Here is a 57,196-nt window from a genome sequence, read left to right on the forward strand (position 1 = left end):
TTTTTAATCAAGCCCGCCGGCGAGGTGGTATTTGTCTTCGTCCGGGCAACCGATTCGTGTCTTCTGGTGCCGTGACATCGTGCTGAAGCCGGTCACAGTGGCGCCGCGATCGATGATCGACTCGACGGCGGCGCCGTGCGCCAGCGGCGCAGGCCAACGAGACAGGCCGACGGTGGCGCAGACAACGTGGCGGGGCTGGAATGGTTCCCAGCTTCGGTGGGTAACCTGCGATCTCAGCGTCGTGAAGGAGCGTGGTCGCCGCCGTGGGCGGTTATGGGTGGCAAGTTGTCCTTGTTTTTGTCCTTGTCCTGCTGAACGCGGCCTTCGCCGGCAGCGAGATGGCACTGATCTCGCTGCGCGACAGCCAGCTGCAGCGTCTGGAGCGGCGGTCCCGCACCGGGCGCACGCTGGCGCGGCTCGCGCGTGACCCGAACCGGTTCCTGGCCACCATTCAGATCGGCATCACGCTGGCCGGCTTTCTGGCGTCGGCGGCGGCCGCCACCTCGCTGGCGCAGCCGCTGATCGGGCCGCTCGGGTTCCTCGGCACCGCGGCCGAGCCGGTCGCCATTGTGCTGGTCACCATCGTTCTGACGTTCTTCACGCTGGTGCTGGGCGAGTTGGCGCCGAAGCGGATCGCCATGCAGCGGGCCGAGGGGTGGGCGCTCATGGTGGCGCGTCCCCTCGACTTCCTCGCCACCGTGTCGCGGCCGGTGGTCTGGCTCCTCGGCAAGACCTCCGACGGGGTGGTCCGGCTGGTCGGCGCCGACCCGAACGCGGCGCGTGAGGAGGTCACCACCGAGGAGATCCGGGACCTCGTCACGCAGCAGCAGGAGTTCACGCCGGAACAGCGCACCATCATCAGCGGTGCGTTCGAGATCGCGGACCGCGTCCTGCGGGAGATTCTGGTGCCGCGGCGGGACGTCGTGGTGGTGCCGGCCGAGACGCCGGCCCGGGAGGCGCTCGCGCGACTGGTTGCGGGCGGGCACTCGCGGGCGCCGGTGACCGGGCCGCTGGGGCTCGACGACGTGCTCGGTGTCGTGCACCTGCGCGACCTGATCAGCGCCGACGGGCCGGTCCGCGAGCACATGTTCGCCCCGCTGTTCCTGCCGGAGAGCCTCAAGGTGTCCGACGCGATGCGGCAGATGCGCGTACAACGTCAGCAGTTGGCTCTGGTGGTCGACGAACGTGGCGCCATCGACGGCATCGTCACCATGGAGGACCTGGTCGAGGAGGTCGTGGGCGAGATCTACGACGAGACCGACCGGGACGTGCAGGCGGTGATCCGCGAGGACGACGGCGCGATGCTGCTGCCGGGCACGTTCCCGGTGCACGACCTGCCGGACATCGGGGTCGACGTGGAGAAGCTGACCGACGGCGACTACACCACGATCGCGGGGCTGGTGCTGGCCCGGCTCGGCCACATCCCCGAGAAGCCGGGCGAGATCGTGGCGGTGGACGGGCACACGGCCGAGGTCACCGAGATCCAGGGCCGGGCCATCACCCAGGTGCGCCTGCGGCGTGCGGCTGAAGAGGAGCCGGCGGAGGACTGACGGCGGTCGCGGCCAGCCGGTCGCGGCGTTCGTGCGAGAGATGGGTGTGGTGGTCGCCGCCGGGATGGGTGCTCGGATCCACGTGCACGGTCGCCGTCGACAGGCGGGGGACACCGTGGGTGAGCTGGTGCTCGGCGTCGGCGGCGATCTCGTGGGCAGCCAGCAGCGTCAGGTCGGCGTCGACCACGATCGCGGCCTCGGCGTGCAGGCGGTGGCCGATCCAGCGCAGCCGCAGGCCGCCGACGTCGCGCACGCCGGGGACGTCGCGCAGAGTCTGTTCCGCCAGGTCGACCAGTTCGGGATCGACCCGGTCCATGAGGCGGCGGTACACCTCGCGGGCCGCGTCCTTGAGCACGAACGCGATCGCCACCGTGATCGCCAGGCCGACGACCGGGTCGGCCCAGCCCCAGCCCAGCCAGGCGCCGGCCGCGGCCAGCACCACGGCCAGTGAGGTGAAGCCGTCGGTGCGGGCGTGCAGGCCGTCCGCCACCAGCGCGGCCGAGCCGATCCGCCGGCCCACCGTGATGCGGTAGCGGGCCACGATCTCATTGCCGAGGAAGCCCACCACCCCGGCCGCGAACACCCACGGCAGGTGGGTCATCTCGCGCGGGTGGAGCAGGCGGTCGACCGCGAACCAGGCCGCGATGACCGCCGACGCGGCGATCACCAGCACGATGACGATGCCGGCGAGATCCTCGGCGCGGCCGAAGCCGTACGTGTATGCCCTGGTCGCCGCCCGCCTGCCGAGCCAGAACGCGATGCCCAGCGGCACCGCGGTCAGCGCGTCGGCGACGTTGTGCAGGGTGTCGCCGAGCAGCGCCACCGAGCCGGAGAACGCCACGATCGACGCCTGCGCCGCCGCGGTCGCGCCCAGCACGGCCAGCGAGATCCACAGGGCGCGCATGCCGTCCCGGGACGCCTCGAGCGCGGCGTCGACCTTGTCGGCGCTGTCGTGCGAGTGCGGGACCGCGAAATGGCGATGGTGGTGCTTGGACATGCCGTCAGGATATGCCCGGATCTAGGCATGCGACAATGCGGCAAGTGCCACTGACCTGCAAGAACTAATCTTCGCCACCGCAGATGTAGCGCGGCTCGGCCAGGTACTTCCAGGTGAACTTCTCGCGCTTGACGACCTTGCCGTCCTGGTGGAACAGGCGCCAGGCGTCCTGGGTGAAGCCGTTGATCCCGTCGGTGGCGATGCAGTCCGGGCCGGCCGGCAGCGTGATCGTCTGCGGTGAGGTGACGTTGCGGCGGGCGCTGCGTTCGGTGGTGACCTTCTCCCAGACCTTGGTGCTCCACACCGACACGGTGATCGTGCTGCTGGTGTACGAGGTGTCGAGCAGCACCCCGTGCGGCGAGTCGTTCTTGAACCTGAAGTCCAGGTCGGGGTAGAAGATCGTGGACTCGATCACCGACGGGTAGCGGTTGAAGTAGTACGAGTGCGGCTTGTGCTCGACGTCCTCGAGGCCGGCGTAATACGTCGCGTTGAACAGCGTGGTGGTGAACTGCGACGCGCCGCCGCCCACGCCCGGGGTGAGCTTGCCGTCCAGGATCACCGGGGCGTCCTTGTAGCCCTTCGCGTAGGTGCGCTCACCGGTGTGCCCGTTCAGCGAGAAGGTGGCGCCGGGCTGCACCACCGCGCCGTCCACCTGCTTGGCGATCTGCACGATGTTCTGGCTGCGCGGCGAGCTCAGGCCGCCCGGGAACTTGGTGGTGAAGGTCGAGACCTTCTCCTTGATGCCGAGTTGCCCCAGTTTCTCCGCCGTCATTTTCGGGGGTACGGTGCGGACGGTCGCAGCCACCGTGCGGCCGTCGCTCTGCCCCAGCACCGTGAGCAGTTGCGGGGCGAGCGCGGCCAGGTCGAGCGCCGACCCCTCGGCGCCGGCGGTGATGGCCGGCTTGCCGCCGGAGATGGTCATCCGGGCGTCCCTGGCCGTGGTCTCCAGCCTGGCCAAGGGCGAGGCGAGAGCCGTACGCAGCTTGGCGTGATCGAGACGCGGCTTGATCGCGCCGCTGTCGTCCGCGGTGAGGACCAGGCTGCGCGCCACGGCCTCCGGCGGGACGGTCAGCGTGCCGCGGTCGGAGGTGATCGTGACCGGGCTCGCCACGGCCGGCCGGGCCAGCGTGGTGAGCAGCTTGTCCACGTCCTCCTTGGTGCTGGCCGGGTGCACCTGCACGGTCGGCACGGTGATCGGCTGCCCGCCCAGCCAGCCGGCCCGGACGGCGTCGGCCGAGGCGGTGACGTCCAGGTCCTGCCCCGGTTCCGGATAGGTCGCCTTCGGTGTGGTGCCGGCGAACGTGATGGCCGGCTTGCGCATCGGCGCACCGAGCTTGCCGAAGGCCTTGCGCAGGGCGGCATCGAGCTTGGTGGCGTCGATCGAGGTGACCGGTTCGACGGTACGGCTGCCGAACAGCCGGACGCCACCGCGGGCCGCCGCCTCGACGGTCGCGTCCACGTCCACCCGCAGCCCGACGTCGGCCGGCTTGACCGTGCCGTCCTTGTCGCCGATGCGCACCTTGACCGGCGCGGCGAGTTCGGCGGCCCGGCCGTCGAGGTGCTGCTGCAGCGCGGCCCGGGCCTCGGCCCGGCTGTTGCCGCCGAGGTCGACCCCGAACACGGTGGTGCCCCGAGGCACGTCACCGTGGGTGGCGTAGGCGGCGGTGGCTCCGGCCCCGGTGACCAGGACCGCCGCCGTGCCCGCAACGATCAGCCGCCGGCCGCGCCACCGCCCCCGGCCCGGGGGAGTGGGGGCTGGCGACGGCGGAGGCGCCGATCCCGCCAAGGAAGGCGCCGATCCCGCCAAGGAGGGCGCCGCGGGCAAGGCCGTCGTGGGCTCCGGCCCACCGCCGGCATAAACCGGATTTGTCGGAAATATGCGCGGATGCGAGGGGGCGGTCTGCGCCGGAATGAGCGGTTTGGCGGCGGCGCGGGTCGCCGGCAGGACCTCGGTGGGCGGCTCGGCGGCCGCTGAGGCGAGCGTTGTCGGCCGCGTCCCGGCGAGCGGCTTGGCGGACGCGGAAGTAGGGGCCGCGGCGGTCGCCGGGGCCGGGAGGATCTCGGTGGGCGGGTCGGCCGGTGCGGTGCGGCCGGCGGATGGCTGGGCCGGGATGGTGGGGGACTGCGGTGCGGTCAGCACCACCGTGGGATCGTCGCCAGGCTGGCGGTCGTCGCTGGTGGCGGGCACCGCGTCTCCTTCGCTTTCGCGGCGGCGCGCGTGCGATCCGCGGCCGCCGATCTCCCGTGAGGTGCTGCATAGTACGGGTTCAAGCTGAAAGGAAGGTCACGCGGGGCCGAGTCGTAGAACCGCACCTGGGCCAGCCGGCCGGTCACCCACGGGTTGTCTATCTGCTAGCCGAAGCTGCTGATCAGGTTCAGCACGGCCGGGCCCAGCACCACCACGAAGATGACCGGGAACAGGCAGAACAGCACCGGGAACAGCAGCTTCACGGCGACCTTCTGCGCCTGTTCCTCGGCCCGCTGGCGGCGGCGCAGGCGCTGGTCGGCGGCGTGCTCGCGGAGGATGCCGGCCATCGAGATGCCCAGCTCGCCGGCCTGCACCAGGGCGGTCACCAGACGTTTGAGATCCCGTACGGTGCTCCGCTCGGCCAGCGCGCGCAGAGCCACCGACCGGGACACGCCGAGCTTCATCTCCTGCAGCATCCGGCGTACCTCGTCCGGCATCGGACCGCGCAGCATCTGCGCCACCTGGGCCAGTGCCGAGTCCAAGCCGAGGCCCGCCTCGACGCCGATCACCAGCGCGTCCAGCACGTCCGGCAGGGAGGCCTCCAGCGCCCGCTGGCGCTTCTCGCCGGCGTTGCGCACCAGGATGCCGGGCAGCAGCAGCCCGGCGAGGGCGCCGCCGGCCAGCCCGAGCAGGCCGAAGATCACGAAGCCGAGCAGGCTGAGCACGACGAGGCCGACCGCCCGGGCCCGGACCACCCGCTCGACCGGCCACCTCGGCGGGTTGCCGGCGTAGTCGAGCTGCGTGGTCAGCCGCTGCCGGGCCGCCGGCGGGGTGATCGTGTCGCCGAATCGCTGGGCCAGCCGGATGACGGCCGGCCGCAGCCGCCCGGTGGTGGTCTGCTGGGCGGCTGCGGCCCGCTGCCCGCCGAAATCGGCCAGGATGCGCAGCATGCGCTCGCGCTGGGTGGGTGGCAGCGCGACCGCGGTGGCGGCCAGCGACACCGCGGCCGCGGCACCGGTGGCCGCGACGGCCAGGGCGGTGGTGGCCGACGCCACGCTAGACGTCGATCCGCACGGAGGCGCGCAACCAGAGGACGCCGACCACCATGAGCAGCATGGCCACCACCGACATGGCGATGCCGGCCAGTTCGGTGTAGAGCGGCTTGACGTACTCGGGCCGCATCACGAACAGCGCCGAGCCGGTCACCAGCGGCAGGGCAGTCAGCACGTACGCCGAGATCCGGCCCTCGGCCGACAGCGTGCGCACGTGCCGGCGCAGCGCGGCCCGCTCGCGCATGGTCTCGGCGGTGGTCTGCATGACCTCGGCGAGGCTGCCGCCCACCTCCTTCTGCAGCCGCAGCGCCATCACCAGCCAGACCATCTCGGTGCTGCCGACCCGCTCGCCGACCCGTTCCAGGGCATCCTCGAACTCGCCGCTGATCCGGGTCTCGGACAGCGCCCGGCGCAGTTCCTCGGCCACCGGACCGGTGTCGTCGCGCACCGCCGCCTCGACCGACTGCTGGAGCGTGAAGCCGGAACGCAGCGAGCTGAGCATCAGGTGCAGGATGCCGGGCAGATCGTCGGCGAACCGCTGGCGGCGGCGCCGGATCCGGCCCTGGAGCACCGCGGTCGGCAGGTTGAAGCCGATCAGCAGGCCGACCGGCAGGCCCAGCCAGGCGGGCAGCAGCAGGGCGAGCAGCACCGCGCCGGCCACCGCGCCGGCGGCGCGCAGGGCCAGCCACTCGGCGGGCCGCGCCGAGTTCTCCAGCTGGTCGAGCAGCGGCTCGCTGCGGGCGGCGAACCGGGCCAGCGCCGGCACCTCGTCCACCGCCTGGCCCAGGGTCTCGCGGAACTGGTGGAACGGCGGGTCGGCCGGCTTGGGCTCGGTGGCCGTGAAGACTTTCAGCGAGGCCAGCCGGCGCTGCTCGATGGTGCGGCCGACCGTGCTGCCCAGCACCGCCCAGACCAGCAGGAAGACCGCCAGCACGGTCCCCGCCACGGCGACCGGGCCCCAGCCGCTCACCGCCGGCCACCACCGGTGAACAGGGCGGGCGGCAGCGTCACCCCGTACATCGCCAGGCTCTCGCCGAAGCGCGGCCGGATGCCGGTGGGGCGCAGCGCGGAGAGCTGGATCGGACCGGCGTCGCCGGCCACCTCGAAGAGGAACAGGTCCTGCAGGGTGATGGTGTCGCCCTCCATGCCGACCACCTCGGTGATGTGGGTGACCTTGCGGCCGCCGTCCTTGAACCGGGTGATCTGGATGATCAGGTCGACGGCCGAGGCGATCTGGTCGCGGATCGCCCGCATCGGCAGGTCCATGCCGGCCATCAGCACCATGGTCTCGAGCCGGGCCAGCGCGTCCCGCGGGGTGTTGGCGTGCAGCGTGGTCAGCGAGCCGTCGTGGCCGGTGTTCATGGCCTGGAGCATGTCCAGCGCGGCGCTGTCCCGGACCTCGCCCACCACGATCCGGTCGGGGCGCATCCGCAGCGCGTTGCGCACCAGGTCGCGGCTGGTCACCATGCCGCGGCCCTCGGAGTTGGGCGGGCGGGACTCGAGGCGTACCACGTGATCCTGGTTGAGCTGGAGCTCCGCGGCGTCCTCGATGGTCACGATGCGCTCGTCGGACGGCACGAAGCCGGACAGCACGTTGAGCACCGTGGTCTTGCCGGAGCCGGTGCCGCCGCTCACCACGATGTTGCGCCGGCCACGGACGCAGGCATCGAGGAACTCGGCGGCCGCGCGGCTCAGGGTGGCGTACGAGACCAGGTCGCCGACGGTCAGCGGGGTGGCCGAGAACTTCCGGATCGTCAGCGACGCGCCGTCCAGGGCGATCGGCGGCACGATCGCGTTGACCCGGCTCCCGTCCGGCAGCCGGGCGTCCACCATCGGGCTGGCCTCGTCGACCCGGCGGCCCACCCGGGCGCAGATCCGGTCGATGATCCGCCGCAGGTGCCCCTCGTCGTCGAACTCCACACTGGTGCGCTCGATCCGGCCGTACCGCTCGACATAGATGCTCTTCGGGCCGTTCGCCATCACCTCGGTGATCGACGGGTCGCGCAGCAGCGGCTCGATCGGCCCGTGCCCGAGGACCTCGTCGACGACCTCCTTGGTGATCCGGGCCCGGTCGGCGCCGGACAGCGGGGTCTCCTCGCGGGCCAGTAGGTCGTTGAGAACCTCGCGGACCCGGGCGGTGAGGTCCTCGTCCTGTGGCCGGTTGGTGTAGAGGGTGGGGCCCAGTTCGTCGGCGAGCCGCCGCTGGATACGCAGGCGTACGTCGTAGACCGGGTCGCTGACCTGCCGGCCGGAGGCCCGGTAGCGCTGAGTGGCGGCCGAGTCCCGGTATTCGACGACCTCCTCGGACGGGCGTTGTGGCTCGTAGCCGAGCCGGGAGGACAGGCTCATCGGGCAGCCCTTCCGGCGCGGGCGAACAGCCTGCGCTTGTGGGTCTGAGCGGTGTCGATGCCGGCGCAGCGGTCGGCGAGCCGGCTGACGGCCTGGCTGAACGGGTGCGCCGGCGAGGTCAGGTACAGCGGCTCGCCGCGGTTGACCGACACCGGCACCTCGCGACTGGACGGCACCCGTACGGCCGACGGCATGCCGATGGCCTCCTCCACGTCGGCCACGGTGAGACCCACTTCGCTGTCGGCCCGGTTGAAGACCAGCAGCCGGCGGTCGCGCGGGTAGTCGAGCATGTCGAACATCTCCACAGTGAGCCGGACCGTCTTGAGCGTGGGCAGGTCCGGCGTGACGATCGGCAGCAGCCAGTCGGAGATGTCGAGTGCCGCGAGCACCTGGTCGGTGACCAGGGCCGGGGTGTCCACCACGATGAAGTCGTAGATCGGGCGGGCCAGGTCGAGCAGTTCCACGATCAGTTCCCGGCGTACGTGCTCAGCCTGCGCCGGGCTGGACGGCGCGAGTAGGACGTCGATGCCGGGCCGGTAGCTGGTCACCACCGAGCGCAGGCCGGGTTCGTCGAGCCGGCCGGCCATCGCGATGGCGCCCGCGATGCTGCGGTCCGGCGGCAGTTTCAGCATGATCGCCACGTCGCCGAACTGGAGGTCGAGGTCGATCAGCAGGATCCGGCGGCTGCCGCCGGCGGCGAGCGCGGCGGCCAGGTTGACCGCGACCACGGTCCGGCCGCAGCCGCCCTTGCCGGCGAACACGGTGACCACCCGGCCGTACGGCGACTGCTCGGTGCTGCTGCGCAGGGTGGTGCTCAGCGCCTTGGACAGGTCGACCGAGCGGGACGAGGCGTTGCGCAGGCCGTCCCAGTCGGACTCCTCGACCACCTCGCGGACGCCGGCCCGCAGGCAGCTCAGCACGTCGTCGGGCCGCAGTTCCCTGCGCACCAGGACGACGCCGATGAGCGGCCGCTGGAGCCGCTGGTACGCGGTGAACATCAGCACCTCGGACAGGTCCACGGTGGCGCCGACGATCACCAGCAGGGTCTCCGGGTAGCGCGGCAGGTGCGCCTCCAACTCGGCCATGCTGTGCACGATCGCGCAGCCGATCGCCTGGAACTGCGGGCCGACCTGGGCCAGCCGGTCGCGGTCCGGCTCGAGGTAGACGTAGAGGCTCATGACGCCGGGCCGGCCTTCGACGGGGCCGGCGCCGGCGCGCTGACCAGGCCGAGGTGCAGGTATCCGTCGTTGTACCCGTTGATCAGCCTGGTGGCCTCGCTCTGGGTGACCGCGAGGGTGACCACGTACCGCAGCAGGATCTCGCCCCCGGCCGGGTCGGCGGGCAGCACGGTCGGCGCGACCTCGGCGCCGGTCGACGGTGCGACGCTGACCGCCGGGGTGGGCGACGCGACGGGTGCCCGCTCGCCGACGCTGATCACCCGGGCCCGGTCGATCACCACGTCGGTGGTCTGGCGCCGTCCGACGGTCTCCTGGCGCGGATACGTGTGGAAGACCTTGACGACGGCGCCGGGGTCGACGTTGCCGGCCACCTGCCGGCCGGTGCTCAGCTCGACGCTCACCGCGATCTTGCCGGCCGGCAGCGAGAACGTGGGCGCCGGGCTCGGCGCGGTGGGCGCGGCATCCTCGAACTGGCGGCGCAGCAGCATCTGGTCCGGGTGCAGTTCGGTGTTGAGCTCGAGTCCGTCGAGCCCGTTCTCCATCCGGACGAGCGCGCCGGACGGCACCGTGCGGGCCGGCATCAGCACCTGCCGGACGAGCTTGCGACTGCGGATCTCGGCGCCCGTGGTGCCGGCCGGAATGCGGGCCGTGGCCAGCAGCACCCAGGTGCCCTGCTGGCCTTCCAGGGCCCGCCGGTCCGCGCCGCGGCCGTACGCGACGACGGCGACCCCGCTGAGCCCGGCGAGAACCAGCGCCACCATCAGGATGAGGATTCGCCGGCGCATGCACCGATTCTGATAGCCCGAAAGGGTGAATGGGGCGTATACGGCTATATCAGCCTAGACACGCCATCACACCGGTGGCGGACAGCGTGATCGTGAAACTGCTGCCACCGAACAGTTGCATCACCGAGAAGATCGGGGTGGCGGCGCTGAACGTGCGCTGCGCCGTGACGGTCGCGTCGGCGCTCGCGGTGGAGGAGTTGGTGCAGACCGTGATGGCCGGATAGCTGAGCGCGGCACCCGCGCCGACCGTGCCGGCCACCTGTGCCTGCACATCGGCCGCGGTGCCGTTGAGGGCGCCCACCCGGGCGCCCTCGCGTACGGCTTCGGTCAACAGGATCTGCTGCTGCATCACCCGGCCGAAGTCGATCAGGCCGAAGACCAGCAGCAGCAGGAGCGGCAGCACGATCGCCATCTCCACGGCGGCCGCGCCCTGATCGCCCCGGGCCCGCCGGGAGGCGGTGCCGGGGCGAGCGGAAGGACGACAGCGCGGGAGCACCGGCGCGGCTACCGCCTTCCCATCAGAACTTCTTGGACAGGTTCGTGAAGACGTCGTTGATGTGACCGCCGAACAGGGTCACGCCGGCGATGATCACCACGGCGATCAGCGACACCAGCAGGCTGTACTCGACGGCAGTCGCGCCCTCGTCGTTCTTCGGGCGGCTGCGGAGGTACGCGGCGATCATGGTGAACATCTGCATCCTGGGCTCCCCTGGTTCGGTTCCGGCCGCTCGGTGCGACCTCCTCGCGCCGTTAGGGATCGGATCCGCCGGAGCCGTTGTTAGCCGCCCGGGTAGCAGTTCGGTTGGGGTCAAGGGGCGGCGGCGTTGCTGCTGTGCCGGGCCAGCACCGAGCGCAGGGTCCCGGCCAGGACGTCGGTGGTGAAGGGCTTGGCGATGAACGGCGCGCCGGCCTTGATGATGCCCTTCTTGATCGCGATGTCCTGGGGGATGCCGGAGATGTAGACGATCTCCATCTGCGGCCGCAGCGCACTCGCCGAGCGGGCCAACTCGCCGCCCGAGACGCCGGGCAGGCCGAGGTCGGTGAGCAGCACGTCGATGTTGCTGTCGAACACCCGGCAGGTGGTGATGGCGGAGACCGCGTCGTTGGCGGCCAGCACGTGGAAGCCGCGGATCTCGAGCATCTGCCCGGTCATCTCGCGCAGGTCCGGATCGTCCTCGACCAGGAGAACGACCGGGCCCTGGCTCGGCGCCGACGTGTTCCACATGGCCCTCTCCTCACCGCGGGTCCTTTTGACGCTAGCCACCGGAATGCGGCGAGGAAGGCGTTCGGTGGAATACCGCAGATAATTCTCAGTTTCCCTCGGCCCGGCCCAGCCGCCAGTAGCCCATGAACGCGACCGAGCCGCGGTCGACGCCGCACTCGGCGACCAGGTGCCGGCGCAGCGTCTTGATCACCGCGGCCTCGCCGGCCAGCCAGGCGTAGAACCGGCTCCGGTCGGTGACCGGCTCGGGCACCTCCCACAGCACGTCGTGGTCGACGTCCACGTCCTCGAGTGCGCCGTCCGGCGCGGGGGCCTGGTCGCCCAGGATGCGGCGCACCGCCGCGCGCAGGGCCGGGACCAGGCGCTCGCCGTGTGCCGCACCGCCGCGCGGCAGCCAGGTCACCCGGACGCCGGGCGGCGCGGTCACGTCCAGGATGTCGCCGGCCGCCGGAACCTCGAGCAGGGCCTCGCCGGTCGCGTCCGGTGGCAGGCAGGCGAGGATCGAGCAGATCGCCGGCACCGCGGTCTCGTCGCCGCCGAGCAGCAGGGTGTCGGTGTGCGCGGGCGGGTGGAAGTCGATGCCGCCGTGCGCGCCGTCGTGGTCGGCGTTCGGCCCGAGCAGGCAGGCGACCGAGCCGGGCCCGGCCTCGCTGGCCCAGCGCGACGCCGGGCCGTGCACCCCGTGCAGCACCATGTCGACGTCCACCTCGCGCAGGCCGGGGCGTACCGCCCGGACCGTGTACGTGCGGATCGGATTGCGCTGCTCCTCGGGCAGCCCGCGCCATGCGGTGTACCAGTCCGGCCCGGTCGGCAGGTGGGCGAGCCCGGCGCCGGGCAACGGCGGGATCAGCTTGATCCGCTGGTCGAAGCCGTTGTCGGCGAACCGGTCGAGATCGTCGCCGGTGAACGTGACCCGGACGAAGTTCGGGCTCAGTCGCTGGACCTGCCGCACTTCGGTGGTGAAGAACCGCCACGCCTGTGTCACCCGGACCTCCTCTGATTTAGGCATGCCTAACCTAACCGATGATCGCCTGGGCGGGTGATGCGGTCCCCGCCGGCGGCCGCCATCCTGGAGCCGAGCGAGTGGAGGGGGCCCGTTTTGTCGCGCTGGTTGCGCCTTGCCATGCCCGTCGTGCTGGTCACCGCGAGTGCCGGATGCCGCAGCGCACCGCCCGAGCCGGCGGGGCCACCGCCGCAACCGGTCACCGGTGTCCGGGTCGACGGCAACCGCCTGGTCGACCAGGCCGGGCGGACCGTGCGGCTGCGCGGCTTCAACCACGCCGGCGGCGAGTACACCTGCATCGAGGGTGACGGCCTCTTCGACACCGGTGACGAACGGGCACCGGACACCGCGGTGCTGGCGGCCATGCGCCGGTGGCGTGGCGCCAACGCGGTCCGGGTGCCGCTGAACGAGCAGTGCTGGCTGGGGCTGCCCGCGGCGCCGGCCGCGTTCGCCGGGGAGAAGTACCGGGCCGCGGTGCGCGACCTGGTGCGGCGGCTCAACGAGAACGGCTTCGTGGCGATCCTCGACCTGCACCGCAGCGCGCCCGGCAGCGGCGTCTCCAAGGAGCAGGAGCCGATGCCCGACCGCGACCACAGCCCGGAGTTCTGGCGCTCGGTGGCGGCCACGTTCCGCACCGGGGCGGTGGTTTTCGACCTGTTCAACGAGCCTTACCCGTACGCCGAGACGGACACCGAGCGGGCCTGGCGGTGCTGGCGGGACGGCGGCTGCACGCAGACCTCGGAGAACACCGGCGAGCCCTATGTGGCGGCCGGGATGAACGAACTGATCGCGGCGGTCCGCGGCACCGGCTCGACGGCCGTGGTGCTGGCCGGCGGCATCCACTGGGCCGAGGGGATGACCGGCTGGCTGAAGTACCGGCCCGAGGACCCGGCCGGGCAGCTGGCCGCGTCCTTCCACGCGTACTCGTTCAACGAGTACTGCGCCGACCTGCGCTGCTACGACCGCGACCTGGCGCCGATCGCGGCGCAGGTGCCGCTGGTGGCCGGCGAGGTCGGGCCCACCCTGACGGTCGGCTCGGCCGGCGTGGACGACCGCTGCCCGAGCACCGCGGTCCGGGCCGACGGCTGGGCGCCGCTGACCCTGGACTGGCTGGACCGGCACGGCGCCGGCTGGACCGCGTGGAGCTGGAACCCGTGGGGCGACTGCTGGTCGCTGGTGCGGAACTGGGACGGCGAGCCGACGCCCCGCTGGGGTGCGGAGGTGAAGCGCCGGCTCGCCGCGACCTGATGCCGTTACCGCCCGTCGGTGCCGCCCCGCGGGGTCGGCACCGCGGCCCCGTTCTCGATCCCGTTGGCGCGCGCCTTGACCGGTCCGTGGTGCGCCTTGACCGGGGTGTTCGACGACTTCACCGGTGCCGCTGCGGACGAGGTGTACAGGGTCGAGGCCGCACCGGCGGCCTTGGGGGGTAGCGCCGGGGGCACCGTGGCCGACCCGAACGCCGGTGCGGGCCGCTCGTCGGCACCGTCCAGCAGCGCGAACGGGTCGTCGTCCGGCGGGGTGGCGCCGTTCGCCCCCTCGCGGGCACCGGGGACCAGGCCACCGGCGCTTTTGGGAGCGTTGACGAGGACGCCGCTGACGTTGCCGGCCACCACCTCGCCGAGTTCGGTGAGCGCCCGGGCCACCCCGGCCCGGGTGCTGCGCCGGTAGTCGGCCACCAGCAGCACGTGGTCGCTGTGCGTGGCCAGCGCGATCGCGTCCGAGACGCTGAGCACCGCGGCCGAGTCCAGCACCACCACGTCGCACTGCTTGCGCAGGGTGCGCAGGATCCGGCCCAGCCGCGGGCCCTCCAGCAGGTCGGTGACCCGGTCGGCGCCGGCGCCCGCGGGAAGCACCCACAGCCGCGGCACCGGGCCCTTCTGGAGCGCGTCGTCCAGCGCCACCTCGCCGGACAGCACGCCGGTCAGCCCGCGCTCGTCGCCCAGGCCGAACATCGTGTGCTGGGCCGGGTGGCGCAGGTCGGCGTCGACCAGGATGACCGTGCGGCCGGCCTGGGCCATGGCCAGCGCCAGGTTGGCGGCGGTGGCGCTGCGGCCCTCGCCCTCGTGCGCGCTGGCCACCAGCACCGAGCCGGCGGCCTCCCGGGCCAGCAGCGGCTGCAGGCGCGAGCGCAGATAGCGGTACGACTCGGCGGTCGGCGACTCGGGCGCGCGCAGCAGCACCGGCCGGCTCGCGTCCGGGCCGTGCGGACGGCGCGAACGCGGCACGGTGGCCAGCACGGTGAGCCCGGTGATCTTCTCGAGGTCGGCGCGGCCGCGGACCCGGTCGCTCATCCGGTCGCGCACCAGCGCCGTGCCGACGCCCAGCAGCAGGCCCAGCACCAGGCCGATGCCGGTGTCGATCCAGACCGGACGGGCCTGCGGCTGGTCCGGGTGGTACGCCGGGGTGACCAGGGTGGCGTGCGCGTTCGCGGTGGCCGACGCGGTCGCCTTCTCGGCCGCGGTCGCGGTCTTGGACTGCTGCGCCAGCTCGCCCGAGTTGCGGTAGTCCACGTACGCCTCGGCCAGCGCCTGCGCCCGCCGCTGCGCGGTGTCCGCGTCCGGCGCGTCGTAGGCGAACGTGAGCACGTTCGCGTCCGGCGCCACCGACACGGTCAGCCCGTCGGCCAGGTCGCCCGGGTCCAGCCCGAGCCGGTTCGCCGCGGGGCGCACCACCAGGCCGGACTGGGCCAGTTCCTTCTCGGTGCCCATCTCGGGCTGCAGCGGTGTCGTGTTCGCCCGCACCCGGGCCTCGACCACCACGATCGCGGCCGAGCGGTACTCGGTGGGTGCCAGCATGCTGACCCCGTAACCCGCCGCCATGACCACGACGGTCACCAGCACAATCCACAGCCCGTACACGCGCAACAACCGCGCCGGGCCCCCGTTCGCCGTCATGCCGGCCTGCCTCCTGCCGAGTTGATCTTTACCGGGCTCCGCCGTCCGGTGGCCAACCGCTCCACCATCGCGACGTACGGGATCTGCTGCCGATCCCAGGCGAGCCGCTCACGCACCGCGCGCTCGCCGTTCGCTGCCAGCCGGTGCCGCCGCCCCGGGTCGGCCAGCAGCGCGTCCATCCGTTCCGCGAACGCGACCACGTCGCCCTTGGCGACCAACTCGGCCGCGTCCGCGCCCATCAACCGGGTCTCGGCCACGTCGAACGCGACGAACGGCAGCCCGAACGCCATGTACTCCATCGCCTTCACCGGGGTCACGAACTCCTCGAGGTTGGGCTCGAGGCCCAGGTCCGCGGTGCTCAGGTGGTCGTAGACCTCGTCCCGGGTGACCCAGCCCGGGAAGCTCACCCACTCGCCGAGCCGGTGCTCGGCGACGTACCGCTCGGCGAGCGGCACGTAGTCGCCGACGCCCACGAAGGTGAACTGCGTGTCGGTGCGGCCCAGCCGGTGGACCAGGTGATCGATCGCCGCCACGGCCAGGTCGATACCGTCCTGCGGGCCCATCATCCCGGCCAGCACGGCCAGGTGCCGGTGGCCGCGGCGCAGTTCCGGGCGCTCCGGCCGCGGGGTGACGTCGGCCAGCCGCGGCCCGTTGCCGACCACGGTGATCCGCTCGTCCGGCAGGCCGCCGCGGCGCATCGCCACCTCGCGGACCGCGCCGTTGACCGCCACCACCTGGTCGGCGGTGCGCAGGCTGGCCCGCTCGAAGAAGCGCAGCAGCCGGTACATGGTGCCCTCGGTGCTGTGGTAGCGGGCCTCGTAGATCTCGGGGGAGAGGTCCTTGAAGTCGAACACCACCCGCTTGCCGAGCAGCTTGAGCGGCCCGGCCAGCAGGAAGTAGATGTCCGGGGTGCTGGACACCTGCACCACGTCGACGCCGCCGGAGAACATCGCCCGTACCGTGAGCACGGCCGCGGCCAGCAGCGACCACGCGTACTCGGCCATGAACCCCAGCTTGCTCACCCCGTCGCGGGCCGGGTAGTCGAACACCCGGACCTGCGGGTTCTCCCGGTTGGCCGGGTCGCGGCGGCAGATGACGGTCACCTGCATCCCGGCCGCCACCAGCGCCGAGGTGTGTTTTCGCAGCCGGTGGTCGCGGCCCAGCGCCACGTTCTCCACCATCAGCAGGACTCGGATGGGTCTGGTCAATTCGTCACCCGTTCCGGATGTGCGGTGCGCTCCGTCTCGCCGAGGTTGCGCAGGATGGCCAGCATCACCAGCAGGGCGTCGGCGGCGCCCCGGTAGGTGAGATGCGGGTCGAACAGCATGAGCAGGACGTTGGCCGCCACATAGGACGCCACCGCGAGGCCGACCGTGGAGACCACGCCGGCGGCCCGGCGGGCCGCGTCGATGCCGCGGCGCAGGCAGACCACAACCCAGGAGACGTACGCGGCCAGCAGTGGAATGCCGCCGCCCCAGAGCAGCCAGATGTAGCCGCTCTCGATCCACACCCAGCCGAACTCCTCGTGCGAGGCCGGTACCCGGGCCGACGGCCGCACGCCGAAGATCCAGTTGTGGTCGGCGTAGATGTGCGGCAGGAAGTAGGTGTTCAGGTTGTGCAGCCGGACGATCCAGCTGTCCGGCAGCCCGGACGCGCTCTGGAAGCCCAGCAGCCGGGTCTCGATCACCGGCCACATCACGATGCCGCCGAGCAGAAGCAGCGGCAGCGCGTATCCGACCAGCCTGGTGGCCTTGGTGATGAGCACGATCGCGGCCATCGCGGTCAGCATGCCCATCACGGTGGAGAACTCGCCGGCGCCGAGCGCGCCGAACACGCAGATCAGCACCGCCCCGCCGAGCAGCCAGCGGTGCCGGTTGCCGTTGAGCAGCAGGCCGATGGCCAGGGCCAGGTTGAGGATCGCCAGGTCGGCGACGGCGGCGGCCAGGGCCAGTGTGGAGCTGCCCCGGCCGATCGACAGCACCCGCTCGGCGCCGAACGGCGCGTACAGCAGGGTGAGCAGCTTGGGCACGCCGAACAGGTCGAGCGACTGGAGGATGCCGATCACGCTGACGATGCAGGACGAGACGATCGACAGCACCACCGCGCGCATCGCCTGCCGCCGGTCGGTGAGGCTGAACCGGATGATGAAGTAGACCGCCAGGTACTTCCAGAGCACGATGGCGTACTGGTAGTCGTCGGCGATGATCTCGCGGCTGCGGGCACCCATCATGGCCAGCGGCACCACCGAGGTGAACACCGCGAGCCCGATCAGCGACCAGTCGATCGCGTTCATCGACGGCATCCGGAAGGTGCCGACCCGCAACCTGACCAGCCACCGCACCGCCAGCGCCAGACCGACCAGCACGGCCAGGGCCTCGTTGGGGCGCAGCACCGGCATCAGCGTGCCGCGGTCGATCCCGGCGGTCAGCGGGGTCAAAAAGATCAGCAGGTACGCCGCGGTGGCCGGCCACACGTAAACGCAGGCGCCCACGATCCCGGCCGCCACCACGATCCCGGCCGCGACCGGGTTGAGCCCGGCCAGCGCGCCGAGCCCGGCCGTCGCCACCAGTAGCGCCAGGCTGGCCAGCGGCCCCGCGTCCCGGCGCGGCCGGCGGATCCGCCGCCCCCGCAGGCCCAGTCTTGAGTGGCCCGGTCCTGAGCGGCCCAGCTTGGCCCGCACCGACTCGGTGATCCAGCGCAGCTCCGGCGCGTCCAGCCAGGCCTGCACCCCGAAGTAGACGACCGCGCCCACCACGGCCGCGGCCAGCACCCCGAGCACGCCGCCCGCGCCGCCGCCGACCAGCCCGGTCAGCACCCGGCCGACCAGGTAGGCGGGGCCGGCCATGAGCAGCGCCACGCCGCCGATCCGCAGCACCGGCCGGGCCAGCGGCTCGCGGCCCGGTCCGAGGTCGCGCAGCAGCCGGGCCACCAGCACCGCGGCGCCGACCAGGGTGCCGGCCGTCATCGACAGGCCGAGCACGGCAAGCACCGCCGGCCCGTCCAGCGCCGGTGCCACGCACGCGCCGGCCACGCACACGCCGAGCTGAGCGAGCATCGCGTACATCGGGGTGCGGGTGTCCTCCCGCGCGTAACAGGCGTAGGTGGCGACCAGGAACGCGGTCTCGCCGAGCACACCGACCGCGAGCGCGCCCAGCGACGCCGCGATCAGCGCGGTGCCGGCGTCGGTGGCGAACCCGCCGTACGCGATGGCCTGCGCGATCGGTTCCCGGATCGACAGGTAGCCGGCCGCCGCGGGCACCGCGATGAAAAGGGCGAACACCAGCCCGTTCACGAACGTGTCGCGGAACGCGGCCCGGTCGCCGGCGGCGTGCAGCCGGGCCAGCCGGGGGGCCAGCGAGAGCGCCACCGGGGTGGCGCCCAGCGCGATCGGCAGGAAATAGAAGTTCATCGCGAGCTGGAACGCGACCACGCCGCCGGCCACCCGGTTCGCGAACACCAGCAGGATCAGCAGCTGGAGCGCGGCGAGCGCGGCCTGGCCCAGCGACGGCAGCGACCGGCCGAGCACCTTGCGCACCTCGGGGTCGCGCCAGCCGCGCCGGGGCCGCAGCCGCACCCCGGCCCGGCGCGCGCCATACCACTGCGCCGCCGCGTGCAGGCCGACCGCGCCGGTGGTGCCGAGGCCGAGCAGCAGCAGCGCCCCGGTCGGCGCCTGCTCGAGGCCGCCGATCCCGGGGTAGAGCACCGCCACCAGCGCCAGCACCACGACGATGCCGATGTTCTCCAGCGACGGCGCGGCCGCGGCCAGGGCGAACCGGCCGTGCGCGTTCATCGCCGCGCCGGCCGTGGCGACCAGGCCGTACAGCGGGATCTGCGGCAGCAGCATGAGCACCAGCAGCATGCCGGTGCGGGCCTGGCCGCCGGGCGCGGCCAGGTGCAGCGCGACCGGCGCGATCAGCAGGGCCAGCGGGGTGAGCGCCGCGGCGCCCACCCCGACGATGCCGAGGAACCCGCCGGCCACCCGTTCCGCGCCGGCCCGGTCGGCGGTGTCGACGTGCCGGACCAGCGCGGGGATGAGTAGCGAAGACAGCATCGAGCCGCCCAGGAACCCGTAGAAGACCAGGTTGGGCAGCGAGTTGGTGAACTGGTAGGTGTTGGCGAACAGGGTGGCGCCGAGGACCGCGGCGATCACCACGCCGCGGATCACCCCGGTGCCCCGGCTGATCGCCGTCCAGACGGCGACCGTCATCGAGTCGCCGACGGCGGCCGCCGGCGACTCGATCGGTGTGTCCGCGACCGCCTCCGGGCGGTCGCGGACGGGGGCGACCGTCATCCTGAGCTCACCTTGGCATGCCCTTCTGGCCCTAGGCCCGCTTCGCTCGCTCCGGTGCAGTCGGTCATGCCGCGCCGCGTCGCAGCTGGGCGGGAAGCGTCCGGACCAGGATGGAGATGTCCAGCCAGAGGCTCTGCCGGCGCACGTACTCGACGTCGAGCGCGAGCGCCTGCGGCATGGTCAGCATGTTGCGGCCGCTGACCTGCCACAGCCCGGTGAGTCCCGGCCGGGTCTGGAACCGGGCCAGCGCCTCGGGCTGGAACAGCGCCGCCTCCCAGGCGAGCACCGGCCGCGGGCCGACCAGCGACATCTCGCCCTTCAGCACGTTCACCAGCTGCGGCAGCTCGTCCAGGCTGGTCCGGCGCAGCCAGCCGCCGAGCGGGGTGACCCGGGGGTCACCGTCCAGCTTGTACAGTCCGTTGACCCGTTCGGTGCCGGTGCCGTCCGAGGTGAGCATCCGGCTCACGTAGGCGCGGTGGGCGGCGTCGCTGTTGCCGACGCTCATCGAGCGGAACTTGTACATGGTGAACGGCCGCTGGTGCAGGCCGAGCCGCTCCTGCCGGAAGACCGCGGGGCCGGGCGAGGTGAGCCGGACCGCGAGCCAGAGCGCCGCCAGCAGCGGCGACAGCAGGAGCAGCCCGAGCCCGGCCAGGGCCAGGTCGAGCGCCCGTTTCATGACCGTTCCCGCAGCTCGGCGACGCGTTTCCCGACGTCCGGCAGGTCGGCTACGGCGCGGTGGGCCACGGCCGGGTTCCCGTACGCGACCATGCCGGCCGGGACGTCGCGGGTGACCACCGACCCGGACCCGATGATGGCGCCCTTGCCGATCCGGACGAACGGCAGGATCGTCACGTTGACCCCGATCTGCGCGCCGGCCTCGATGGTCGGGCCGGTCATCAGCTCGGCCGACCGCTCGTCGCCGGGGTACAGGTCGTTCGCGATGGTCACCCCGGGCGCGAGGAACACGTCGTCCTCGAGCACGGTGTACTGCGCCACGTAGCAGTTCGAGTGGATCTTGACGCGGTTGCCGATCCGGCAGCCGTAGTCGATCACCGTGTTGCTCCACACGCTGACGTCTGCGCCGATCTCGTTCTGCTCCCGGATCACCACGCCGTGCCCGGTCTGCAGGCCCGCGCCGATCCGGCTGCCGTCGTAGAGCACCGTGCCGCTGCGCAGCCGGGCGTCCGGCCCGAGTTCCAGCGGCCCGGCACCCGCGCGGGTGACCGGATAACCGACGATGACCCCGTCGTCGGCCCTCATAATGGGGTCCTCTGGGGTTTTCCGCCGCGGGTAAGCACAGTCTTCACGGCGTCTCCACCGCCTCGACCAGCACCTCGCAGACCCGGTCCACCTGCGACCGGCTCATGTGCGGGAACAGCGGCAGCGAGAACTGCTCGCCGGCGGCCTGTTCGCTGACCGGCAGCGGGCCGGTCGCGTAGCGCTGCAACGGCGGCTGCTGGTGGCAGGGGACCGGGTAGTGCACGCCGGTCTGGATCCCGGCCGCGGCGAGCACGCCCTGCACCCGGGCCCGGTCCGTCACCCGCACCACCATCAGGTGATATACGTGCCGGGCCAGCGGGGCCACCTCGGTGAGCCGCACGCCCGAACCGGCCAGTTCCTTGCGGTAACGGTCGGCGAACGCGATTCGCGCCTCGGTCCACTCCTCGTTCCTGGACAGCTTGGCACCGAGCGCGATCGCCTGGAGGGCGTCCAGCCGGCTGTTGGTGCCCACGAACGAGTGCTCGTAGTGGTTGGCCCCGCCGGTGCGGCCGTGGTTGGCCAGGCTGCGCACCTTCTCGGCGAGGTGGGCGTCGCCGGTGACCACCGCGCCGGCGTCGCCGAACGCACCCAGGTTCTTGCCGGGATAGAAGCTGAAGCACCCGGCCACGCCGAACGAGCCGGCCCGCCGGTCGCGCCACTCGCCGCCGTGCGCCTGGGCGGCGTCCTCGACCAGCGGGATGCCGGCCTTGTCGGCGACCGCGAGCAGGCCGTCCATGTCGGACATGTTGCCGTAGAGGTGGACCGCGATCACCGCGCTGGTGCGCGGGGTGATGGCCGCGGCCAGCAGGTCCGGCGTCATCAGCAGTGAGTCCGGGTCGACATCGACGAAGGCAGGAGTCGCGCCGACCCGGACCACCGCGGCGGCGGTGGCGATGAACGTGTTGGCGGGCACGATCACCTCGTCGCCGGGGCCGATGCCGAGCGCCTGCAGGGTGATCTGCAGGGCGTCGGTGCCGTTGGCGACGCCGACCGCGTGGCCGGTGTCGCAGTACTGGGCGAACCGGGTCTCGAAATCGGCGACCGCGGCGCCGCCGACGTAACGGCCCTGGAGCAGGGCCTCGATGTACGGGGTCTGAATGTCCGGCCACACCTCGTGTGCCATGGCGCTGAGGTCGGTGAACGGAACTTCGGTGACAGGCTGCATGGCAGTTCCTCGCAGTCGTGGCGGGGGCTGGATCGGGATCACGCGGTGACCGGCGCCCGGAGCCGCTGCCCCGGCACCGGGACGAGCCCGGACGCGCCGGCGTCGCCGGCGATCTCGCTGATCAGCACCTTGCGTTCCTGGGCCAGGGAGAGCTGGGCAGCCTCGATGACCTGTACGACGGCGAGCCCGCTGGCGCCGTCGGTGCGCGGTTGCGCGCCGGTCGTCAGGCAGTCGACGAAGTGCCGGGCCTGGACGGCGAGCGGTTCGTCGAACCGGACCACCGGCGAGGTGACCGGTCCGTGGTGGTACTGCATGGCGCCGGATCCGCCGCCGGTGCCGCCCTCGGTGCCGCGGCGGACCGCTTTGTCGTGGACGCGGATCCGCTCCTCGGCATTCGTGTCGTCGTACACGGCCATCTTTTTGGAACCGACCGCGGTGATCAGCCGGACCTTGCGCGGGTCCAGCCAGCTCACGTGGATGTGCGCCTGCACACCGATGTCGTCGTAGCCGAGCTGGAGGTGCGCGACGTCCTCGAACGCCGGGTCGATGTGCCGGGCGCCCCACGCCTGCACCGAGGTCGGCGTGGCACCGAGCACGTGGTTGGCGATCGAGATGTCGTGCGGCGCCAGGTCGAACACCACGTTGACGTCGCTCTGGTAGAGCCCCAGGTTGAGCCGGGAGCTGTCCAGGTAGTACAGGTCGCCGAGCTCGCGCGACTGGATCAGCTCGCGGAGCATCCAGACCGCGCCGTTGTATTCGAACGTGTGCCCCACCATGAGCGTGACCCCGGCCTCCTTGGCCGCCTGGATCAGCTCCTCGGCTCCGGCCGCCGTGGTGGCCAGCGGCTTCTCGATGAGCACGTGCTTGCCGGCCCGGATGGCAGCCAGCCCCAGCGGGACGTGCGTGGCCGGCGGGGTGGCGATCACGACCGCGTCGACGTGCGGAAGCGCCGCCTCCAGCGAGGTGAACCCCTCGCCGGTCGCCAGCAGGTGTGCCATGCCGGAGAGCAGTGGCAGCCGCGCGTCGATGGCGACGACCCGGGTCACCCCGGGGGTGGCGCGCATGACGCGAAGTTGTTTCGAGCCCCAGTAGCCGACACCCACCACGCCGACCCGAATCTCGTGTACGGGCGGTACCCCACGACCGCCCGGCCGATCGCCGCTGCTGTCCGAACCGGACACCTGCGTCTCTGAGCTCATGTTCGTCCCCTCGGAATTGCTGCACCCTCAGGACTCCGAGGGTGCCGGGAGGAGTATTTCCGTGGCCCTAAACGTGGTGAAGTCCCCATCCGAGGGAGTGGGAATGGCCCATTCGGACGAGGTCCTTATGAGCTCGACTCGCATGACCATGGAAATAGGCACGTCAGGTACGGTTCTTTCGCCGCGTGAATGTGGAGGTCCCCTTTAGATCACGAAATTGCCGGTGTTGCAGGTTCACCCCCATTGTGTCCACATTCGACCCACTGTCAGATATCTGCTACTTGCCCAGCGGTACTGGTCGTGCAACCTGGCACAGTCCACACCGCCCGTCACAGCCGAGGAGCCGTGACCATGAAAGAGGCTTCCCATTGGGGCCGTAAGCTGGCCTTATGCGGGTTTTCGGCGATGCTCGTCTCCGTCGTACTCGCCGCACCGACGGCCGCGCAGGCATCCCTGCTCAAACCGCTCGCCGTCACGTTCACGTTCGACGACGCCGTCACCGACCAGCTGACCGGGCAGGAATTGCTCGAGCAGCACGGCATGGTCGGAACGTTCTATGTCAACTCGTCGTTTGTCGGCCAATCGGGTTACATGACCCGTGCTCAATTAGATGAACTTGAAACCAACGGACATGAAATCGGAGGTCACACGGTAAGTCACCAGGACCTCACCACGCTGGTCTCGGCGGAACAGAACAGGCAGATCTGCGCCGATCGAAACCAGCTGCTGTCCTGGGGATATTCGGCGACATCGTTTGCTTATCCATTCGCCAATTTCGATAACGACATCAAGGTCGTGGCCCAGAACTGCGGGTACAACACCGCCCGCGCGGTCGGCGACCTCTGGAACGCGACCGACTGCACCGACTGCCCGGCCGCGGAGACCGTGCCGCCGCTGGACGCCTACGCGGTCCGCACCCCGGACGACGTCACCACCGCCACGACGCTCGCCCAGCTCAAGGAGTCGGTGGTCCGGGCCGAGATCGTCGGCGGCTGGCTGCCGTTCAACCTGCACCACCTGTGCGCCACCAACTGCCCGGCCGAGTCCATCTCGCCGGCGGTGTTCGAGGACTTCCTCGACTGGCTGCAGCCGCGGGTGCTGATCGGCACCACGGTCAAGACCGTGCACCAGGTGGTCGGCGGCACGGTCCAGGCGGCGGTCACCCCCACCGCGCCGGCGCCGCCGGGCGACCCCGGGGTGAACACGGTCCGCAACCCGTCGCTCGAGACGGTCAGCCCGTACGACGCCAACCTGCCGGACTGCTGGAACTCGGCCGGCTACGGCACCAACACGGTGACACAGACCCGGGTGACCGACGCGCACACCGGCACGTACGCCTCCAGGATCGAGGTGACCGCGCGGACCGACGGCGACGCCAAGCTGATCCCGCGGTTCGACCTCGGGCACTGCTCGATCCAGGTGGCACAGGGCCGCACCTACCAGGTGAGCGCCTGGTACAAGTCGGACGTCTCGGTGTTCTTCACGATGTACCAGCGCAATGAGGTGGGCCAGTGGAGCTACTGGACGCAGAGCCCTCGGCTCGCCGCCCAGGGCAGCTGGACCCAGGCCAGTTGGGTGACCCCGGCACCGCCGACCGCCGCCGTGGCGATCAGTTTCGGTCTCACGATCGACAGCGTGGGCACGCTCACCACCGATGACTACGGCTTCGCCGACCACCCCCTCGGCCCCGCGCCGGACGGGGTCAACGCCCTGGTCAACCCGTCGCTGGAGACGAACGGGACGGACGGGTTCCCGCACTGCTGGACGGGAACCGGCTACGGCGCCAACACGCCGGTGTGGACCCGGGTGACCGACGCGGCACACGGCTCGTACGCGCAGAAGCTGGAACTCACCAGCCGCACCGACGGCGACGCGAAGCTGATCCCCGGCTGGGACGCCGGTAACTGCGCGCCGCTGGTCAGCCCCGGCAAGACGCTGACGCTGTCGGTGTCCTACAAGGGCACCCAGCCGACGTTCTTCACCGTGTACCGGCAGGACACCAGCGGCAACTGGTCGTGGTGGACGCAGAGCCCGGCGTTCGCGGCCAGCGCCGCGTACACCACCGGCAGCTGGACCACCCCGGCCGTGCCGGCCGGCACCCGCGCGGTCACCTTCGGGCTGACGCTCGACGCGGTCGGCGAGGTGACGACGGACAACTACAGCCTGGTCAGCAACAGCTAGCGGAAGAGGGTGGGGCGCCGGTCAGCCGGCACCCCACCCACGGTTCAGTTCACCGGGCCGGCCGGTACGCGGCGACCAGCCGGTCCATCACCGTGTCGAGACGCTCGTCGACGACCTGCCGGGCGGGGTCCTCGTCGTACCAGGCCACGATCTCCCGGGCGCCCTGCTCGAACGGAATGGTCGCGAGGTAGCCGGGCACCACGGAGCGCAGCTTCGCGTTGTCGAAGATCATCGAGTGCGCCTTGTCGCCCAGCAGGCCCGCGCCCCAGTCCGGGTCGGCGGCGGCGATGGCGTCGGAGGGCACGTGCACGATGCGCGGGGCGACCCCGAGCGCGGCGCCGAGGGCCTCGGTGATCTGGTTCCAGGTCAGCGCCTCGTCGGAGGTGATGTGGAACGCCTCGCCGATCGTGCGCGGGTGGCCGAGCAGCGGCACGAAGCCCTTCGCGAAGTCCTCGTGGTGGGTCAGCGTCCACAGCGACGTCCCGTCGCCGTGCACGACGACCTCCTGGTTCCGGCGCATCCGGCCCAGGGCGGTCCAGCCGCCGTCGAGCGGCACGCTCGTCCGGTCGTACGTGTGCGACGGCCGGACGACGGTGGCCGGGAACCCGTCCTCCCGGTACGCGGCGACCAGCAGATCCTCGCAGTCGATCTTGTCCCGGGAGTACCGCCAGAACGGGTTCCGCAGCGGCGTCGACTCCACGACCGGAACCCGGGCCGGCGGCGTCTGATAGGCCGACGCCGAGCTGATGAAGACGTACTGACCCGTGCGCCCCCGGAACAGGTCGACGTCAGCCTGAACGTGCTGCGGGGTGAACGCCACCCAGTCGACCACCGAGTCGAAGGTCAGGTTGCCGAGGGCCTCCTTGACCGAGGCGGGGTCCCGGATGTCGCCGCGCAGCACCGTCGCCTCCTCGGGCACCGGCCGCGGACCACCGTCGCTCCGCTTGAGCAGGTAGAGCTCGATCCCGTGCTGCACGGCGAGCCGCGCGCAGGCCGAGCTGATGATGCCGCTGCCACCGATGAACAGAACCTTTTTCGCAGCCATGCCGCCCAAGCTAGTCCAGGCAGAACTCGTTGCCCTCGGGGTCGGCCATGATGATGTGGCCGGCGGCCAGTGGGGGAGCGGGCTCGTGGCGTTCGATGCGGGTGGCGCCCAGTTTGATCAGGCGGTCGGCCTCGGTCTCCAGGGCCGCCATCCGGTCGTCGCCGGCCAGGCCGGGTGCGGCGCGCACGTCGAGGTGGACGCGGTTTTTCGCCTGCTTGCCCTCGGGGACCTTCTGGAAGAACACGCGCGGGCCGGTGCCGGCCGGGTCGACCACGGCGTTGGCGTCGTTGTGCCGTTCCTCCGGGATGTTCATGGCTACCAGCGCCTGCTTCCACGAGTCGAAGCCGGGCGGCGGGTCCTGGACCTGGTAGTCGAGGGCTTCGGCCCAGAAGGCGCCCAGGCTTGCCGGGTCGGCGCAGTCGATGGTGATCTGAATGTCGCGGGCCATGTCAGTTCCTCTCCAGGCGGAGGTCGCGCAGCAGGCAGACCTCGGCCAAATGGTGAATCATCTCGCGGTTGATGTGCAGGACCAGCGCGGCCATCGGGTAGTCGGCGTAGGCGCCCTCGGCCGGGCCGCACGGGCGGGCCAGGCCCTCCTCGCCGAGCGATTTCACGCCGGCCAGCCAGGCCGCGTACTCGGTGTCGAGCTGGGCCAGAGCGTCGGCGGCCGTCGCGGCGTACGGGAAAATCTCGTAGTTGGTCTTCTCCCGGCCGAAGTGGGACGCGCTGCGCATCGCGAGCACGCCGACGATGACGTGGGCCAGGCGCCAGGAGATGGTGGTGACCGGCGGCGGGTCGGGCTCCGGGAACGCGAAGTCGATGGTGGGCGGACCGGTGGCCTGCGGGTGCACGTTCCAGCTGCCGGGCACCGGTTCCCAGAAGTACTCGTCGTCGGTGAGCCCGTCGAGCCTCGGCCGCAACTGTTTGGTCCAGTGCCAGTCGAGCTGGTCACGGAGCTGATCGTTCCAGGTCAGGTCGGTCATGATCCCATCTTGCCCGCAATACCGGACAGGATCGTTCCTAGATTGGTGAAACGATGGGGTCCATGAGCGTGGAGGCGACCACCGAGCGGGTGTTGCGGCTGCTGGCGCTGCTGCAGCGGCGGCCGTCCTGGACCGCCGCCGACCTGGCCGCCGAACTGGGCGTGACCGACCGCTCGGTGCGCCGGGACGTGGAGCGGCTGCGCACGCTCGGCTATCCGGTGCACGCGACCGCGGGCGTCGGCGGCGGTTACCAGCTGGGCAGCGGCACCCGGCTGCCGCCGCTGCTGCTGGACGACGACGAGGCGATCGCGACCGCGGTCTCGCTGCGGCTGGCGTCCGGCGGCACGGTCGCCGGCGCGGGCGAGGCGGCACTGCGGGCGCTCGCGAAACTCGATCAGGTGATGCCGGCCCGGCTGCGCGCCGAGGTGCGCGCGGTGCACGGCGCCACCGAAACGCTGACCGTCCCGGCCGCCCAGATCGATCCGGAGCTGCTGGTCACGCTGGCCCGGGCCTGCCGGGACGCGGTGCGGGTGCGGTTCTCGTACGCGGGGCGCGGCGGCGCCGACCGGGAGCGCACGGTCGAGCCGGTCCGGATGGTCACCACCGGCCGGCGCTGGTACCTGATGGCCTGGGACGTCGACCGGGCCGACTGGCGCACGTTCCGGCTCGACCGGATGCGCGAGGTCACGGCCACCACGTGGCGGTTCCGGCCGCGCGAGCACCCGGACCCGGTGGCCTACGTGCAGCGGGCGGTGGCCGAGTCGCCGTACCGGTACGTCGCCCGGGTGCGGCTGCATGCACCGGCAGACCGGGTACGCGAGTTCGTGCCGCCGCAGGTGGGGCGGGTCGAGGAGGACGGCGACGAGTGGTGTGTGCTGATCTCCGGCGGCGACCAGCTGGACTGGCTGGCCGTGCACGTGGCCCGGCTCGGGTTCGAGGCCGAGGTGCTGGAGCCGCCGGAGCTGCGCGAGGCCGCGGCCCGGATGGCGCAGCGGCTGGCGGCGATGGCCGGCCCGGCCAGCCCCGGCCCGGCCAGCCCCGGCCCGGCCAGCCCTGAATCAGGGCAGCGTGGTCAGGAACTCGATGAGCGGGCGTAGCTCGGCCGGGACCGCGGGATCGGCGACCGAACCGTGCCAGCGCCGGCCGCCGCGTTCGATGGTCAGCTCGTAGCTCATCAGGTCGGCGCCGGCCGGCAGCGGCGGCCGGGCGGTGCCGAGCCGGCCCAGGTCGATCGCCTCGATCAGCTGGACCAGGCGGGCCGCGTCGGCCGGAGGCAGCTGGGTGGAGTCTGCCCGCACGTGGACGGCGCGGCCGGCGAACCCGCCGGACCGGTGCAGCTCGGCTCGTACGCGATCGGTCACCCCCTCAACCTACCCAGTCGGCGCTCGCGGCGCCTGCGATGATCACGAGGTGACTCTCGAATCGCAGCGCGCGCACATGCTCACCGGCCGGATGTACAACGACCTCACGCCGGAACTCGTCCAGGCCCGCCAGGACACCGTGCTGCTGACCACCGGGTACAACGACAGCTTCGGCCGGCCGCAGGCGGAGCGCGAGGCGATCCTGCGGCGGCTGCTGCGGGCGGTGGGCGAGGGCTGCCACTTCGAGCCGACGTTCCGCTGCGAGTTCGGCTTCAACATCAGCGTCGGCGACCACTTCTACGCGAACTTCGACTGCGTGCTGCTCGACGGCGGCGGCATCACGATCGGTGACCACGTCCTGTTCGGGCCGCGGGTCGGTGTCTACACCAGCAATCACGCGATCGACGCGGCCGAGCGGGTGGCGGGCGGCTGTTACGCCAAGCCGGTCACGATCGGCGACCACGTCTGGGTCGGCGGCGACGTGGTCATCAACCAGGGCGTGACGATCGGTGCCGGCTCGATCGTGGGGTCGGGCAGCGTGGTCACCCGTTCGGTACCGGCCGGGGTGATCGCGGCCGGCAACCCGGCCCGGGTGCTGCGGCCGATCACCGAGGCGGACCGGACCGGATACCAGCCCTAGACAATCGCGGGTTTCGGCAGCTCGGCGAGCCAGTCCGGGACGGCGGTGCGGAAGTCGTCGCCGACCGGGAGGGCCGGGTCACGCAGCGCACGCTGCCAGGCCAGCGCCTTGGAGACGCGGCCGACGCGGCAGGCCAGCGTCGCCGAGCGCCGTAACTCACGCTGGGTGCCGAGGTCCGACCAGGATTCCAGGTACGCGTCGCGGAGTCGCACCAGTTCGGGGGCGTCGCGGTCGACGCCCAGGAACCAGGCCGCCGACGAGAGCGACGCGAGCAGGACCCCGAACGGATGCGCCACGCTGGCGTCGCCCCAGTCGAAGAAGCGGAAACCGTCGTCCGGCTCGGGGAAGACGTTGGCGTCGCTCAGGTCGTCGTGCTGCAGCGACGCGGGCAGGCCGTCGGCGGCGAGTTCGGCGCACCACCGCTCGAACTCGGTGGACTCCAGCGCCGCGATCCGGTCCGGGCCGAGGGCCTCGCGGACGTCCGGGTCGGCGAGCAGGTCACGCAGGTGGGCGGGCAACAGGGGCACACGTACGTCGGGGACGCCCAGCGCGACCAGGTCGTCCGCGCGTACGGTCAATGATCTTTGCAGTTGGGCGTAGGCCCGCAGCATGTCCGCCCAGGTCTCCACCAGCCGGTCCGGGTCGATCACCTCGCGCAGCGTGGGCCCGGCGTCGGCGGTGATCAGCCAGCCGCGCGCGGTGTCGACGGCGAGCGGGGCCAGCACGGCACCGGGCAGCCAGCCGGCCAGGGCGGTGGCGAGACCGGCCTCGTACGCGCACTCCGCGGTGTTGGCCTTGAACCAGCGGGGACCCGCCGCGGTCGGCGCGCGATGCGTCACCGACCAGGGCCGCACCCGGACCTCCTCGATCGGGCCGGTCGCCGGGGTGCCCAGAGCCGCCAGGGTCGCGGCGAACCACTCATTGGCGGTCGCCCGCCACTGCGGGTCGTGCCAGTCGTTGCTGCGCGGGGCGGTAGTCATCGACCGCAACGATAGCGGTGGGGACGGCCTCGCCGCCCCCACCGCTGTCATCAGTGCTGTGCCGTCATCGCGGCGTCTGGAGCAGACGGTTCGGGGAACTGGTGCCCGGGCTGGTCACCTTGTTGGCGACCGCGTTGGTGGTCAGCCAGGAGGCCACCTGCGCCGGGGTGAACGACGGGTTGGCCTGCAGGACCAGGGCGGCGGCGCCGGCCACGTGCGGCGAGGCCATCGACGTGCCGCTGATCGTGCTGGTCGCGGTCGTCGTGGTGTACCACGCCGAGGTGATCGACGTGCCCGGCGCGAAGATGTCCAGGCAGCTGCCGTAGTTCGAGAACGACGACCGCGCGTCGGTCCGGGTGGTCGCGCCCACGGTGATCGCGGTCGGGACCCGGGCCGGCGAGGAGTTGCAGGCGTTGGTGTTGCTGTTGCCGGCGGCCACCGCGTAGCTGATGCCGGCGGCGATCGAGTTGCGCACCGCGGTGTCCAGCGTGGTGCTGGCGCCGCCGCCGAGGCTCATGTTGGCCACGGCCGGCTTCTGGGCGTTCTGGGTCACCCAGTTCACGCCGGAGATGACGCCCGCGGTGGTGCCGCCGCCGGTGCAGCCGAGCACCCGTACGCCCACGAGCCGCACGGCTTTGGCCACACCGTAGGTGTTCCCGCCGACCGTGCCCGCCACGTGCGTGCCGTGCCCGTTGCAGTCGGTGGCGTTGCTGTCGTTGTTGACGAAGTCGTACCCGTGCGCTGCCCGCCCGCCGAAGTCACTGTGGGTGGTCAGGATTCCGGTGTCGATGATGTACGCGGTGACGCCCGACCCGGTGAAGTTGTACGTGTACGTCGTGCTGAGCGGCAGGTTGGCCTGGTCGATCCGGTCGATGCCCCAGGTCGCGTTGTTCTGGGTGGCCTGGATCTGAACAGTCTGATTCTGCTCGACGTAGGCGACCGCCGGGTCGGCGGCGAGGCGCTTGGCCGCGGCCTCGGACATCTTGGCCTCGAAGCCCGGGATGGCTGCCGAGTAGACGTCCCGGACCGCACCGCCGTACTTGCCGGCCAGCTTGCCGGCCCGCGTGTTCACGGTCGACACGGTGCCGTCCTTGAGCACCACGATGTAGCTGCCCGCGACCGCCTTGGCCGACCCCGCCATGCGGATCTCACCGGTGACCGGTGCCGCGGTGGCATACCCGCCCGCGGCGACGATGATCCCGAGCGCGAGCGTGGCGGTGCCGGCGCCCACCAGCATCCGCCTTGAGATGCGCTGAAGTTCCATGTAACCGTCCCTCTCGACGCCGCAAGACAGTGACGGTTGTCACTTTCTCAATACCGGACGGTAGCAGTATTCACATTGATCGAAACAGATACGAGTTTTTCCATCCCGCCGTGCTATGCCACTCGGGGTGGGCGGGGGTTGGGCTTCCTGGAGTGCTTCCGATTTCGGGGTGGTTCGGTTCTCCGGTCTTCGGGCGCATCGGGGTCCGCGGGGGGTTGGTCCTGTTTCCCGGGTTTGTCCGGCTCGGCGGGCGGTCTGGTCGCTGAGCCGGTGGCTTTCGGGGGTGACGCCGCCGCTCGCGCGGCGTTGTTCGCTGACCTGCCCCGGCCTCGCTCGTAGTCCTGCCCCGGCCTCGCTTGCCGGCCCGCCTCGTCCGTGCCGCCCCGGCGGTCGCGATCTCGTGGAATTCGGGTCGTTTTGATGCCGCAATTCCACATCGTCGGGAATCGATTCATGGCAGGGTGATCTTGTGGAGTTGTCGTTCTGCGGGACAGTTCCGCGGGCGCGCTAATTCGACAGGGTTGCGATGTGGGGCCGGAGTCGGGCAGCAATCTTGTGGGACTGTCGTTCTGGCGCGGCGCGAATTCAACAAGATCGAGGGGCTGGTGGGGGCGCGACCTGTGCTCCTGTCGATCTCGCCGGGGGGCCTGGAAATCGGGCCGATCGTGGCTGGCGCGGGTTGATCGGCGATCTCGTCCGGCTCGGTTCCAGCTGGGGTTCGGCCGATCGGGGTGGGTACGTGCTCACCTGCGATCTCGTCCGGGTTGGTGTCGGCTGGGGATTCGTGATCTCGCCTGGCTGGGGAGCCGGCTGGGGATTTGGCTGATCGGTCGGCGATTTCTGAGGCGGATTCGGCAAATCGGGCTGGGAGCGGAGCGAGTCCGGAGCCGTGCCATTGACTCGGTGAAGTCATGGTGCGACACGTTGCGCGTTGACGGGAAACGGCGGACGCCGTTGCGCCGGAACGGGCAGGAGGCGGGGCTACCCGTTCGACCCGTCCGCGGATCTGATGATCGTGGCGCCGCGCGAGGCGGAGGGCTCGATCGTCACGGCCGCCAGGATCCACGTGGTGGGTGAACCCGGCGTTCGCGGCGTCCCCCGGCGGGATGACGGTCATCGATACTTCCGGCAGCCGTTGGGAGACTGTGGACACCGGATCGCCGCGCATCTAACGTGGACATGCCGCCGATATCGAAGCGCTTCGACGAATGCCCGATCCGAATTGTGGCCGGCACGACGTCCACCTCGTGTCCGGCGACGGGCCGAGCCCGTTCACATTCTCTATTCGGTGAGAGGGGAACCCGCCCGCCGGCCTGGTCAGCCGGCGGGCGGGACACCGACGACCGCGAAAGGCCTCGCATGAAGTTCAGCCGCGTCCTGCTTGCCCTCGTCCTGGTCATGGCCGGGTCCGGCCTGGCCGCCTCGCCCGCGGCGGCCGCCACCGAACACAAGGTCCCTAAACACAAGGTCACCTACGACAAGTACTCGCTGATGCTCGACGGCCGCCGGATCCTGGTGCAGGCCGCCGAGTTCCACTATTTCCGGCTGCCGAGTCCCGATCTGTGGCGGGACATCCTGGAAAAGGAGAAAGCGGCCGGGTTCAACGCGATCTCGCTCTACTTCGACTGGGCGTTCCACTCGCCGAAGCCCGGCGTGTACGACTTCACCGGCGTGCGCGACGTGGACCGGCTGCTGCGGATGGCCGACGAGGTGGGCCTGTGGACCATCGTGCGCCCCGGCCCGTACATCAATGCCGAAACCAGCGGCGGCGGCTTCCCGGCCTGGCTCAAGACGGTGCCCGGCCGCGCGCGCAGCAGCGCGCCGGGTTACACGGCCGCCTACCGTGAGTGGCTGGCGCAGATCAACCCGATCATCGCCGAGCATCAGGTCACCCGGGGCGGCTCGGTCCTGCTCTACAACGTCGAGAACGAGTACGCGGTGAACACCGACGCCGCGTACATGCAAGATCTTCAGGATTTGGCCCGGGCGGCCGGCATCGACGTGCCGATCACCACGAATCTGTGCTGCGACGCCGCCGACTGGAGCTCGACCTGGGCGTCGGGGCTGGGCGCCGTGCAGATCCCGGGGGTCGACGACTACCCGCAGTCTTTCGACTGCACCAACGCCGGGAAGGTGTGGGGTCCGTGGGGCACCGGCATCACTGAGCGGGTACGCGAGGATTCGCCGGTCTATGCGGCCGAGTACCAGGGCGGCGCCATCGACCTCAACAACGCCGGTTACGACAAGTGCCGCGAGCTCACCGGCGTCGACTACACCCGGTACTTCCCGAAGAGCAACCTCATCCTCAGCGGCGCGACCGCGCTCAGCTACTACATGGGTTACGGCGGCACGAACTGGGGCTGGCTCGCGCAGCCCAACGACGTCTACACCTCGTACGACTACGGCGCCGCCATCACCGAGGCGCGCCAGCTCACCGACAAGTACCAGGAGTACAAGCGGCAGGGCTACTTCCTGCGGGCGGCGGCCGGCTCGCTGACCAAGACCGACGTGACGACCGCACCCACCGCCGAAGGACTGAACACGGCGGCCCGGATCAACCCCGACGATCAAACCCAATTCGTCCTGGTACGCAATGAGGGCGTGGACCAGGTGTCGTCGACCCTGAACTGGGGCGGTCACGCACTACCGGTGACGCTGCCGGGGCACGACGCCAAGGTGCTCGTCGGCGGCTATCGGATGGGCGGCCAGCACCTGGTCACCGGCACGTCCGAGATCATGACCCACGAGACCGTCGCGGGCCGCGACATCGCCCTGCTGTACGGCCGGGACGGCACGGCCGGCACCACGATCCTGCGCTACCCGGCGCGGCCGCGGGTGACCGTGCTCGACGGCAAGGTCCGCACGTCGTACGACCCGGCCACCGGTGACCTGCGGCTCGACTACACCCACCAGGGCCTGGCCCGGGTGCTGGTCAGCGGCGGGGGACCGCGGCCGCTGCTACTCCTGCTCGGCACCGACGCCACCGCCGCGCAGTTCTGGCGGGCCGACACCGCGGCCGGTCCGGTCCTGGTACGCGGCACCGACCTGCTGCGCTCGGCCACCGTGTCGCGCGGGGTCGCGGCGCTGCGGGCGGACACCGCGGCGGCCGGCCCGGTCGAGGTCTTCGCCGACGCCCGGGCGATCTCGGTGAACGGCTCGCCGGTTGCCACCGCCCGGCGGACCGCGAGCGGCTCGCTGCTGGGCAGCCTGCCGGGGCCGCGCGCCGTGCACCTGCCGGCGCTGTCCGGCTGGCGGCAGCACGCCGAGGCGCCCGAGGCGGCGCCCGGTTTCGACGACTCCCGCTGGACCGTCGCCGGCAAGGACACCAGCCTCAGCCTGTTCCAGCCGGTGACGCTGCCGGTGCTGTTCAGCGACGAGTACGGCTTCCATACCGGCAGCGTCTGGTACCGGGGCCGGTTCACCGCGTCCGGCGGCGAGACGGCCGTGTCGCTCAACGCCATCACCGGCAAGCGCGGCAACTACCTGGTCTGGCTGAACGGGCAGTACCTCGGCTCGGCGGCCGGCGGCGTGGAACTGGACTCGGAGGAGCCGCGCAACCCGAACCCGGGACCGGGCCGGTTCACCGTGCCGGCCGGCCTGCTCGAGGCCGGTAAGCCGGCGGTGCTGTCGGTGCTGGTGCAGAACATGGGCCACAACGACGACTGGACCGCCGACGACAACCGGTTCCGGCAGCCGCGCGGGCTGGTCGGTGGCCTGGTCGAGGGCGCCACGGCGCCGATCACCTGGCGGATCCAGGGCACCGGGCGGATCGATCCGGCCCGCGGCGGGATGAACAACGGAGGCCTGTACGGGGAGCGGGCCGGCTGGAGCCTGCCCGGTTTCGACGACCGCGCCTGGGCGCGGGCCGCCGCCACAGTCCCGGCCGGGGTGACCTGGCTGCGCACCGGGTTCCGGCTGGACCTGCCGAAGGGCCAGGACACGTCGGTGGCGCTGCGGTTCGACGGGCCGCCGCCGGCCGGGCACCGGGTGATCTTCTACCTGAACGGGTGGCAACTGGGACAGTACGGCGCGGACATCGGCCCGCAGACCGACTTCGTGCTGCCGGCCGGGCTGCTGCGCGAGGACGGCCGGAACGCGCTCGCGATGGCCGTGATCGCCACCGGGCCGGCAACGGTGTCCACCCCGCGCCTGGTGGTCGTGGGCAGCCAGCGCGGCGGAGTACCGGTCCGGACGGTCCCGGCACCCGAGCGCCTCTGAGACGATGGGTCCGGGTCCCGCGTCACGGGGCCCGGACCCGTTGTTTGTCCGGCGGCAAGTAGCGGGCAATACTTGCCCGCGGCGTCGGAGGGGGTGCGCGAATGTCGGAGTTTGTCCTGGGCTGGGCGGGAATGCTGCACCGCCTGTGGACCTCCGTCGCCGCCATCACGGTCCGTGATCAACTGGCCGACCTGGTGCTCCCGCCGCTGCGCACCCTGCCCGGGGTCCGGCTGGCCTGGGGCCTGCGGCACGCCGACGACGACAGCATCCTGGAGTACCGCTGGTCCGGCCTGCCGCTGCAGGGCGACTACCGCAAGGTCGCCGAGCAGATCGCGGCCGGTGACCCCGGAGCGGCCGAGGCGCTGCGGGCCGAGGGCGTCACCGAGGTGATCACCGCCCGGCTCGACGTGGACGGCGAGGCGTCCGGCACGTTCCTGGTCGGCCTGGACGAGACCGCCGACACCGCGCTGGTGGCCGCCTGCCTCGACCAGGTGGTCGACGTCACCCGGGACGCGATCCGCCGGCTCGTCGCCCGCCGCGCCGAGCAGCAGATGCAGACCCGCGACGCGCTGCTGGCCGAGGCGTCGCTGCAGATGGACGCCGTGCTCGACTCCAGTCAGACCATGCACCGGGTGCCGCGGATGACCGTGCCGGCCATCGCCGAGGGCTGCCTGGTCTATCTCACCGAGGACGACAAGCCGGTGCTGCGCAGCTCGGTGCACGTCGACATGCGCCGGCTCTCGGCCCTGCTGGACGACCCCGCGGTGCTCGGCCACCTCACCGCGCTGGCGGCCGGCGCGATCTCCGGCGCGGCGGCCCGCGGCGGCCCGCTCGACGCCGAGATGCTCGCCACCCGGTCGGTGGAACTCCAGGTGCTGCGGGCCCGCGGCCGGGTGATCGGCGTGCTGATCTTCCTGTTCGACCGCAGCGCCGACCAGATCCCGCCGCTGGCATTTCTGCGCGACATCGCGTCACGGGCCGCGCTCGCCATCGACAACAGCGCGCTCTACGAGCGGCGCCGGCGCGAGGTGGTGACCATGCAGCAGCACCTGCTGCCCACCCGGCTGCCGGCCGTCGACGGCCTGGACCTGGCGGCGTCCTACACGGTCGGCGACCAGGTGCTCGAGGTCGGCGGCGACTTCTACGACGTGGTGGTGCGCCCCGGCGGCGCGGTGGCCGCGATGATCGGCGACGTCTGCGGCCGGGGTGTCGACGCGGCCGCGCTGACCGGGATGGCCCGGCACACCCTCGGCGCGCTGCTCGGCGAGGGCGCGTCGCCGCAGCGGGCGATGAGCCGGCTCAACGGGCGGCTGCTCCTGGACGGTTCGTGGCGGTTCGTCACCGCCGGGGTGGCTCTGATCCGGCCGGCCGCCGGCGGCTTCACCGTGGACTGGACCTCGGCCGGGCACCCGGCACCGGCGGTGCTGCGCCGCGAGGGGCCGGCGGAGGCCGGGCGCGGGGGCGGCGTACCGCTGGGCATCCTGGCCCAGCCCAAGCTCGGCCGGTCGCGCCTGCACCTGGCGCCGGGGGACACCCTGTTGATCTTCACGGACGGGCTGACCGAGTGCCGCGACAGGACCGGCCGCATGTTCGAGGAGCGGGCATTCTGGGAAACGCTGGACCGGCTCCGCGAGGCGCCGCCGGACTCCCTGGTCGACGAGTTGAGCCTCGCCTCGGCCGCGTACGGTGGCACCCGCGCCGACGACATCGCCGTGCTGGCGATCCGCGCAAGGGGGACGCACGATGGGGGACCAGGCCGCTGACCTGATCTTCGTGGTCGAGGATTCCGACGAGGACGTCGAGGCGATCGGCCGGGCCATCGGCCGCTCGCATCCCGGGCTGCGGGTCGAGTTCTTCCGTTCCGGCACCGAGGTGCTGCCCCGGCTGGCGGCCGGCATCGACCGACCTCGGCTGCTGCTGCTCGACCTCAACATGCCGGGCGAGAGCGGGCTGGACGTGATCAAGCAGATCCGCCGCCATGACGGCCTCGCGGATCTCACCGTCGTGGTGTTCACGTCGTCCGAGGAACCGGCCGAGGCGGACGCCTGCTACGCGGCCGGCGCCGACAGTTACATCTACAAGCCGCTCAACTTCGCACTGTTCCAGAGCGTGCTGAGCCAGACGCTGGACTACTGGCGCGGCCGCCATGAACAGGCAAACGCTAACCAGGAGTGACCAGCCGTTCGCTCCTGCTGCTCGGACCAGCCTCGGGACGCTAGCTCAGCGACACCCGAACACCAGCCGTGAACATCGACTCGTGCAAGACGATGGACGTTAGCTTGGTGCCCGGGGGAACGTCGAAGACGAGCTTCCCCTTGACGGTGTTGCCGGGGTTGATGGTTTCGAGGAACATGTTCGCCCCGTTGTTGGCGCCGGCAGCCGCGCCGGAGTCGACGGAGTACTCGGTGTTCTTCTCGTCGTATGCCTTTTGCGACACGTCACTGAAGGCTTCAGCGCTGGTACCGACGTTCTTGATGGCGACGCCGACCAGGCAGAACTCACCCTGCGCCTGCTCGCCGAAGTCTTTCGAGCCAACCTGCGCTACGCCGCATTTCAGGTCCGTGACGGTGAACTGGAATTTCCCGTCTGTCGCTGGCTTGTTCATCTCCCCAGCCACAGCGTTCTTGCCGTCCGCGTTGGCGCCCATGTCCTTTGCGACCTCACTGGCGCCCCACCCGAATAGAGCGAAGATCCCGACGCAGCCGAGGATCATGATCAGCGCGATGCCGCCGACGATGAACGGCCACTTCTTACGCTTCTTTTTCTCGGGCGTAGGTGGCTGGTAACCAGGTGAACCGCCGTACTGCGCGTAGCCCTGCGCCTCACCGTGTCCCTGTGGCGCTGCCGGGGCTGCGTTGGCCGGCGGGTAGCCCTGCTGGCCGCCGGGCGGAGGTTGCCCCTGCGGCTGGCCGTATTGCTGGTGCTCCGGCGGCCCATTGTGCGGCGGGCCGCTGGCGGGCTGATGGTTCTGGTCATACTGCGGCGGATACGTCACGATCGGCTCCCGCGGACCGGATCAGGAAAGTGGTTGCTCGGTCGAGCCCAGTCCAGAGCGCTCGGCCACAGCGCGGACAACGCTAAATTCCGCAGGTTGCAGCGTGGTCGATAAGCCGTAATTGACCTCGGGATGTTGCGCTGGATCCAGCGTTGGCCCGATGGCCCGACCGACCCCTGGCCTCACGCTGGACTACTGGCGCGGGAAGGACGCGCGGATCGTGGTGCCGCCGCCGGGGGACTCCTCGGCCCATGCCTGACCGCCGTGCCGCTCCACGATCCGCCGCACGATCGCCAGCCCGGCGCCCGAGCCCTCGGCGTCCCTGGCCGCCGGATGCAACCGCCGGAACAGTTCGAAGGCCTGCTCCCGTAGGTGCGCCGGCATCCCGATGCCGTTGTCGCGGACCACCAGCACCGGCACCGGGCCGTCGGCCAGGCTCACCTCGACCCGCCGCGGCTTCTCCGCGCGGCGGTACTTCGCGGCGTTCACCAGCAGGTTGACCAGCACCTGGTCGAGCAGCACCGGGTCGGCCGCGACGGTGACGCCCGGCTCGGGCAGGCCGACCTCGACCGACTCCTCGTCGAGCCGCGGCCCGGCCACCTCGAGCGCGCGCCGCACCGCGGCCCGCAGCTCGATCGGCTGGCGGGACAGCTCGGTGCGGCCCAGCCGCGAGTAGTAGAGCAGCGCGTTGAGCAGCTCGTCCATGCGCTCGGCCAGCCGCTGGATCGAGGCCAGCCGGCGGGCGGTGACCGGGTCGAGCCCGGTGGCGTCCTCGGCGATGAAGGTCGCGGTGTTGGCGATGCCGCGCAGCGGCTCCTTGAGGTCGTGCGCCGCCGCGTGCGCGAACGCGTCCAGGTCGACGTTGCTGCGGGTCAGCTCGGTGTTGAGCAGCGTCAGCCGGCGGGCATGTGTCACCGCGATCCCGGTGATCGCCCGGCCCAGCTCGACGGCCATCGCGAGGTCGGTGGCCGACCACGGCCGGCCGCGGCCGCGGACCGAGGCCAGGAACACCGCGGTGGACCCGCGCGGGGTCAGCCGGCGGCCGTGCGGGCCCAGGGTGACCGGCTCGCTCGGGTCGGCGGCCCAGCGCCGGGACACCGTGCGCTCGCCGCGCAGCCAGATCATCCGGTCCCCGTTGATGCCGTACGGGAGCACCAGTGCGCCGGCCAGCGCGCCGGAGTGGGCGGACAGCGCCGGCAGGTCCTCGGCGAGCCGGTCGCTGTGCCACGGCCCGGCCGGCAGCGCACCCAGCAGCGCGTCCAGCGCCTCGGGGCCGGGGTGCGCGCCGTGCACGGTCACCGCGTCGCCGGTCTGCACGACGACCGCGTCGCAGCCGATCACCCCGGTGAGCTCGGCGGTGCTCTCGGTCCACCGCACCGCCGGACCGGCCGAGATGCGTTCGAGCAGGCGGGCGATGACCGTGCGGGAGTGTTCCCGGGCCACCGACTCGTCGTGCTCGCGCAGCGCCGCCAGGTGCAGGGACAGCGCCACCCCGAAGAACTCGCAGGCGGCCCGGACCTGCGGGCTGAGCACCACCACGCCGTTGCCGTGGCAGGCGATCAGCCCCCACAGCCGGCCGTCGGACAGCAGCGACACCGACATCGAGGAGGCCACCCCGATGTTGCGCAGATACTCCAGGTGGAACGGCGAGACCGTGCGCAGCACCGACATCGACAGGTCGAGCGGCTCGCCGGTCTCCGGCAGCACCGGCGGTTCGAGCCGCGCGGTGGCGTCGTCCACGTCGGCGATGACCCGGATCCAGTTGCGCTCGTAGAGCCGGCGCGCCTGGGGCGGGATGTCGGTGGCCGGGAACCAGAGGCCCAGCCACGGTTCGGCGCCGGCCACCACGTCCTCGGCGATCACCTCGCCCGGTCCGTCGGCTGACTCGAACCGGTAGGCGACCACCCGGTCGTACCCGGTGATGGCCCGGACCTCGGTCACCGCGGCCCGGCACGCCTCGGCCACCGTGCCGGCCCGTTGCAGGCGCATCAGCGCCTGCCGCACCGGGGCGTAGAAGGCGGCGAACTCCCGGGCGTCCTGGGCCGGCTCGAACTCGAGTACCAGCAGCCCGTCCGAGCGGTGCACGGTCACGTCGAACCGGCGCACGCCGTCGTCCGCGGCGATCTCGACCGGCATGGTCGCGCTCGGCCCGGCGTCCGCGTCGACCAGCCCGCTCAGCGTCGCCAGGTGGGCGGCGCTCAGCAGCCGCTCGACCGGCTGACCGGCGGGATCCGGCACGCCGAGCACGTCCGCGGCGTTCGCACTGGCCACCACGACCCGGCCGGACCGCACCGCGACCAGGGCACCGTACGACTGGATGCCGCCCAGCCGGTGGATCGGCTCGCGCATGCACCGGGTGAGATCGAAGGTCGCCGAGACCTCCCGCTCGGCGGCCACCACCCGGTCCGGCAGCCAGCCGGGCGTCCCGTCACTCATGGTCCGAACCCGGGGTCTGTGTCGACGTGGGAGACGGGCTGCGGCGTGGCCCAGCCGCCGCCCGGCCGCGCGCCGCGGACAACCGGATACAACCCCGGTATCCGGGCGCCCTCGGCGCACACCCAGACGACACCTGGACCTCCCCTCGCTCCGGCCCCCACGTCGACACAGACCCTAGACGCATAGGATCCACGGATGCGGACGCGAGGGGAGGTGCGAATGGCGACGATCAACGATGTCGCGCGGGCGGCCGGGGTGTCGCCCAGCACGGTGTCGTACGTGCTCAGCGGGCGGCGGCCGATCTCGGCGCAGACCCGGGAACGGGTGCAGGCGGCGATCGCCGAGCTGGGTTTCCATCCGCACGCCGGCGCCCGGGCGCTGGCCAGCAGCAGGACCAACGTACTGGCCCTGGTGGTGCCGCTGCGGGTGGACGTCAACGTACCGGTCATCATGCAGTTCGCCACCGCGGTGGTCACCGCGGCCCGCACCCACAACCACGACGTGCTGCTGCTCACCAAGGACGAGGGCACCGCGGGCCTGGAACGGGTGGCGCACAGCACCATGGTGGACGCGCTGATCGTGATGGACGTCGAGAAGGACGACCTGCGCATCCCGGCCCTGCGGCGGCTCAAGCAGCCGTCAGTGCTGATCGGCCTGCCCGCCGACCCGGACGGGATCGTCTGCGTCGACCTCGACTTCGCGGCGGCCGCCCGGGAGACGCTGCGGCACCTGGCCGGTCACGGCCACCGGCGGATCGCGCTGGTCGGGCCGTCGCCCGCGGTCTACCGCCGGGGCACCAGCTACGCCGAGCGGTTCCTGGCCGGGTTCGCCGAGGAGTCCGCGGAGCTGGGGCTGGAGACCATGACCCACCCGTGCGAGCCCGGCCACGACGGCGTGCGCACCTGCCTGGCCGACATCGACGCCGAACTGCCCGGGGTGACCGCGCTCGTGGTGCACAACGAGGAGGCGCTGCGCCCGCTGCTCGACCAGTTGCGGACGGCCGGCCGCCGGGTGCCCGCGGACGTCTCGGTGGTGGCGGTCTGCCCGCGGGACGTGGCGCTGGCCATGCCGATCCCGCTCACCTCGGTCGACATCCCGTCGCACGATGTCGGCGGCCTGGCCGTGGAGACCGCGATGAAGCTGCTCGACGGCCGCAGCACCGAGCAGATCCGGCTGTTGCCGCCGACCCTGGTGGAACGCGAGAGCTGCGCGCCGCCGCGGGAGTGAACTGCTCAGGCGGGTATCAGCACCGCCGATAGTCCGGAAGACGACGGTGCCGGCGACGGGCGGAGGTCAGGTGCGCGGCCGATTGGTGCTCGCGGGATTCGTCCTGGTGACGACCGTTGCGATTATCGTGCACGCACTCTCCGGCCCGGCCGTCCAGGCGGTCGTCTTCTTCTCGATCATCGCGCTGCCCACGGCCGGTGTGTTCGTCGCGATGCGGCTGACCCCGACCATGGACCGGGTGGCCTGGACCATCGCGGTCACCGGCCTGATGCTCCAGGCGGTCATGCAGCTGATCTGGCCGCGCTACTTCCCGGACGACCTGGGCCACGCCAGCGGCGGCATCGCCGACATGTCGATCGCCGGCGCGCACCTGTTCCTGCTGATGGCCGCGGTGCTGCTGGTGATGCGGCACGCGGCGCGGGATCCGGGCGGGGTGATCGACGCCGCCATCATCGGCCTGTGCGCCAGCGCGCCGCTGTGGGAGTGGGTGCTCCAGCCACGGCTCGCGGCCGCGGGTGCGCCGATGAACGGCCAGCTGATCATCCTGCTCGACATCCTCTGCCTCGGCGGCGTGTTCGGCTCGCTGATCCGGGTCGCGGCGACCGCCCGCCGGGGCCGGCCCACCCTGCTCTACCTGCTGCTGGCGCTGACGCTGACGTTCGTGGCGATCACCACGGCGGTGCTCACCGCCGGTTCGCCGGACCGGGGCTCGCCGGACCGGGGCTGGCAGGCCGAACTGCTGATCGCGGCGTTCCTGGCCTTCGGCGCGGCGCCGCTGCACCCGGCGGTCGCCTACTTCACCGCGCCGGACCGGCTGGTGCGGCGCAAGCTGAACTGGACCAACATCACCTTCCTGGGCCTGGCGCTCACGGTGTTCCCGCTGCTCGCCCTGATCCAGCTGATGCTCGGGCGCCCGGCCGACCCGCTGCTGTTCGGCGTCGGCTCGCTGGTCACCGTGCCGCTGGTGGCGGTCCGGCTGGGCCTGCTGAACGGGCAGCGCGAGCGGGCCGAGCGGGTGCTGGCCCACCACGCCCGGCACGACGAGCTGACCGGGCTGCTGAACCGCCGGGCGATGCTCGAGGAGATCGACGAGGCGCTGGCGGCCGTGCACGACGGCCGGCTGGACAGCGTCGCACTCCTGTTCTGCGACCTGAACGGCTTCAAGCCGATCAACGACACGCTCGGGCACCAGGCGGGCGACGTCCTGCTCCAGGCGGTCGCGAAGCGGCTGGCCGAGGGCCGGGCCGACGACACCGTGGGCCGGTTCGGCGGCGACGAGTTCGTGATCCTGTGCCCGGGCACGGGCGACGCCGATCTGCCGGCGCTGCGGGCCCGGGTCGAGCAGGCGGTGCGGATTCCGGTTGAGATCGACGGCACCCTCGTGGCGGTCGACGTCAGCATCGGCACGGCGATCGCCGACCGGCGGCGCCCGCTGGACCGGGACGCCCTGGTGTCCGCCGCGGACGCCCTGATGTACGAGCGGAAGCGGGCGAGCCGGGCGCTCTGAAATCTCCGCGGCACACCGTTGACATCGGTATGCGTCGAACCATAGCGTCTCCCAAAGTGCTGCGTCGAAGCGCTTCGACAACCCCGACGCCACCCCGGAGGACGGCATGTTCAGATCACGTTCCGGCGTTGCCGCTGGTGCTTTCCTGCTCGCCACATCCCTCGCGCTGGCCGCCTGCAGCGGTGGTGGCCCGGAGGATGAGGGCAGCGACGCCAAGACCCTGACCCTCTGGCACTACGAGGGTCCGACCAGCGCGATGGGCATCGCCTGGACCAAGGCGATCGAGCTGTTCAAGGCATCGCACCCGGGTGTCGAGGTCAAGTTCGAGGAGAAGGGCTTCGAGCAGATCCAGCAGAACGCCCAGATGATCCTCAACTCGGACAGCGCGCCCGACATCATGGAGTACAACAAGGGCAACGCGACCGCCGGCCTGCTCTCCAAGCAGGGCCTGCTCACCGACCTGACCGCCGAGGCCGCCGAGCGCGGCTGGGACAAGCAGCTCAGCGCCAGCCTGCAGACCACGGCCAAGTACGACGACCAGGGCATCATGGGCAGCGGGAAGTTCTTCGGCATCCCGAACTACGGCGAGTACGTGATGGTCTATTACAACAAGGACCTGTTCGCCAAGAACAACCTCGCGGTGCCGGCCACGCTCGACGAGTTCACCAAGGTGATGGACGCGTTCGTGGCCAAGGGGCAGACCCCGCTCGCGGTCGGCGGCGCCGAGTACCCGGCCCAGCAGATCTTCTACGAGCTCGCCCTCGCCAAGGCCGACCGGGCGTTCGTCGACGACTACCAGCTCTACAAGAACCAGGTCGACTTCAAGGGCCCGCAGCTCAGCTACGGCGCGCAGACGTTCGCCGAGTGGGTCGCCAAGGGCTACATCGCCAAGAGCTCGGCCGGCATCAAGGCCGAGGACATGGGCGTCTCGTGGACCCAGGGCAAATATCCGATCCTGATCTCCGGTAGCTGGTGGTACGGCCGGTTCGTCAGCGACGTCAAGAATTTCCCGTGGGGCACCTTCCTCTTCCCGGGCAACCGGCTGCACCCGGGTTCGAGCGGCAACCTCTGGGTGGTGCCGGAGAAGAGCAAGGCCAAGAGTCTGGCGTACGACTTCATCGACATCACCATGAAGCCCGAGGTGCAGAACCTGCTGGGCAACAGCGGCGGGGTGCCGGTGGCGGCCGACCCGGCGGCGATCACCGACGCCAAGAACAAGGAACTGATCGACAACTTCACCAAGATCTCCGGCGCGGACGGGCTCGCGTTCTACCCGGACTGGCCGGCGCCCGGCTACTACGACGTCCTGGTGAGTGGCGTGCAGGGCCTGATCAGCGGCTCGAAGACGCCCGCCGCGTTCCTCGACGAGATCGCCAAGCCGTACCAGGAGAACCTCGCCGACCTCGGCAAGTAACCGGAGGACACGTGGCCGGCCGCCGTGGTTACGCCATCTACCTGCTCCCGGGGGTGATCCTGTCCCTGGTCGTCATCGTGGTGCCGCTGCTGATGACGGTGTACATCAGCTTCACCCGGTGGACCGGGGTGGGCCGCCCGACCTGGATCGGGCTCGACAACTACACCCGGCTTATCCAGGATGAACGGTTCTGGGCGTCGTTCGGTCACATCTTGCAGTTGATCTTTGCCATGGCCGTGGTGCCGACGCTGCTCGGGCTGGTCCTGGCCGCGGTGCTGTTCGACTACATCGCGAAGCAGTTCAACAACCGCTGGGCGTCGGTCCTGCGCTCCGGCTTCTATGTCCCGCAGGTCATCCCGGTCGCGGTGACCGGCATCGTGTGGGGCTGGATCCTGCACCCGGACTACGGCGCGCTCAACCGGATCCTGGACACGGTCGGGTTGAACGCGCTGGCCCGGAACTGGCTCGGCGACCCCGGCTACGCCCTGTGGAGCGTCATGGCGATCATGGTGTGGGTGCAGCTGGGCTACCCGATCGTGATCTTCATGTCCGGGCTCCAGCGCATCGATCCGGAGCTGTACGAGGCGGCCGACCTGGACGGCGCGTCCTGGTGGCAGCGGTTCCGCAAGATCACCGTGCACCTGGTCCGGCCGGAGTTCTACGTGGTGCTGGTGACCACCACGATCGCGGCGCTGAAGATCTTCGGCCAGATCTTCGTGCTGACCGGCGGCGGCCCGAGCAACGCCACGCTGGTGCCGTCGTACTTCGCGTACCAGAACTTCTTCGAGAAGGCCCAGGTCGGGTACGGCTCGGCGATCTCCACCGTGCTCACCGTGATCATCATCGTGCTGGCCTTCGTGTTCCTTCGCCTCCAGAACCGCAGCGAGGCCGGCCGATGACCGCCGTCGCCCCGGTGCGCCCGCGCCGGCCGGTGCGCGTCGTCGTGCTGGCGGTGCTGCTGGCGCTGGTCCTGCTGGTGATCGCGCCACTGCTGATCATCGCGCTCAACGCGGTGAAGACCCCGGCCGAATACGCCGGTAACGGGCCGCTGTCGATTCCGTCCGGCCTCTACTGGGACGGCATCGTCGCGTTCTGGAACCGGGTGAACTTCGGGCAGAAGCTCTGGAACAGCTTCGTCACCAGCCTGTCGGTCGCGGTGCTCGGCGTGCTCCTGTCGATCCTGAACGCGTACGCGCTCGGCATCGGCCGGGTGCGGGGCCGGATATGGTTCCTGGTGTTCTTCCTGGTCGCCAACCTGCTGCCGCAGGAGGTGCTGGTCTACCCGCTGTACTTCCTGTCGAAGGAGGTACACCTCTACGACAACCTGATATCGATAGTTATCATTTTCACAGTCATCCAGGGCGCGTTCGGGACCTATCTGTTGACCTCGGTCTACCGCGAGTTCCCGACCGAGCTGCTGGACGCCGCGGCCGTCGATGGCGCCGGTAAGTGGCGGACGCTCTGGCGCGTCGTGGTCCCGGTCAGCCGGCCCACGCTCGGCGTGCTGTTCACCTTCTTCTTCATCTGGACCTGGAACGAGTTCTTTCTCCCGCTGGTGTTCCTGATCTCGAACGACACGCAGACCGTGCCGGTGGCCCTCGGCGTGCTCCAGGGCGACCGCCAGATGGACGCGACCACCACCAGCGCCTCGGCGCTGATCGGCATCCTGCCGGCGATGCTGTTCTTCCTGATTTTCCAGCGCACCCTGACCCGCGGCATCACTGCCGGCGCCATCAAGTAGTAAGGACACACATGAAGTTCACCGATGGTTATTGGCGCAAGCGCGACGGCTTCGCCGTGCTGCACCCGTCGCAGCTGCACGACACTGAGACGGACGGGACGTCGCTGACCGCGTACGCCACCGCGAAGCCGGTGCGCAAGCGCAGCGACACCCTGGACGCGCCGATCATCACGATCCGCTGCGAGGCGCCGGCGCCGGACATCATCCGGGTTTCCATCGGGCACTTCCTGGGCGGGGTCCGCCGGGGGCCGGACTTCGTGCTCAACACCGAGGACCACCCGGTCACGGTGACCGGCACCGAGCTGACCTCGGGCGAGCTGACCGCACGCTTCCGGCCCGGCGACGAATGGGGTCTGGATTTCCTCGCCGACGGCAGGCGGCTCACCGGCAGCGGCTGGAAGGGCATCGGCATCGCCTCGGCCGCCGACGGCCAGCACTACGTGCACGAGCAGCTCGACCTGGGCGTCGGCGAGGCGGTCTACGGGCTCGGCGAGCGCTTCGGCCCGTTCGTCAAGAACGGCCAGAGCGTCGACATCTGGAACGAGGACGGCGGCACCAGCAGCGAGCAGGCGTACAAGAACGTCCCGTTCTACTTCACCAACCGCGGCTACGGCGTGCTGGTCGACCACCCCGGCAAGGTGTCCTTCGAGGTCGCCAGCGAGATGGTGTCCCGGACCCAGTTCAGCGTGGCCGGGCAGACGCTGTCCTACCTGGTGATCTACGGGCCCACCCCGGCCGACGTGCTGCGCAAGTACACCAGGCTGACCGGTCGCGCCGCGCAGCCGCCGGCCTGGTCGTTCGGGCTGTGGCTGACCACCTCGTTCACCACCCCGTACGACGAGGAGACCGTCAACAAGTTCGTGGACGGGATGGCCGAGCGGGACCTGCCGCTGAGCGTGTTCCACTTCGACACGTTCTGGATGCGCGAGTTCCACTGGTGCGACTTCGAGTGGGACCCGCGGATCTTCCCGGACCCGCCGGGCATGCTCAAGCGGCTGTCCGACCGCGGCCTGCGTACCTGTCTCTGGATCAACCCGTACATCGCCCAGCGCTCGGCCATGTTCGCCGAGGGCCGGGACAACGGCTACCTGGTCCGCAAGGCCGACGGCGACGTCTGGCAGTGGGACCGCTGGCAGGCCGGCATGGGCCTGGTCGACTTCACCAACCCGGCCGCCCGCGAGTGGTACGCCGGCAAGCTGCGCGCCCTGGTCGAGATGGGCGTGGACGCGTTCAAGTCGGACTTCGGCGAGCGGGTGCCGGTCGACGTGGTGTGGCACGACGGTTCCGACCCGGAGCGGATGCACAACTACTACACCCAGATCTACAACCAGGTCGTGTTCGACGTGCTGCGCGAGGCCCGCGGCGAGGGCGAGGCGGTGCTGTACGCCCGCTCGGCCACGGTGGGCGGCCAGCAGTTCCCGGTGCACTGGGGCGGCGACAACTCGGCCACCTACGAGTCGATGGCCGAGAGCCTGCGCGGCGGGCTGTCGCTGATGTCGTCCGGCTTCGGCTTCTGGAGCCACGACATCGGCGGCTTCGAGGGCAAGCCCAACCCGTCGGTGTTCAAGCGGTGGATCGCGTTCGGCCTGCTCTCCTCGCACAGCCGGCTGCACGGCAACCAGTCGTACCGGGTGCCGTGGCTCTTCGACGAGGAGGCGGTCGACGTGCTGCGCAAGTTCACCCACCTCAAGTACCGGCTGATGCCGTACCTGCTGGGTGCCGCGCGGCAGGCGCACGAGGAGGGCCTGCCGGTGATGCGGCCGATGGTCGTCGGCTTCCCGGACGACCCGGCCGTCACCCACCTGGACCGGCAGTACCTGCTCGGCGGCGACCTGCTGGTGGCCCCGGTGTTCAGCACCGAGGGCGAGGTCAGCTACTACGTGCCGGCCGGCCGCTGGACCAGGTTCGGCACGTCCGAGGTGGTCGAGGGCCCGGCCTGGGTGACCGAGACGCACGGCTTCGACAGTGTGCCGCTGCTGGTGCGGCCCGGTGCGGTGATCCCGTTCGGCAGCCGTACCGACCGGCCCGACTACGACCACCGCGACGGCGTGACGCTCATCGTCCACGAGCCGGCCGAGGGCAGCACCGTGGTCCGGGTCGGCGACAGCACGTTCACCGTGACCCGCGAGGGCGACGCCATCCGGGTGCAGCGGGACGGCGCCGCGCTGCCCTGGCAGGTCGAGATCGTCGGCGGGCGCTCGGCGGCACTCGGTGCCGGCGACGCGGCGTGGGCGGCCGACTGACCAATGTAGATTGATCGTCGTGGCTTTCGTACGGGGGTTCGAGCGCGACGACTACGCACCGGAGTACGGCCTGATCGTGCTGCGCGATCCGGCCGGCGGCGACGAGGGGTCCGAGCCGGCCGGCACGTTCGCCGGGGCCGGGGCCCGCTGGCTCACGAGTCAGGCCGGCTCCGGCCACCACACGGTGCGGCTGGAACTCCACGACGGCCCGCCGCCCGCCGGCGACTTCCGCGACTCCATGGAGACGCCGTACCGGGCCGTGTCCGGCGAGCTGACGCTCACGGTGCTGACCGGCGGTGGCGGCGGGCCGGTCCACCTCGACCTGGGCGCCCCCGGCGACTACCGGGTCCGGGTCACGCGTTCGGATGACCGGTGGCTGCTGCAATTCTGGCCCGGCCCGGGCCCCGGGCTGCCGGGGTGGCACGCGCGGTCCCGCCCCGCGGCCGGCCCCGGCAACAGCGGCTGGCAGACCGAGCTGGAGTACGCGCCGATGGAACTGGCCGGCGTCGTCTCCGCGGCGGCCCGCGAACACGGCGGCCCGGTGACCGCCGACCAGGTGGACGCGTGGGGCCGCGCGCACCACCGCCCGCCCGGCTGGCTCGACGAGCCGATGTGGCCGCCGCCGCGCGCTCCGCTGACCACCGGCCACGCCGACCTCGACCGCCGCAACGCCGACCAGCGCGCCACCGTGCTCGACCGCCTGGCCCGCTCCCGGCGCCGCCTCGACGAGATAGCGGCCGAGCTGGGCGTGCCTCCGGTGGCCCGCCGGCGCGACGCGCTGCCGCTGCTGGCCGCCGCCGGCATCCTCAACCAGCAGCAGGACCGCTATGCCGCGGGCCATCCGGCCCGGGTCGACACGGTGCTGTCGCTGCCACCCGAGCGGGTGCGCGGGGTGCGCTGGCAGGACGCCCGCAGCCGCTACGGCGGCCTCGCCGAAGACCTGCAGTCGTTGCTGCGTTGGACGACGGAGCCCGCGCTGGAGGTCACGGCCGCCGCGCTGGCCGCCCGGCTGCTGGTTCCAGAGGCGGACCTGCGCGCGGCGCTGGCCTTCGCCGAAGAATCCGGCCTGCTGCACACCGGCGGCGGCGACCCGCTGCGGCTCTCACCGGGCCGCCGCCCGACCCCACCACCCACCGCGCCCACCGCGCCCACCGCGCCGCCCCCGCCGCCCGCGCCCACCGCACCGCCCGCGCCGCCCGCGCCCACCGCGCCGCCCCCGCCGCGGGCGCCGCGTCCGGCATCGCCGCACCACTCCGACCGCCCGGGACACACCATCACCGGGTTCTTCACGCCGCTGTCGGGAGGCCGGCGGGAGGAGCCCCCCGCCCCGCCCTTCGGCGCGCCGCCGCGGGCCGGCGTGGTCCGGGCGGACGGCGCGGTGCTCGTCTGGCGGGACGGTGAAGCGGTTGAGCTGGCTCGCCTTCAGCCGGCGCGGGCCGCGCGGGCGTTGGAGACGCGGGCCGGCGTGCTCGTGGTCGCGCACGGCCATCCCGCCCGGCTGATCTCGGCGGGCGGGCGGGTGACCGAGGTCGACGCCGTGCGGCAGCAGGTGCTCGCCGTGCCCGGGGACGGCCGGCGGGTCGCCGTCGTCGACAGCGAATACCACCGGCGGCAGTCGCGGTACCGGCTCCTGGTGGTCGACCTCGAATCCGGGGACGTGACGACCATGCCGTGGCCGGCCGACCGGGGCATCGGCGTCCTCGGGGCGTACCGGGACTCGGTTTTCTTCGCCGAACAAGGAGAGGTGTTCCGCTGGACGCCCGGGAGCGAGCCGGTGGTGGTGCAGCATCCGGTCCGGGAGGTCGACCCGGTCAGCGGCGCGACCTGCGGGCGGACGATCGAGGGTGCGGCGGTGACCCGGGCGGACGGCGGCACCGTGACGCTGCCGGTCGAGGCGGGAGCCCGGCTGGCGGCCGGCGGCGCCGCGCTCTGGACCGTCCGGTCGCACCCGCCGGCCCTGACGCTGTTTCCGGTCGGGGCGGCGCCCGAGGTCCGGCCGCGGGTGTTCTGGCTGCCCGAGGACGGCCGCCGCTCCCCGCAGGGCACCTACAGCGCACCGGTCTGGGAGGACGAGGGGCACGTGCTGTTCGGCCATCCGCCCTGGCACTTCCCGCGGGAACCCTCGATCGGCGTCCGGCTGTCCCTGGCTGACGGCGCCGTCGAGCGCCTGCCGGCCGCCGGCCGCTCGGTGCTCCTGGTGGAGCCGTGGCTCAGGACACCCTGACTAACCCTCAGTAACTTCGGCGCCCGCCGACCAAATGTCGGACAAGAAGACCAACGGGCGTGGGTGGAGCGATGTCGGGTTTTCACGGCTGGGTGCAGAACCGCCGCGGCCACCGCCGCGGCCACCGCCGCGGCCACCGCGGTGGACGAGAGCCAGCGGTCCATCGCGGACCTGACCGGCACCCGCCGCGACCTCAGCCGGATCATCGCGGGGTTCAGGATCTGAGACGCGCCTCACCAGCGATTTAGCACATCCGATCTAGGATCGGTGGATGACCCCGGCACTGGATCTGTTCGTTCCTGGTGTCGTGTATCTCGACATCATCTTCACCGGGCTCGAGGAACTGCCCGGGCCGGGCACCGAGGTCTGGGCGTCCGGCATGGGTTCCTGCCCCGGCGGGATAGCGAATCTGGCGGTGGCGGCGGCCCGGCTCGGTCTGCGGACCGGGCTGGGCACCGCGCTGGCCACCGACGCCTACGGCGACTTCTGCGCCGAGATCCTGTCCGATCAGGAAAACATCGACCTCACCGCGTCCCGCCGGATTCACGACGGCCACTCGCCGGTCACCGTCTCGCTGGCCTACCACCGGGACCGCAGCATGATCACCCACGGCCACCCCTTGCCGGTGAACGCGGACGGCCTGGTCGGCCCGCTCCCGCCGGCCCGGGCCGCGTCGGTGAGCCTCACCAAGGACCGCCTGCCGTGGGTCCGCCAGGCGAAGGAGGCGGGAACGCTGGTCTTCGCCGACGTGGGCTGGGACCCGAGCGCGGCCTGGCCGGCCGAGGCCCTGCAGATGCTGGACGACTGCCACGCGTTCCTGCCCAACGCGGTCGAGGCCATGCAGTACACCCGGGCCGCCACCCCCGAGGAGGCGGCCCGCCGGCTGGCCGGCCTGGTCCCGCTGGTCGTGGTGACCTGCGGGGCGGACGGAGCCATCGCGGTCGACTCGGCCACCGGCGAGATGGTGCACGCGCCGCCGGTGCCGGTCGAGGCCCTGGACCCGACCGGTGCCGGCGACGTGTTCACGGCCGGCTTCATCGTCGGCACCCTGCTCGGCTGGCCCCTCGACCAGCGGCTCGCCTTCGCCAACCTGATCGGGGCCCTGTCGGTGCAGCATTTCGGCGGCTCGCTGTCGGCGCCCGGCTGGGGCGACATCGCCGACTGGTGGCGGGCCGCGGCCATCCGCTGCCCGTCGGTCGCCGGCCGCTACCGGTTCCTCGACGAGGTCATCCCGCGCGGCGAGCAGCGTTCGGTGCGGCGCGCCGGAGCCACCATCGCCCGGTTGTCGGACGCCCATGCCGGGTAGGCGCCTCACCATCCTGGGCGGCGGCGGGTTCCGGGTGCCGCTGGTGTACGGTGCGTTGCTGCGCCCGGCCTCGCCGATCACGTCGGTGGTGCTGCACGACGTCGACCGGGGGCGGCTGGCGGCGATCGGGCGGGTGCTGGCGGCGCAGGCGCGGACCTTCCCGGGCGCCCCGCAAATCGAGGTCACCACCGACCTGACCGAGGCGCTGACCGGCGCCGACTTCGTGTTCAGCGCGATCCGGGTGCACGGCCTGGCCGGCCGGGTGATCGACGAGCGGGTGGCGCTGGCCGAGGGCGTGCTCGGCCAGGAGACGGTGGGTGCCGGCGGGATAGCGTACGGGCTCCGGACCCTCCCGGTGGCCGAGGCGATAGCGAGGCGCATCGCCCTGGTGGCACCGGACGCTTGGACGATCAACTTCACCAACCCGGCCGGCCTGGTCACCGAGGCGATGGCCGCGCACCTGGGCGACCGCGTGATCGGCATCTGCGACTCGCCGGCCGGCCTGGGCCGCCGCGTGGTCCGCGCGCTGGGCCTCCCGCCCGGCAGCGCCCGGCTCTCCTACGCCGGCCTCAACCACCTGGGCTGGCTCACCGGCGTCCACCTGGACGGCAAGGACTGGCTGCCGCGCCTGCTGGCCGACGACGAGACGCTGCAGACCATCGAGGAGGGCCGCCTGTTCGGCGTGGCCCGCTTGCGTGAGCTCGGTGCGGTACCCAACGAATACCTGCACTACTACTACGACAACCAAGAGGTGGTACGCGCGGCGCTGAGCGCACCGGAAACCCGCGGCGAGTTCCTCCTGCGCCAGCAGACCGAGTGTTACGCCGGCCTGTCCGACGAGGCGGCCGACCCGCTGGTCCGGTGGCGCGCGACCCTGCGGCAGCGCGATGCCACCTACCTGGCGCAGGAGGGCCTGGGGGAGCGTCCCGAGGCCGAGGGCGGTGGCTACGAGGAGATCGCCCTGGCCCTGATGCTGGCGATCGCCACCGAGACGCCGGCCGACCTGATCCTGAACGTCCGCAACCGGGGCACCCTGACAACCCTGGACGACGACGCGGTGGTCGAGGTGCCGTGCCGGGTCGACGGGTCGGGGGCGCATCCGGTGCCGGGGGCGTCGCTGCCGGGCCACGGGGTCGAGCTGGTGCGGCGGATCAAGGCCACCGAGCGGGCGGTGCTGACCGCGGCGGCGGAGCGGTCCCGGGCGGTGGCGGTCCGGGCCATGGCGCACCATCCGCTGGTGGATTCGGTGCCGGTGGCCCGCCGGCTGATCGCGCAGTACCAGCGGCAGCTGCCGGAGCTCGCATACCTGCGTTAGCCCATTTGTTTGCGGCGGCGGAAGGCGGCTGCCCTGGAGCGGTTCTGGCAGGTTATGCAGCAGAAGCGGCGGCGGCCCGCCGGGGAGGCGTCCACGTAGACGTCGGCGCACTGCTGGTCGGCGCAGACGCCGATGCGGCCCGGGTGCTCGGCCAGGTGGTGGCGCAGAGTCAGGGCGGCCGACGCCCGCGCGGACTGGTCCGGGTCCTCGACCGTCCAGGAATCGTGCAGGGCGCCGCCCCGGTCGGCCAGCGCCGGGCGTACCCCTGCCGCTTTTAAGAGTCCGGTGACCAGGGTTGCCCGGGTGCCGTCGTCAGAGGCGGCGAAGACCGGGTGCAACTCGTCGGCCAGGGCGCGCAGCGGGTGATCGCCGGCGGCCGGGCGGCGCCCGTCCAGCTCACTGGGGAGGGTGCCCCAGCGGTTGACGAGATCGACCAGCTCGGCGACCGGCATGACCTCGATCGGCGTAGTCACGCGGTCATCATAACGCGTTAAGAGCGTTCTTCACGTTGCATTCGGTGGGGTCTTCTGCGTAACGTCATAACGACGCTCATTGCGTGACGCGGGAGGTGGGAGATGCGTGCCGGTGCGAGAGAGTGGGCCGGTCTGGCCGTGTTGTCGCTGCCCTGCCTGCTGGTGTCGCTCGACGCCGAGGTGCTGAATCTCGCGGCGCCGCAGGTCACCGCGGCGCTGCACCCGACCAGTGTCGAGCTGCTCTGGATCATGGACAGTTACGTGTTCGTGGTGGCCGGCGCGCTGATCGCGATGGGGGTGCTCGGCGACCGGGTGGGGCGTCGCCGGCTGCTGCTGGCCGGTGCCGCGTGCTTCGGCCTGTCGTCGTTGCTGGCCGCGTTCGCGACCAGCCCGGGCGAGCTCATCGCGGCCCGGGTTCTGATGGGATTGTCCGGCGCCTCGCTGATGCCGTCCACGCTGGCGCTCATCCGGGTGATGTTCGACGACTCCCGGCAGCGGGCCGCCGCGCTCGGGGTGTGGAGTGCCAGCTTCTCGTTAGGGGGAGTGGCGTCACCCCTGGTCGGCGGGGTGCTGCTGACGCATTTCTGGTGGGGCTCGGTGTTCCTGCTGGCGGTGCCCGCGGTCCTGGTGCTGCTGGCGATCGGCCCGGCGGTGTTGCCCGAGTCGCGCGACCGGGGCGCCACCAGCTTCGACTTCCTGGGCGCGCTGAGCTGCATGGCCGCGGTCCTGCTTTTCGTGTACGGGCTGAAGCGCCTCGCCGCCGAGGGCTGGCACCCGTTGCCGCCGGCCGCGATGCTGCTGGCCGTCCTGCTCGGCGTGCTGTTCGTGCGCCGCCAGCGCCGCCTGCGGCAGCCGCTGCTCGACCTGACCATCTTCCGCGAGGCCCGAGTGTCGGTCGCGCTGATCAGCAACGCACTCTCCTATTTTGTGCTGTACGGGACGCAGCTCGCGATCGCCCTCTACCTGCAACTCGGTATGGGGTTGTCGCCGCTCGCCGCCGGGCTGTGGACGCTGCCGTCGGTGCTCGCGTACCTGGGCTCGTCGTTCCTCGGCCCCGCGCTGGCCCGGCGCTTCCCGGTGGGCCCGGTCATCGCGGCGGGTCTCGCGGTGATGGCGGCGGGCTTCGCGATCCTGGCTCTGGGCGGCCTGCCGGCGGTGGTGACCGGGATGGTGATCTTCTCGGTCGGGCTGGCCCCGGTCTACATCCTCACCACGGAACTGGTCGTGGTGACGGTGCGCGCCGCCCGGGCCGGCATGGCGGCGGCGGTCACCGAGACCGGGTGCGAACTGGGCGGGGCCCTGGGCATCGCGGTCCTCGGCTCGCTGTCGGTGGCGGCGTTCCGGCACGGGATGGCGGGGTACGACCTGCCGCCGGGCGCGACGCTGACCGATGTGATGTCGGCAGCCGGGGCGCTGCCGCCGCACCTGGCCGAGGTGATGCTCCAGCGGGCGGAGGTCGCTTACGGGACGGCGTTCGCGCTGATGTCGGTGACGGCGGCGGTTCTGGTGGCGGGGGCGGCGGTGCTGGCCGCGGTGGTGCTGCGGCCGGAGCGGCCGGGTGCGGTACGGGCCGCGCTCCCGGCCGGCCGCCGGGCGGTGCAGGCCGCGCTCCCGGCCGGCCGGGCGGTGCAGGCCGCGCTCCCGGCCGGCCGCCGGGCGGTGCCCGGGCAGCGGGCCGGCGCGGTCGCGGTCCCGGCAGCTCCCTGTCCGGGGTGGCCCGGTGCGGGTCGTGATGGGCCGGCCGCGGGTGCCCGGTAGCGTCTCACTCGGCGGGAACTCGGAACTGCGACGAGGGTCTCGCGGGTCGGAGTTGGCGTGGACCGGGGCAATCCAGCACTGTAGAAGTGATCACCGTGGGGTGATAAGCTCGCATGACCTATCGGGATTGTAGGATTTGATGACGGAGCACCGTGAGGGGGACACGATGACTACCACCGTGCGGCGACATGGGGCGCCGGCTCAGCGTCGGCTGGACGAGGACGCGCTGCGCCGGCAGTTCGACCGGGATGCGATCTGGCATCGGATGGTCAAGCCGGGCGACCGGTTGCCGTCGATGCCGCTGCTCGAGGCCGACCTGGGCGCGATCCATCTGGACCGGCTGCGGATGACCGGGCCGATCGTGCTGGTCTTCTTCCGGTACGCGTCCTCGCACCCGTGCAACGCGACCCTCGCTCGCTATCAGCAGGCCCTGATGCCGGCGCTCACGGAGACCGACGCGCACCTGGTCGCGGTCAGCCCGCAGGTGCCGCAGCGGCTCGCCGAGGTCAAGCGGCGGCTCGATCTGAGCTGCTTCGTCGCGGCGGACGTGCGGCACACCCTGATCGACGCGTTCAACCTGGGCTTCCACGAGCCGGGTGCCGACACGATGCTGGGCGCGCGGCGGTCGGTCCTGCCGTTCCCGGCGGTGGTGATCGCCGATCGCGCGGGGACGATCCGGTTTGCCGAGGTCCGCGCGGACGGCGCCGGCCATCCGGAACCGGCGGTGATCCTGGAGGCGCTGCGCGCGATCG

Annotated in this window: 47 protein-coding genes; 20 read left to right on the plus strand and 27 right to left on the minus strand. The window is 71.7% G+C overall.

Going from position 1 to position 57,196, the window contains the following annotated elements; translation table 11 throughout:
• Positions 1-263 precede the first annotated feature (263 nt).
• On the plus strand, positions 264-1,550 hold the full coding sequence (locus tag Ari01nite_RS29325) for a hemolysin family protein (RefSeq protein ID WP_203785446.1): 1,287 nt from the start codon (positions 264-266) through the stop codon (positions 1,548-1,550).
• Here the strand turns inward: Ari01nite_RS29325 and Ari01nite_RS29330 are convergent.
• From Ari01nite_RS29330 to Ari01nite_RS29380, 11 genes are all read right to left on the minus strand, one after another.
• A complete protein-coding gene (locus Ari01nite_RS29330) occupies positions 1,498-2,547 on the minus strand; it encodes a cation diffusion facilitator family transporter (RefSeq protein WP_203785447.1) in 1,050 nt (349 codons plus the stop codon). The two genes, Ari01nite_RS29325 and Ari01nite_RS29330, sit on opposite strands and share 53 nt — an antisense overlap.
• A gap of 64 nt (positions 2,548-2,611) precedes the next feature.
• The gene (locus Ari01nite_RS29335; protein ID WP_438872241.1) at positions 2,612-4,426 is read right to left on the minus strand and encodes a VanW family protein; all 1,815 of its coding nucleotides are present in this window, start codon (positions 4,424-4,426) and stop codon (positions 2,612-2,614) included.
• A 473-nt stretch (positions 4,427-4,899) separates the two neighbouring features.
• Positions 4,900-5,790, minus strand: coding sequence for a type II secretion system F family protein (locus tag Ari01nite_RS29340; RefSeq protein ID WP_203785448.1), 891 nt, complete (start codon positions 5,788-5,790; stop codon positions 4,900-4,902).
• Between the two features lies 1 nt (position 5,791).
• A complete protein-coding gene (locus Ari01nite_RS29345) occupies positions 5,792-6,757 on the minus strand; it encodes a type II secretion system F family protein (protein WP_203785449.1) in 966 nt (321 codons plus the stop codon).
• Positions 6,754-8,136, minus strand: a complete 1,383-nt coding sequence (locus Ari01nite_RS29350) for a TadA family conjugal transfer-associated ATPase (RefSeq protein ID WP_203785450.1) — start codon at positions 8,134-8,136, stop codon at positions 6,754-6,756. Before Ari01nite_RS29350 ends, Ari01nite_RS29345 begins: the two co-directional genes overlap by 4 nt.
• Positions 8,133-9,314 (minus strand): CpaE/TadZ family protein, encoded by a 1,182-nt coding sequence (locus Ari01nite_RS29355; RefSeq protein ID WP_203785451.1) that lies wholly within the window; start codon positions 9,312-9,314, stop codon positions 8,133-8,135. The genes Ari01nite_RS29350 and Ari01nite_RS29355 overlap by 4 nt, the downstream gene beginning before the upstream one ends.
• The gene (locus Ari01nite_RS29360; protein WP_203785452.1) at positions 9,311-10,099 is read right to left on the minus strand and encodes an RcpC/CpaB family pilus assembly protein; all 789 of its coding nucleotides are present in this window, start codon (positions 10,097-10,099) and stop codon (positions 9,311-9,313) included. The genes Ari01nite_RS29355 and Ari01nite_RS29360 overlap by 4 nt, the downstream gene beginning before the upstream one ends.
• A 49-nt stretch (positions 10,100-10,148) precedes the next feature.
• A complete protein-coding gene (locus Ari01nite_RS29365) occupies positions 10,149-10,517 on the minus strand; it encodes a TadE/TadG family type IV pilus assembly protein (RefSeq protein WP_203785453.1) in 369 nt (122 codons plus the stop codon).
• A gap of 100 nt (positions 10,518-10,617) precedes the next feature.
• A complete protein-coding gene (locus Ari01nite_RS29370) occupies positions 10,618-10,797 on the minus strand; it encodes a Flp family type IVb pilin (protein WP_203785454.1) in 180 nt (59 codons plus the stop codon).
• Between the two features lie 110 nt (positions 10,798-10,907).
• Positions 10,908-11,324 carry a response regulator gene (locus Ari01nite_RS29375; RefSeq protein ID WP_203785455.1) on the minus strand — a complete coding sequence of 139 codons (417 nt, stop codon included), beginning with the start codon at positions 11,322-11,324 and terminating at the stop codon, positions 10,908-10,910.
• Between the two features lie 85 nt (positions 11,325-11,409).
• Positions 11,410-12,330: a siderophore-interacting protein gene (locus tag Ari01nite_RS29380; protein ID WP_203785456.1), complete on the minus strand. Its 921-nt coding sequence runs from the start codon at positions 12,328-12,330 to the stop codon at positions 11,410-11,412.
• Between the two features lie 114 nt (positions 12,331-12,444).
• Between Ari01nite_RS29380 and Ari01nite_RS29385 the strand changes: the two genes are divergently transcribed.
• Complete coding sequence (locus tag Ari01nite_RS29385) at positions 12,445-13,572, plus strand: glycoside hydrolase family 5 protein (protein ID WP_203785457.1); 1,128 nt, start codon at positions 12,445-12,447, stop codon at positions 13,570-13,572.
• A gap of 5 nt (positions 13,573-13,577) precedes the next feature.
• Here the strand turns inward: Ari01nite_RS29385 and Ari01nite_RS29390 are convergent, their stop codons facing one another.
• From Ari01nite_RS29390 to Ari01nite_RS29420, 7 genes are all read right to left on the minus strand, one after another.
• Entirely contained in the window at positions 13,578-15,218 is a 1,641-nt protein-coding gene (locus Ari01nite_RS29390) for a tyrosine-protein kinase domain-containing protein (RefSeq protein WP_203785458.1), read from the minus strand.
• Positions 15,215-16,426: a glycosyltransferase family 4 protein gene (locus Ari01nite_RS29395; RefSeq protein ID WP_203785459.1), complete on the minus strand. Its 1,212-nt coding sequence runs from the start codon at positions 16,424-16,426 to the stop codon at positions 15,215-15,217. The genes Ari01nite_RS29390 and Ari01nite_RS29395 overlap by 4 nt, the downstream gene beginning before the upstream one ends.
• A complete protein-coding gene (gene murJ / locus Ari01nite_RS29400; RefSeq protein WP_203785460.1) occupies positions 16,423-19,509 on the minus strand; it encodes a murein biosynthesis integral membrane protein MurJ in 3,087 nt (1,028 codons plus the stop codon). The genes Ari01nite_RS29395 and murJ overlap by 4 nt, the downstream gene beginning before the upstream one ends.
• A gap of 64 nt (positions 19,510-19,573) precedes the next feature.
• Entirely contained in the window at positions 19,574-20,185 is a 612-nt protein-coding gene (locus tag Ari01nite_RS29405) for a sugar transferase (protein ID WP_203785461.1), read from the minus strand.
• Complete coding sequence (locus Ari01nite_RS50985; protein WP_203785462.1) at positions 20,182-20,769, minus strand: acyltransferase; 588 nt, start codon at positions 20,767-20,769, stop codon at positions 20,182-20,184. Before Ari01nite_RS50985 ends, Ari01nite_RS29405 begins: the two co-directional genes overlap by 4 nt.
• Before the next feature lie 43 nt (positions 20,770-20,812).
• Positions 20,813-21,934: a DegT/DnrJ/EryC1/StrS family aminotransferase gene (locus tag Ari01nite_RS29415; RefSeq protein ID WP_203785463.1), complete on the minus strand. Its 1,122-nt coding sequence runs from the start codon at positions 21,932-21,934 to the stop codon at positions 20,813-20,815.
• 38 nt (positions 21,935-21,972) lie between these two features.
• Complete coding sequence (locus Ari01nite_RS29420) at positions 21,973-23,133, minus strand: Gfo/Idh/MocA family protein (protein ID WP_203785464.1); 1,161 nt, start codon at positions 23,131-23,133, stop codon at positions 21,973-21,975.
• Positions 23,134-23,538: 405 nt separating this feature from the next.
• Between Ari01nite_RS29420 and Ari01nite_RS29425 the strand changes: the two genes are divergently transcribed.
• Complete coding sequence (locus Ari01nite_RS29425) at positions 23,539-25,314, plus strand: polysaccharide deacetylase family protein (protein ID WP_203785465.1); 1,776 nt, start codon at positions 23,539-23,541, stop codon at positions 25,312-25,314.
• 49 nt (positions 25,315-25,363) lie between these two features.
• On the opposite strand, the gene Ari01nite_RS29430 is transcribed toward Ari01nite_RS29425, so the two are convergent.
• Genes Ari01nite_RS29430 through Ari01nite_RS29440 form a run of 3 tightly spaced genes read right to left on the minus strand, consistent with a single transcriptional unit; the run spans position 25,364 to position 27,342 of the window.
• Positions 25,364-26,359, minus strand: coding sequence for an NAD-dependent epimerase/dehydratase family protein (locus Ari01nite_RS29430; RefSeq protein WP_203785466.1), 996 nt, complete (start codon positions 26,357-26,359; stop codon positions 25,364-25,366).
• A 10-nt stretch (positions 26,360-26,369) separates the two neighbouring features.
• Complete coding sequence (locus Ari01nite_RS29435; RefSeq protein WP_203785467.1) at positions 26,370-26,807, minus strand: VOC family protein; 438 nt, start codon at positions 26,805-26,807, stop codon at positions 26,370-26,372.
• Between the two features lies 1 nt (position 26,808).
• The gene (locus tag Ari01nite_RS29440) at positions 26,809-27,342 is read right to left on the minus strand and encodes a DinB family protein (protein ID WP_203785468.1); all 534 of its coding nucleotides are present in this window, start codon (positions 27,340-27,342) and stop codon (positions 26,809-26,811) included.
• A 62-nt stretch (positions 27,343-27,404) separates the two neighbouring features.
• Between Ari01nite_RS29440 and Ari01nite_RS29445 the strand changes: the two genes are divergently transcribed.
• Positions 27,405-28,439 (plus strand): helix-turn-helix transcriptional regulator, encoded by a 1,035-nt coding sequence (locus tag Ari01nite_RS29445; RefSeq protein ID WP_203785469.1) that lies wholly within the window; start codon positions 27,405-27,407, stop codon positions 28,437-28,439.
• Here Ari01nite_RS29445 and Ari01nite_RS29450 read toward each other — a convergent pair.
• A complete protein-coding gene (locus Ari01nite_RS29450; protein WP_203785470.1) occupies positions 28,401-28,703 on the minus strand; it encodes a protealysin inhibitor emfourin in 303 nt (100 codons plus the stop codon). The genes Ari01nite_RS29445 and Ari01nite_RS29450 overlap by 39 nt on opposite strands.
• A gap of 49 nt (positions 28,704-28,752) precedes the next feature.
• On the opposite strand from Ari01nite_RS29450, the gene Ari01nite_RS29455 reads away from it, so the two are divergent.
• On the plus strand, positions 28,753-29,343 hold the full coding sequence (locus Ari01nite_RS29455; protein ID WP_203785471.1) for a sugar O-acetyltransferase: 591 nt from the start codon (positions 28,753-28,755) through the stop codon (positions 29,341-29,343).
• On the opposite strand, the gene Ari01nite_RS29460 is transcribed toward Ari01nite_RS29455, so the two are convergent.
• On the minus strand, positions 29,340-30,323 hold the full coding sequence (locus Ari01nite_RS29460) for an aminoglycoside phosphotransferase family protein (protein WP_203785472.1): 984 nt from the start codon (positions 30,321-30,323) through the stop codon (positions 29,340-29,342). The genes Ari01nite_RS29455 and Ari01nite_RS29460 overlap by 4 nt on opposite strands.
• 64 nt (positions 30,324-30,387) lie before the next feature.
• Positions 30,388-31,587 carry a S8 family peptidase gene (locus Ari01nite_RS29465; protein WP_203785473.1) on the minus strand — a complete coding sequence of 400 codons (1,200 nt, stop codon included), beginning with the start codon at positions 31,585-31,587 and terminating at the stop codon, positions 30,388-30,390.
• A gap of 1,359 nt (positions 31,588-32,946) precedes the next feature.
• Between Ari01nite_RS29465 and Ari01nite_RS29470 the strand changes: the two genes are divergently transcribed.
• The 3 genes from Ari01nite_RS29470 (at position 32,947) to Ari01nite_RS29480 (ending at position 37,980) form a co-directional block, all read left to right on the plus strand.
• On the plus strand, positions 32,947-35,805 hold the full coding sequence (locus Ari01nite_RS29470; protein ID WP_203785474.1) for a beta-galactosidase: 2,859 nt from the start codon (positions 32,947-32,949) through the stop codon (positions 35,803-35,805).
• A 101-nt stretch (positions 35,806-35,906) separates the two neighbouring features.
• Positions 35,907-37,568: a PP2C family protein-serine/threonine phosphatase gene (locus tag Ari01nite_RS29475; RefSeq protein ID WP_203785475.1), complete on the plus strand. Its 1,662-nt coding sequence runs from the start codon at positions 35,907-35,909 to the stop codon at positions 37,566-37,568.
• Positions 37,549-37,980 (plus strand): response regulator, encoded by a 432-nt coding sequence (locus Ari01nite_RS29480; RefSeq protein ID WP_203785476.1) that lies wholly within the window; start codon positions 37,549-37,551, stop codon positions 37,978-37,980. Before Ari01nite_RS29475 ends, Ari01nite_RS29480 begins: the two co-directional genes overlap by 20 nt.
• A gap of 40 nt (positions 37,981-38,020) precedes the next feature.
• Here Ari01nite_RS29480 and Ari01nite_RS50155 read toward each other — a convergent pair whose 3' ends face one another.
• Together Ari01nite_RS50155 and Ari01nite_RS29490 are read right to left on the minus strand one after the other, a co-directional pair.
• A complete protein-coding gene (locus Ari01nite_RS50155) occupies positions 38,021-38,800 on the minus strand; it encodes a DUF4352 domain-containing protein (protein WP_239163127.1) in 780 nt (259 codons plus the stop codon).
• Positions 38,801-38,992: 192 nt separating this feature from the next.
• Positions 38,993-41,236: an ATP-binding protein gene (locus Ari01nite_RS29490; RefSeq protein ID WP_203785477.1), complete on the minus strand. Its 2,244-nt coding sequence runs from the start codon at positions 41,234-41,236 to the stop codon at positions 38,993-38,995.
• Positions 41,237-41,455: 219 nt separating this feature from the next.
• On the opposite strand from Ari01nite_RS29490, the gene Ari01nite_RS29495 reads away from it, so the two are divergent.
• The 10 genes from Ari01nite_RS29495 to Ari01nite_RS29540 all read left to right on the plus strand — a co-directional run bounded on the left by Ari01nite_RS29495 (position 41,456) and on the right by Ari01nite_RS29540 (position 54,213).
• Complete coding sequence (locus Ari01nite_RS29495) at positions 41,456-42,463, plus strand: LacI family DNA-binding transcriptional regulator (protein WP_203785478.1); 1,008 nt, start codon at positions 41,456-41,458, stop codon at positions 42,461-42,463.
• 70 nt (positions 42,464-42,533) lie between these two features.
• Complete coding sequence (locus Ari01nite_RS29500) at positions 42,534-43,970, plus strand: GGDEF domain-containing protein (protein ID WP_203785479.1); 1,437 nt, start codon at positions 42,534-42,536, stop codon at positions 43,968-43,970.
• Between the two features lie 106 nt (positions 43,971-44,076).
• Positions 44,077-45,384, plus strand: a complete 1,308-nt coding sequence (locus Ari01nite_RS29505) for an ABC transporter substrate-binding protein (RefSeq protein ID WP_203785480.1) — start codon at positions 44,077-44,079, stop codon at positions 45,382-45,384.
• Between the two features lie 11 nt (positions 45,385-45,395).
• Positions 45,396-46,283, plus strand: coding sequence for a carbohydrate ABC transporter permease (locus Ari01nite_RS29510; protein ID WP_203785481.1), 888 nt, complete (start codon positions 45,396-45,398; stop codon positions 46,281-46,283).
• The gene (locus Ari01nite_RS29515) at positions 46,280-47,125 is read left to right on the plus strand and encodes a carbohydrate ABC transporter permease (RefSeq protein ID WP_203785482.1); all 846 of its coding nucleotides are present in this window, start codon (positions 46,280-46,282) and stop codon (positions 47,123-47,125) included. Before Ari01nite_RS29510 ends, Ari01nite_RS29515 begins: the two co-directional genes overlap by 4 nt.
• 11 nt (positions 47,126-47,136) lie before the next feature.
• Complete coding sequence (gene yicI, locus Ari01nite_RS29520) at positions 47,137-49,368, plus strand: alpha-xylosidase (protein WP_203785483.1); 2,232 nt, start codon at positions 47,137-47,139, stop codon at positions 49,366-49,368.
• Between the two features lie 19 nt (positions 49,369-49,387).
• Positions 49,388-51,592, plus strand: coding sequence for a DUF6042 family protein (locus Ari01nite_RS29525; protein ID WP_203785484.1), 2,205 nt, complete (start codon positions 49,388-49,390; stop codon positions 51,590-51,592).
• Between the two features lie 63 nt (positions 51,593-51,655).
• A complete protein-coding gene (locus tag Ari01nite_RS29530; protein WP_203785485.1) occupies positions 51,656-51,817 on the plus strand; it encodes a hypothetical protein in 162 nt (53 codons plus the stop codon).
• A 46-nt stretch (positions 51,818-51,863) separates the two neighbouring features.
• Entirely contained in the window at positions 51,864-52,898 is a 1,035-nt protein-coding gene (locus Ari01nite_RS29535; RefSeq protein WP_203785486.1) for a carbohydrate kinase family protein, read from the plus strand.
• Positions 52,888-54,213 carry a 6-phospho-beta-glucosidase gene (locus Ari01nite_RS29540; protein WP_203785487.1) on the plus strand — a complete coding sequence of 442 codons (1,326 nt, stop codon included), beginning with the start codon at positions 52,888-52,890 and terminating at the stop codon, positions 54,211-54,213. Before Ari01nite_RS29535 ends, Ari01nite_RS29540 begins: the two co-directional genes overlap by 11 nt.
• Here the strand turns inward: Ari01nite_RS29540 and Ari01nite_RS29545 are convergent.
• Positions 54,210-54,686, minus strand: coding sequence for a CGNR zinc finger domain-containing protein (locus tag Ari01nite_RS29545; RefSeq protein ID WP_203785488.1), 477 nt, complete (start codon positions 54,684-54,686; stop codon positions 54,210-54,212). The genes Ari01nite_RS29540 and Ari01nite_RS29545 overlap by 4 nt on opposite strands.
• A gap of 102 nt (positions 54,687-54,788) precedes the next feature.
• Between Ari01nite_RS29545 and Ari01nite_RS29550 the strand changes: the two genes are divergently transcribed.
• A complete protein-coding gene (locus tag Ari01nite_RS29550) occupies positions 54,789-56,444 on the plus strand; it encodes an MFS transporter (protein ID WP_203785489.1) in 1,656 nt (551 codons plus the stop codon).
• Positions 56,445-56,610: 166 nt separating this feature from the next.
• Positions 56,611-57,196, plus strand: a 586-nt coding sequence (locus tag Ari01nite_RS29555; RefSeq protein ID WP_203785490.1) for a redoxin domain-containing protein, incomplete at its 3' end; no start/stop codon positions are given.

This window comes from Paractinoplanes rishiriensis (assembly GCF_016862375.1).
Lineage (GTDB): Bacteria > Actinomycetota > Actinomycetes > Mycobacteriales > Micromonosporaceae > Actinoplanes > Actinoplanes rishiriensis.

What these genes read in the sequence shown, in the direction of transcription:
- Ari01nite_RS29350 (WP_203785450.1), bottom strand. Translation starts at nt 8,136, where the DNA reads ATGAGCCTGTCCTCCCGGCTCGGCTACGAGCCACAACGCCCGTCCGAG.
- Ari01nite_RS29330 (WP_203785447.1), bottom strand. Translation starts at nt 2,547, where the DNA reads ATGTCCAAGCACCACCATCGCCATTTCGCGGTCCCGCACTCGCACGAC.
- Ari01nite_RS29475 (WP_203785475.1), top strand. Translation starts at nt 35,907, where the DNA reads ATGTCGGAGTTTGTCCTGGGCTGGGCGGGAATGCTGCACCGCCTGTGG.
- Ari01nite_RS29415 (WP_203785463.1), bottom strand. Translation starts at nt 21,934, where the DNA reads ATGCAGCCTGTCACCGAAGTTCCGTTCACCGACCTCAGCGCCATGGCA.
- Ari01nite_RS29460 (WP_203785472.1), bottom strand. Translation starts at nt 30,323, where the DNA reads ATGACTACCGCCCCGCGCAGCAACGACTGGCACGACCCGCAGTGGCGG.
- Ari01nite_RS29405 (WP_203785461.1), bottom strand. Translation starts at nt 20,185, where the DNA reads ATGAAACGGGCGCTCGACCTGGCCCTGGCCGGGCTCGGGCTGCTCCTG.
- Ari01nite_RS29495 (WP_203785478.1), top strand. Translation starts at nt 41,456, where the DNA reads ATGGCGACGATCAACGATGTCGCGCGGGCGGCCGGGGTGTCGCCCAGC.
- Ari01nite_RS29515 (WP_203785482.1), top strand. Translation starts at nt 46,280, where the DNA reads ATGACCGCCGTCGCCCCGGTGCGCCCGCGCCGGCCGGTGCGCGTCGTC.
- Ari01nite_RS29390 (WP_203785458.1), bottom strand. Translation starts at nt 15,218, where the DNA reads ATGACGGCGAACGGGGGCCCGGCGCGGTTGTTGCGCGTGTACGGGCTG.
- yicI (WP_203785483.1), top strand. Translation starts at nt 47,137, where the DNA reads ATGAAGTTCACCGATGGTTATTGGCGCAAGCGCGACGGCTTCGCCGTG.
- Ari01nite_RS50985 (WP_203785462.1), bottom strand. Translation starts at nt 20,769, where the DNA reads ATGAGGGCCGACGACGGGGTCATCGTCGGTTATCCGGTCACCCGCGCG.
- murJ (WP_203785460.1), bottom strand. Translation starts at nt 19,509, where the DNA reads ATGACGGTCGCCCCCGTCCGCGACCGCCCGGAGGCGGTCGCGGACACA.
- Ari01nite_RS29420 (WP_203785464.1), bottom strand. Translation starts at nt 23,133, where the DNA reads ATGAGCTCAGAGACGCAGGTGTCCGGTTCGGACAGCAGCGGCGATCGG.
- Ari01nite_RS29440 (WP_203785468.1), bottom strand. Translation starts at nt 27,342, where the DNA reads ATGACCGACCTGACCTGGAACGATCAGCTCCGTGACCAGCTCGACTGG.
- Ari01nite_RS29355 (WP_203785451.1), bottom strand. Translation starts at nt 9,314, where the DNA reads ATGAGCCTCTACGTCTACCTCGAGCCGGACCGCGACCGGCTGGCCCAG.
- Ari01nite_RS29385 (WP_203785457.1), top strand. Translation starts at nt 12,445, where the DNA reads ATGCCCGTCGTGCTGGTCACCGCGAGTGCCGGATGCCGCAGCGCACCG.
- Ari01nite_RS29360 (WP_203785452.1), bottom strand. Translation starts at nt 10,099, where the DNA reads ATGCGCCGGCGAATCCTCATCCTGATGGTGGCGCTGGTTCTCGCCGGG.
- Ari01nite_RS29505 (WP_203785480.1), top strand. Translation starts at nt 44,077, where the DNA reads ATGTTCAGATCACGTTCCGGCGTTGCCGCTGGTGCTTTCCTGCTCGCC.
- Ari01nite_RS29540 (WP_203785487.1), top strand. Translation starts at nt 52,888, where the DNA reads ATGCCGGGTAGGCGCCTCACCATCCTGGGCGGCGGCGGGTTCCGGGTG.
- Ari01nite_RS29370 (WP_203785454.1), bottom strand. Translation starts at nt 10,797, where the DNA reads ATGCAGATGTTCACCATGATCGCCGCGTACCTCCGCAGCCGCCCGAAG.
- Ari01nite_RS29535 (WP_203785486.1), top strand. Translation starts at nt 51,864, where the DNA reads ATGACCCCGGCACTGGATCTGTTCGTTCCTGGTGTCGTGTATCTCGAC.
- Ari01nite_RS29435 (WP_203785467.1), bottom strand. Translation starts at nt 26,807, where the DNA reads ATGGCCCGCGACATTCAGATCACCATCGACTGCGCCGACCCGGCAAGC.
- Ari01nite_RS29465 (WP_203785473.1), bottom strand. Translation starts at nt 31,587, where the DNA reads ATGGAACTTCAGCGCATCTCAAGGCGGATGCTGGTGGGCGCCGGCACC.
- Ari01nite_RS29380 (WP_203785456.1), bottom strand. Translation starts at nt 12,330, where the DNA reads ATGCCTAAATCAGAGGAGGTCCGGGTGACACAGGCGTGGCGGTTCTTC.
- Ari01nite_RS29480 (WP_203785476.1), top strand. Translation starts at nt 37,549, where the DNA reads ATGGGGGACCAGGCCGCTGACCTGATCTTCGTGGTCGAGGATTCCGAC.
- Ari01nite_RS29375 (WP_203785455.1), bottom strand. Translation starts at nt 11,324, where the DNA reads ATGTGGAACACGTCGGCGCCGAGCCAGGGCCCGGTCGTTCTCCTGGTC.
- Ari01nite_RS29445 (WP_203785469.1), top strand. Translation starts at nt 27,405, where the DNA reads ATGAGCGTGGAGGCGACCACCGAGCGGGTGTTGCGGCTGCTGGCGCTG.
- Ari01nite_RS29470 (WP_203785474.1), top strand. Translation starts at nt 32,947, where the DNA reads ATGAAGTTCAGCCGCGTCCTGCTTGCCCTCGTCCTGGTCATGGCCGGG.
- Ari01nite_RS29490 (WP_203785477.1), bottom strand. Translation starts at nt 41,236, where the DNA reads ATGAGTGACGGGACGCCCGGCTGGCTGCCGGACCGGGTGGTGGCCGCC.
- Ari01nite_RS29550 (WP_203785489.1), top strand. Translation starts at nt 54,789, where the DNA reads ATGCGTGCCGGTGCGAGAGAGTGGGCCGGTCTGGCCGTGTTGTCGCTG.
- Ari01nite_RS29425 (WP_203785465.1), top strand. Translation starts at nt 23,539, where the DNA reads ATGCTCGTCTCCGTCGTACTCGCCGCACCGACGGCCGCGCAGGCATCC.
- Ari01nite_RS29430 (WP_203785466.1), bottom strand. Translation starts at nt 26,359, where the DNA reads ATGGCTGCGAAAAAGGTTCTGTTCATCGGTGGCAGCGGCATCATCAGC.